50 protein-coding genes and 4 pseudogenes are annotated in these 56,679 nt (G+C 61.7%); 22 read left to right on the plus strand and 32 right to left on the minus strand.

The genetic code is table 11. The annotated features are described in order from the left end of the window. Nucleotides 1-73: 73 nt before the first annotated feature. The 12 genes from JFT44_RS25615 to JFT44_RS25670 are packed head-to-tail and all read right to left on the minus strand — an operon-like array spanning nt 74 to nt 10,756. A complete protein-coding gene (locus JFT44_RS25615) occupies nt 74-637 on the minus strand; it encodes a general secretion pathway protein GspN (protein ID WP_198831393.1) in 564 nt (187 codons plus the stop codon). After that, nucleotides 634-1,065, minus strand: coding sequence for a type II secretion system protein GspM (gspM, locus tag JFT44_RS25620; protein ID WP_170044174.1), 432 nt, complete (start codon nt 1,063-1,065; stop codon nt 634-636). The genes JFT44_RS25615 and gspM overlap by 4 nt, the downstream gene beginning before the upstream one ends. Then, nucleotides 1,062-2,171 carry a GspL/Epsl periplasmic domain-containing protein gene (locus tag JFT44_RS25625; protein WP_198831394.1) on the minus strand — a complete coding sequence of 370 codons (1,110 nt, stop codon included), beginning with the start codon at nt 2,169-2,171 and terminating at the stop codon, nt 1,062-1,064. Before JFT44_RS25625 ends, gspM begins: the two co-directional genes overlap by 4 nt. A gap of 14 nt (nt 2,172-2,185) precedes the next feature. After that, on the minus strand, nt 2,186-2,776 hold the full coding sequence (locus JFT44_RS25630) for a prepilin-type N-terminal cleavage/methylation domain-containing protein (protein ID WP_198831395.1): 591 nt from the start codon (nt 2,774-2,776) through the stop codon (nt 2,186-2,188). Then, the gene (locus JFT44_RS25635) at nt 2,773-3,138 is read right to left on the minus strand and encodes a type II secretion system protein (protein ID WP_057440952.1); all 366 of its coding nucleotides are present in this window, start codon (nt 3,136-3,138) and stop codon (nt 2,773-2,775) included. The genes JFT44_RS25630 and JFT44_RS25635 overlap by 4 nt, the downstream gene beginning before the upstream one ends. Further along, nucleotides 3,135-3,584, minus strand: coding sequence for a type II secretion system minor pseudopilin GspH (gspH, locus tag JFT44_RS25640; RefSeq protein ID WP_169989783.1), 450 nt, complete (start codon nt 3,582-3,584; stop codon nt 3,135-3,137). Before gspH ends, JFT44_RS25635 begins: the two co-directional genes overlap by 4 nt. A 2-nt stretch (nt 3,585-3,586) precedes the next feature. Then, nucleotides 3,587-4,045 carry a type II secretion system major pseudopilin GspG gene (gene gspG, locus JFT44_RS25645; RefSeq protein ID WP_269835616.1) on the minus strand — a complete coding sequence of 153 codons (459 nt, stop codon included), beginning with the start codon at nt 4,043-4,045 and terminating at the stop codon, nt 3,587-3,589. A gap of 29 nt (nt 4,046-4,074) precedes the next feature. After that, entirely contained in the window at nt 4,075-5,277 is a 1,203-nt protein-coding gene (gene gspF, locus JFT44_RS25650) for a type II secretion system inner membrane protein GspF (protein WP_057440948.1), read from the minus strand. Next, entirely contained in the window at nt 5,277-6,725 is a 1,449-nt protein-coding gene (locus JFT44_RS25655; protein WP_081044222.1) for a GspE/PulE family protein, read from the minus strand. Before JFT44_RS25655 ends, gspF begins: the two co-directional genes overlap by 1 nt. A 5-nt stretch (nt 6,726-6,730) precedes the next feature. After that, nucleotides 6,731-8,680: a type II secretion system secretin GspD gene (gene gspD / locus JFT44_RS25660; protein WP_143110470.1), complete on the minus strand. Its 1,950-nt coding sequence runs from the start codon at nt 8,678-8,680 to the stop codon at nt 6,731-6,733. Between the two features lie 7 nt (nt 8,681-8,687). Further along, entirely contained in the window at nt 8,688-9,131 is a 444-nt protein-coding gene (locus JFT44_RS25665) for a pilus assembly protein PilZ (RefSeq protein ID WP_169989782.1), read from the minus strand. Further along, nucleotides 9,104-10,756 carry a lipoprotein UxpA gene (locus JFT44_RS25670; RefSeq protein WP_169960641.1) on the minus strand — a complete coding sequence of 551 codons (1,653 nt, stop codon included), beginning with the start codon at nt 10,754-10,756 and terminating at the stop codon, nt 9,104-9,106. Before JFT44_RS25670 ends, JFT44_RS25665 begins: the two co-directional genes overlap by 28 nt. Before the next feature lie 230 nt (nt 10,757-10,986). Between JFT44_RS25670 and JFT44_RS25675 the strand changes: the two genes are divergently transcribed. Further along, on the plus strand, nt 10,987-13,017 hold the full coding sequence (locus tag JFT44_RS25675) for a PhoX family phosphatase (RefSeq protein ID WP_186625214.1): 2,031 nt from the start codon (nt 10,987-10,989) through the stop codon (nt 13,015-13,017). Nucleotides 13,018-13,476: 459 nt separating this feature from the next. Here the strand turns inward: JFT44_RS25675 and gspK are convergent, their stop codons facing one another. Then, nucleotides 13,477-14,442, minus strand: coding sequence for a type II secretion system minor pseudopilin GspK (gene gspK / locus JFT44_RS25680; RefSeq protein ID WP_057440944.1), 966 nt, complete (start codon nt 14,440-14,442; stop codon nt 13,477-13,479). 161 nt (nt 14,443-14,603) lie between these two features. Between gspK and tatA the strand changes: the two genes are divergently transcribed. The 12 genes from tatA (at nt 14,604) to JFT44_RS25740 (ending at nt 25,982) form a co-directional block, all read left to right on the plus strand. Continuing rightward, complete coding sequence (gene tatA, locus JFT44_RS25685; RefSeq protein WP_115128392.1) at nt 14,604-14,819, plus strand: twin-arginine translocase TatA/TatE family subunit; 216 nt, start codon at nt 14,604-14,606, stop codon at nt 14,817-14,819. Next, complete coding sequence (gene tatB, locus JFT44_RS25690; protein WP_057440939.1) at nt 14,819-15,112, plus strand: Sec-independent protein translocase protein TatB; 294 nt, start codon at nt 14,819-14,821, stop codon at nt 15,110-15,112. The genes tatA and tatB overlap by 1 nt, the downstream gene beginning before the upstream one ends. Beyond that, nucleotides 15,109-15,873: a twin-arginine translocase subunit TatC gene (gene tatC, locus JFT44_RS25695; protein ID WP_057440938.1), complete on the plus strand. Its 765-nt coding sequence runs from the start codon at nt 15,109-15,111 to the stop codon at nt 15,871-15,873. Before tatB ends, tatC begins: the two co-directional genes overlap by 4 nt. Nucleotides 15,874-15,965: 92 nt before the next feature. Further along, complete coding sequence (locus tag JFT44_RS25700) at nt 15,966-16,478, plus strand: MarR family winged helix-turn-helix transcriptional regulator (RefSeq protein WP_057440936.1); 513 nt, start codon at nt 15,966-15,968, stop codon at nt 16,476-16,478. Between the two features lie 50 nt (nt 16,479-16,528). Next, entirely contained in the window at nt 16,529-17,458 is a 930-nt protein-coding gene (locus JFT44_RS25705; RefSeq protein ID WP_198831396.1) for a GNAT family N-acetyltransferase, read from the plus strand. A 34-nt stretch (nt 17,459-17,492) separates the two neighbouring features. After that, nucleotides 17,493-18,359, plus strand: coding sequence for a class I SAM-dependent methyltransferase (locus JFT44_RS25710; RefSeq protein WP_057440933.1), 867 nt, complete (start codon nt 17,493-17,495; stop codon nt 18,357-18,359). Further along, a complete protein-coding gene (locus JFT44_RS25715) occupies nt 18,349-19,971 on the plus strand; it encodes an FAD-binding oxidoreductase (RefSeq protein WP_198831397.1) in 1,623 nt (540 codons plus the stop codon). Before JFT44_RS25710 ends, JFT44_RS25715 begins: the two co-directional genes overlap by 11 nt. 11 nt (nt 19,972-19,982) lie before the next feature. Beyond that, nucleotides 19,983-20,747: a hypothetical protein gene (locus tag JFT44_RS25720; protein ID WP_057440929.1), complete on the plus strand. Its 765-nt coding sequence runs from the start codon at nt 19,983-19,985 to the stop codon at nt 20,745-20,747. A 19-nt stretch (nt 20,748-20,766) separates the two neighbouring features. After that, entirely contained in the window at nt 20,767-21,408 is a 642-nt protein-coding gene (locus JFT44_RS25725; protein WP_057959294.1) for a peroxiredoxin-like family protein, read from the plus strand. A gap of 63 nt (nt 21,409-21,471) precedes the next feature. After that, a complete protein-coding gene (locus tag JFT44_RS25730) occupies nt 21,472-23,142 on the plus strand; it encodes an NAD(P)/FAD-dependent oxidoreductase (RefSeq protein WP_057959293.1) in 1,671 nt (556 codons plus the stop codon). Between the two features lie 5 nt (nt 23,143-23,147). Further along, entirely contained in the window at nt 23,148-24,620 is a 1,473-nt protein-coding gene (locus JFT44_RS25735) for an amidase (protein ID WP_233098433.1), read from the plus strand. Nucleotides 24,621-24,644: 24 nt separating this feature from the next. Then, a complete protein-coding gene (locus JFT44_RS25740) occupies nt 24,645-25,982 on the plus strand; it encodes a cation:proton antiporter (protein WP_057440923.1) in 1,338 nt (445 codons plus the stop codon). Nucleotides 25,983-26,180: 198 nt separating this feature from the next. Here the strand turns inward: JFT44_RS25740 and ycaC are convergent, their stop codons facing one another. After that, nucleotides 26,181-26,807, minus strand: a complete 627-nt coding sequence (gene ycaC, locus JFT44_RS25745; protein ID WP_032861405.1) for an isochorismate family cysteine hydrolase YcaC — start codon at nt 26,805-26,807, stop codon at nt 26,181-26,183. A 249-nt stretch (nt 26,808-27,056) separates the two neighbouring features. Between ycaC and JFT44_RS25750 the strand changes: the two genes are divergently transcribed. Beyond that, nucleotides 27,057-27,998 (plus strand): LysR substrate-binding domain-containing protein, encoded by a 942-nt coding sequence (locus JFT44_RS25750; RefSeq protein WP_057959292.1) that lies wholly within the window; start codon nt 27,057-27,059, stop codon nt 27,996-27,998. Between the two features lie 178 nt (nt 27,999-28,176). Next, entirely contained in the window at nt 28,177-28,431 is a 255-nt protein-coding gene (locus JFT44_RS25755; protein WP_115128397.1) for a hypothetical protein, read from the plus strand. A 154-nt stretch (nt 28,432-28,585) separates the two neighbouring features. Here JFT44_RS25755 and JFT44_RS25760 read toward each other — a convergent pair whose 3' ends face one another. Continuing rightward, on the minus strand, nt 28,586-29,443 hold the full coding sequence (locus tag JFT44_RS25760) for an SDR family oxidoreductase (RefSeq protein ID WP_057959291.1): 858 nt from the start codon (nt 29,441-29,443) through the stop codon (nt 28,586-28,588). Between the two features lie 344 nt (nt 29,444-29,787). On the opposite strand from JFT44_RS25760, the gene JFT44_RS25765 reads away from it, so the two are divergent. Further along, nucleotides 29,788-30,312 (plus strand): ClbS/DfsB family four-helix bundle protein, encoded by a 525-nt coding sequence (locus tag JFT44_RS25765; protein WP_198799333.1) that lies wholly within the window; start codon nt 29,788-29,790, stop codon nt 30,310-30,312. Nucleotides 30,313-30,460: 148 nt separating this feature from the next. Here JFT44_RS25765 and JFT44_RS25770 read toward each other — a convergent pair whose 3' ends face one another. After that, entirely contained in the window at nt 30,461-30,955 is a 495-nt protein-coding gene (locus JFT44_RS25770; RefSeq protein ID WP_057959289.1) for a DUF2165 family protein, read from the minus strand. Nucleotides 30,956-31,067: 112 nt separating this feature from the next. Beyond that, on the minus strand, nt 31,068-32,471 hold the full coding sequence (locus tag JFT44_RS25775; RefSeq protein WP_169989965.1) for a PLP-dependent aminotransferase family protein: 1,404 nt from the start codon (nt 32,469-32,471) through the stop codon (nt 31,068-31,070). An 87-nt stretch (nt 32,472-32,558) separates the two neighbouring features. On the opposite strand from JFT44_RS25775, the gene JFT44_RS25780 reads away from it, so the two are divergent. Further along, a complete protein-coding gene (locus tag JFT44_RS25780; RefSeq protein ID WP_120733364.1) occupies nt 32,559-33,005 on the plus strand; it encodes a GNAT family N-acetyltransferase in 447 nt (148 codons plus the stop codon). After that, nucleotides 33,002-33,622: an FMN-dependent NADH-azoreductase gene (locus JFT44_RS25785; protein WP_170059261.1), complete on the plus strand. Its 621-nt coding sequence runs from the start codon at nt 33,002-33,004 to the stop codon at nt 33,620-33,622. The genes JFT44_RS25780 and JFT44_RS25785 overlap by 4 nt, the downstream gene beginning before the upstream one ends. 3 nt (nt 33,623-33,625) lie before the next feature. On the opposite strand, the gene JFT44_RS25790 is transcribed toward JFT44_RS25785, so the two are convergent. The 3 genes from JFT44_RS25790 to JFT44_RS25800 form a co-directional block, all read right to left on the minus strand. Next, the gene (locus JFT44_RS25790; RefSeq protein ID WP_057440912.1) at nt 33,626-34,978 is read right to left on the minus strand and encodes an SLC13 family permease; all 1,353 of its coding nucleotides are present in this window, start codon (nt 34,976-34,978) and stop codon (nt 33,626-33,628) included. 88 nt (nt 34,979-35,066) lie between these two features. Beyond that, the gene (gene scpB / locus JFT44_RS25795) at nt 35,067-35,861 is read right to left on the minus strand and encodes a methylmalonyl-CoA decarboxylase (protein WP_057959285.1); all 795 of its coding nucleotides are present in this window, start codon (nt 35,859-35,861) and stop codon (nt 35,067-35,069) included. Further along, entirely contained in the window at nt 35,858-37,087 is a 1,230-nt protein-coding gene (locus tag JFT44_RS25800; RefSeq protein ID WP_198831398.1) for a CaiB/BaiF CoA-transferase family protein, read from the minus strand. The genes scpB and JFT44_RS25800 overlap by 4 nt, the downstream gene beginning before the upstream one ends. A 104-nt stretch (nt 37,088-37,191) precedes the next feature. On the opposite strand from JFT44_RS25800, the gene JFT44_RS25805 reads away from it, so the two are divergent. The 3 genes from JFT44_RS25805 to JFT44_RS25815 all read left to right on the plus strand — a co-directional run bounded on the left by JFT44_RS25805 (nt 37,192) and on the right by JFT44_RS25815 (nt 40,646). Continuing rightward, nucleotides 37,192-38,127 (plus strand): LysR family transcriptional regulator, encoded by a 936-nt coding sequence (locus tag JFT44_RS25805; protein WP_233098434.1) that lies wholly within the window; start codon nt 37,192-37,194, stop codon nt 38,125-38,127. 87 nt (nt 38,128-38,214) lie between these two features. Next, on the plus strand, nt 38,215-39,138 hold the full coding sequence (locus JFT44_RS25810) for a LysR family transcriptional regulator (RefSeq protein ID WP_198831399.1): 924 nt from the start codon (nt 38,215-38,217) through the stop codon (nt 39,136-39,138). A gap of 281 nt (nt 39,139-39,419) precedes the next feature. Continuing rightward, nucleotides 39,420-40,646, plus strand: a complete 1,227-nt coding sequence (locus tag JFT44_RS25815; RefSeq protein ID WP_198831400.1) for an MFS transporter — start codon at nt 39,420-39,422, stop codon at nt 40,644-40,646. Nucleotides 40,647-40,682: 36 nt separating this feature from the next. On the opposite strand, the gene JFT44_RS25820 is transcribed toward JFT44_RS25815, so the two are convergent. From JFT44_RS25820 to JFT44_RS25845, 6 genes are all read right to left on the minus strand, one after another. Beyond that, a complete protein-coding gene (locus tag JFT44_RS25820; RefSeq protein WP_233098435.1) occupies nt 40,683-41,651 on the minus strand; it encodes a DUF2931 family protein in 969 nt (322 codons plus the stop codon). A gap of 89 nt (nt 41,652-41,740) precedes the next feature. Beyond that, nucleotides 41,741-44,113: a DUF3772 domain-containing protein gene (locus JFT44_RS25825; RefSeq protein WP_374068300.1), complete on the minus strand. Its 2,373-nt coding sequence runs from the start codon at nt 44,111-44,113 to the stop codon at nt 41,741-41,743. 147 nt (nt 44,114-44,260) lie between these two features. Continuing rightward, the gene (locus tag JFT44_RS25830) at nt 44,261-45,979 is read right to left on the minus strand and encodes a hydrogenase maturation protein (RefSeq protein ID WP_198831403.1); all 1,719 of its coding nucleotides are present in this window, start codon (nt 45,977-45,979) and stop codon (nt 44,261-44,263) included. A gap of 361 nt (nt 45,980-46,340) precedes the next feature. Then, entirely contained in the window at nt 46,341-46,556 is a 216-nt protein-coding gene (locus JFT44_RS25835; RefSeq protein WP_057959277.1) for a heavy-metal-associated domain-containing protein, read from the minus strand. 50 nt (nt 46,557-46,606) lie between these two features. After that, nucleotides 46,607-47,107 (minus strand): Cu(I)-responsive transcriptional regulator, encoded by a 501-nt coding sequence (gene cueR / locus JFT44_RS25840; RefSeq protein WP_120734437.1) that lies wholly within the window; start codon nt 47,105-47,107, stop codon nt 46,607-46,609. Nucleotides 47,108-47,272: 165 nt separating this feature from the next. Further along, nucleotides 47,273-49,846 carry a heavy metal translocating P-type ATPase gene (locus JFT44_RS25845; RefSeq protein WP_057959276.1) on the minus strand — a complete coding sequence of 858 codons (2,574 nt, stop codon included), beginning with the start codon at nt 49,844-49,846 and terminating at the stop codon, nt 47,273-47,275. Between the two features lie 311 nt (nt 49,847-50,157). On the opposite strand from JFT44_RS25845, the gene JFT44_RS25850 reads away from it, so the two are divergent. Further along, nucleotides 50,158-50,676, plus strand: coding sequence for a GNAT family N-acetyltransferase (locus JFT44_RS25850; RefSeq protein WP_120733381.1), 519 nt, complete (start codon nt 50,158-50,160; stop codon nt 50,674-50,676). A gap of 76 nt (nt 50,677-50,752) precedes the next feature. Here the strand turns inward: JFT44_RS25850 and JFT44_RS25855 are convergent, their stop codons facing one another. The 6 genes and pseudogenes from JFT44_RS25855 to JFT44_RS25875 all read right to left on the minus strand — a co-directional run. Continuing rightward, nucleotides 50,753-52,264, minus strand: a complete 1,512-nt coding sequence (locus JFT44_RS25855) for a serine protease (protein WP_120733383.1) — start codon at nt 52,262-52,264, stop codon at nt 50,753-50,755. A 573-nt stretch (nt 52,265-52,837) separates the two neighbouring features. Continuing rightward, nucleotides 52,838-53,758, minus strand: a pseudogene (locus tag JFT44_RS25860) (OprD family outer membrane porin); the annotation flags it as partial. 36 nt (nt 53,759-53,794) lie between these two features. Then, nucleotides 53,795-53,965, minus strand: a pseudogene (locus JFT44_RS29240) (IS481 family transposase); the annotation flags it as partial. A 36-nt stretch (nt 53,966-54,001) separates the two neighbouring features. Further along, a pseudogene (locus JFT44_RS25865) lies at nt 54,002-54,280 on the minus strand (IS3 family transposase); the annotation flags it as partial. Then, a complete protein-coding gene (locus JFT44_RS25870; protein ID WP_198831405.1) occupies nt 54,279-55,655 on the minus strand; it encodes an IS30 family transposase in 1,377 nt (458 codons plus the stop codon). The gene JFT44_RS25870 and the pseudogene JFT44_RS25865, both read right to left, overlap by 2 nt. A gap of 58 nt (nt 55,656-55,713) precedes the next feature. Further along, nucleotides 55,714-56,588, minus strand: a pseudogene (locus tag JFT44_RS25875) (IS3 family transposase); the annotation flags it as partial. Nucleotides 56,589-56,679: the final 91 nt, after the last annotated feature.

Raw genomic sequence — 56,679 nt, forward strand, 5'->3', positions numbered from 1 at the left:
GCCACCTCATGAACGCTACTGGCAGACAGACACTCTTCAATCAGTGATTGCTTGAGCGCTAGGTTGTATTTCGTCATGGAACACCCTCCCGAGGGGTCAGGTGTCCAACATTCGGGGGGCAGTTCACAGCCAGTTGCAGATCCGCCAGCAACTGCACCCCACCCCGGCACTGCAACTCGATCCGGGTATTGCCCAGCTTGACCAGCCACGGGCTCAACAGCGCCAGCTCGTGCCCCAGCAATTCACCTTCGGCCCGAAGGCAACTCATGCCCGCGCCATTGACCTGCAATCGCCCTTCCCAACGTCCGTCCAGCACGAACATCGGCGCGGGCAAGGCGCTGACCGCACGCGGTGCCATCTGCGCCTGCCAGTTCCACGGCCAGCCACGGATCGACAGCTCCCAGATGCGCTGTTGAAAGCCCAGGTTCACTTGCGCCGCCCACGGCCGGATCTTCCAGTCCACCGGCGCCAGGGCTCCGACGCGTGCCGCACGGCCAGTCCACAGGCTGCCCGAAACGCTGCCGGGCTGCCAGCCGGTCGGCCATGGCAACTGGCGGGCAACGAAGGCGGCCGGCAGTTCCAGCAGCACGGTCAGGCTGAACACCCAAATACCCCAGAGGATGACCGCGCGACTCATGGCCGCGCCGCCACTTCCAGGCTGAAGGCATAACCCTGGCCGCCGCCCTGCTCCAGGCTCCACTGCACAGGTCGCCCACCCTGCTCTTGCACGGTCCGTAGCAGCAGCTGCAGGGCCTGGGGCCCCGGTAGCTCGCCCTGCAATTGCCAGCGGTCGCCCTGCTGTTCAACGCGGGTCAGTACCCATTGGCGCGACACGGCCAGGGCCTGCCACTGCTCGTTGGAGAACGCCGCTGGCGGCACCAGCGCGCCGGCCTGTTGCGCCAACGCCTGCCACTGGCGGGCATCCTGCCAGGCCGCCAGCAGCGGCCGTGTCACCAGCACCAGCAACAACAGCCCGACGGTTGACCAGCCGGCCAACAGGCCATAGCGGCGCTTGGGCGGCAGTTGGTTGAAGTGGGCCAGGTACTCCAGCATCCGGGCTTTCATGGTTGTTCTCCCAGATCAAAACTCAGGTGCAGTTGACCGGCGACATGTTGCGCCTGGTCAGTCCATTGCGCGCCGGCAGCCTGGGCCATGGCCTGCCATTCGGCGGGCAGCGGCTGGGGGCCATTGCCGCGCAAGGCCAGGCGCCAACGACTGCCGTCAAACTCGATGCGCGACACCGACCAGCCCGGTTGCTGCTGCAACCAACCCGAGAGCGCCTGCTCCAGGGCCACGATTTTTTGTTGACGCACCTGCCATTCGGTCGCCTCGCCCTGCACCCGCGCCAGGGCCGTACGCGCCTGTTGCGGGTTGTTGGCCGGCCCGGCCAGCGCCCTGACCTGGGCTTTCCAAACATCAACCTGGCGCAGACTCTGCACCAGATACACCGCACTCCAACACGCCGCCAGCACCACGCAACCCAGCAGCAAGTGTCGTTGTACGCGGCTCACCCGTGGCGCTCGCGGCCCCCGTGTACGCGTCGGCCGCATACCCTCCAGCACACTGGGCAACTGCTCCAGGCGCGCCAGGCGCGACGGCCAGTCGCCCTCGAGCGTCTCGCCAGGCAGGTCGCGCCAAGCCTGGGGCAAGCGCTCACCCAATACCGGCGGCCACACCAACCATTGCCGGGAATGCGCCTTGAGGCAACGCAGCGATTCGCGCCGCCACTCCACCACCTGCCCAGGCTCTGCTGGCGGCAACAACTGCAACTCCGCCCAGCCATGGGTGATCTGCAGCCCAAGCGCGGCACACTCGGCCAGCCATTGCTGGACCTGCTCGCGTTGCATCACCAACAACTCAAGCTGCCCGGCCTCGCGGGACAGGCAACTGACCAGCAACGCTTCGCCAGGCTGCTGCGCATACTCTTCAAACAACTGCGGCCACTCGTGGCGCTTGAGCCCCGGCGGCGCCGGCAGGCAGAAATGACTGCAATCGAGCGCTGGAATAATCAAGGCGCCCGGCAGTTGCAGCAGCGCCGACGGTGGCGGCCAGGCGCCGCTTGCGCAAGCCTGGTGCGCGCTGTAGTGCAACCACTGCCAACGGCCCTCGGCGGTGGCCGGCGGGCGCACCAGCAACCATTCCCGCGGTTTGCCCCGCAGACGCTCAAACATGCCTGCGCTCCGGCTCATGGCTGGGTATCGGGCAAGGCGAAAGTACAGACATAAGGGGCTCCATGGTGCTCGAACTCGATCCGCACGCCGCGATTGGGCTGGGCGGCAACAGTAGAAGGAAAGGCCAGCCAGCGCGTGCCTTGGTAAAAACTGAACGTGGCGCGCTCGACCGGCGCCAGTGACTCCTTGAGTTGCCAGCGCGGCTTGTCGGCGGCGTACAGGTCGGCCGAGACCAGCAGGTTCAAGCGCTGCTGGCGCGCATCGAACATCAGGCGCTGGCGTTGCACACGCGACGCGCCTTCTGCCGGCGGCCAGGCGCCCAGGGCCACCCACTGCAATTGCCCAAGGCTCGGCTGCCACTCCAGCCACGCCAGGTCCAGGGGCAAGCGCTGCTCGTACAACTGGCGCAACACCAGGCCATCGAAGCGGCGCTCCAGGGCCATGCAGAACTCCAATACCTGGGGTTCGCTGCCGGGCTCGTCCAGGCGCTCACGCACCTTGACCCAGCCATTGACCAAGGCCGCCAGCAACACCCCGACCACCGCCGTAAGGGCCATGGCTACCAACAGCTCAATCAGGGTCAGGCCACGCTGCGCCGCCTTCATGGGCGCACCAGGAACAAGCTGAACTGACCCAGGGGCTGACGCTGCTGGGGATCGGCAAATAAGCTCAACTCACCCCTGCGCAAGCGGTTGACCCCGGTGTTGCCCAGGGTCAGTTGCCAGTAACAGGTGGCAGGCCCCTGACGCAGCTCGCCGCTCACCGCATTGATCTGCGGCCAGTACTGTTCCACGCCAAACCGCGTCTCCAGCTCCCGCGCGCACAAACTGCCCAGGCGATGTTGCGCGACCGCTTGATGGGTGGCGATGCGCTGGCGCAACAACTGGCTGACCATCACCGCCATCAACGCGGCAATCCCCAGGGCGACCATGACTTCGAGCAAGGTAAAACCGCGCTGGCGCTTCATGGCAGGGTCGCGATATGCAAGGTGTTGTCCGCTTGCCATTGCCAACGCTGGCGGCCCTCGGCCCAGCGCCAGGTGAGTGACACCGGGCGGGCCAGCCCCGACGGGGTGAACATCACCTGGGGCTCGCGGCTCACCGGCCAGTCAGGTTGCAAGCCGGCCGGCCAGGGCGCACCGCGCGAGGGTGCGACCTGCCACCCAGGCGCACCCCGCCCCACCTGCCAGCGCACGAACTCCGGGCTGCGGCCATTCCAGCGCAAGCCCAGCAACTGCCCGGCATGCCGCGCCTGGGCCGCCTGGCTGCGCGCCTCGCTGGCCAGTTGGGCCAGGGCCTGGCGCATCGGCGCCTGGCCAGCGTCCAGGTAGGCCACGCCCAGGGCACTGAACAAGCCGACGATCAACAACACCACCAGCATTTCCAGGAGCGAAAACCCGCGACTGCGCTGCATGCCTAGAGGTCCCAGTTACCGATATCGGCGTCGGTGCCTTCGCCGCCTTCCTGGCCGTCGGCGCCCAGGGAAAACAGGTCCACCCGGCCATGCTGCCCTGGGGTGCGATAGCCATAGGCATTGCCCCACGGGTCCTCAGGCAGCCGGCGGATGTAGCCGTCGGCACGCCAACTGCGCGGTAAGGGCTCCAGGCTCGGCTTGCTGACCAGGGCCTGTAAACCCTGCTCCGAGGTGGGGAATCGCAAGTTGTCGAGGCGGTACATATCCAGCGCCTGCTCCAGGGTCGCCAGGTCGGCCAGGGCCTTCTGGCGCATGGCTTTGTCCTGGCTGCCGAGTACGCTGGGCGCAACCACCGCGATCAACAGGCCGATGATAAAAATCACCACCATGATTTCCATCAGGGTAAAGCCGCGCTCGCGACGCTTGACCGCACGATTGCCAGGCATGGCGTGCTTTTGCATTTCAAGTTCTCCGTTTTCAGGTTGTCTGTTCAAAGGCTCAGGCCCTGATTGAGCTGCATGATCGGCAGCAACACCGCCAGCACGATGAACAGCACCACCGCGCCCATCAGCAGAATCATCAGGGGTTCGAATAACGCCAGCAGCAGGTCGACCTGGCGCGCAAACCCACGCTCCTGGTTGTCGGCGACGCGCTCCAGCATGTCGGGCAAGGTGCCGCTGGCCTCGCCGCTGGCGACCATGTTCAGCAGCATTGGCGGGAAGTGCCCGCTGGCACTCAGGGCGCGGTACAGGGTCACGCCGCCTTCGACCTGCTCACGCACCGCCTCCAGGGCCTGGTGGATCTGCCGGTTGCCAACCGTGGCGGTGGCCACCTCCAGGGATTCGAGCAATGGCACGCCACTGCCGAGCAAAATCGCCAGGCTGCGTGAGACCCGTGCGCTTTCCAGCACCGACAACAGCACGCCAATGCGCGGCAGGCGCAAGGCCAGGCTGTCGCGGCGCAAGCGCCATACCGCCTGGCGCAGCAACACCCGCGCGCCCAGCGCCAGCAACAAGCCCAGCCCCAGCAACCACGGGCCGAGCATCACCAGGCCCTCGCTGGCGCCGATCAGCACCCGAGTAATCAGCGGCAGGCTTTGCCCGGTGTGGCTGAACTGCTCGGTGAGCTTGGGCACCACAAAGGTCATCAGGCCGATCACCACCGCCAGCGACACCAGGATCAGTACCGCCGGGTAGATCAACGCCGTGCGCGCCTTGTGCCGTTGTTTCTGCACTTGCTCCAGGTGCTCGGCCAGGCGCTCCAACACCGGCGCCAATTTGCCCGAGCGCTCGCCGGCCTCGACCAGTGCGCAATACAGGGTATTGAACTGCCCACCCTGGCGGCGCAGGCTCTGGGCCAGGCTCAAGCCTTCGCCCAGGGCACCGCGCACCGCCACCAGCAGGTTGCGAATCGCCGGCTCCGCCAACTGGCGTTCCAGGGTGGCCAAGGCATCCACCAAGGGGATGCCGGCGCTCAACAGCGTGGCCAACTGGCGGGTCAATTCGCACAGTTGCCCATGGTTCAACCGTTGCCCGCGCGGGCTCGACAGGCTTGCGCCCTGCACCTGCAACTCACGGGCAAACAGGCCCTGCTCACGCAGCAGTTGTCGGGCATGGCGCTCGTTTTCCGCCTGGATGCTGGCTTTGCGGCGATTGCCGCGCAGGTCCAGCGCCTGGTAGCGATAGGTCGGCATCAGTCGCGCACCGCACGCAGAACCTGCTCCAGGCTGGTTTCGCCACGGCGCAGGCATTCGGTGGCCATGGCGGTCAGGCTCTGGCGCTTGTCGGCGAGGTATTCGTGCATGGCCGCTTCGCTGGCGCCGTCGTACAACAGGCTGATCAAGCCGGCATCCAGGGTGATGAATTCATAGAGGCCGATCCGCCCGTGGTAACCACTGCCCTGGCAGTCGTCGCAGCCCTGGGGGTGAAAGCTGTGTTCCAGCAGGGCCAGCTCCGGCCACAACTGGCGCTCGGCGGCCAGCAACGGTGCCGGCGTTGCGCAATGGCACAAACGCCGCACCAGACGCTGGGCCATCACGCCCTTGAGGCTGGAGGCGATCAGGAACGGTTCGATGCCCATGTCCCGCAACCGCGTGACCGCGCCCACCGCGCTGTTGGTGTGCAGTGTCGACAGCACCAGGTGCCCGGTAAGGCTGGCTTGCACCGCGATCTGGGCGGTCTCCTGGTCGCGGATTTCGCCGAGCATGATCACGTCCGGGTCCTGGCGCAGGATCGCCCGCAGGCCGCTGGCGAAGGTCATGCCGGCGCGGGGGTTGATCGCGGTCTGGCCGATGCCGGTAATCGCGTACTCCACCGGGTCTTCGACGGTGAGGATATTGCACGAACCATCGTTCAGCGCATTCAGGCTGGCATACAGCGTGGTGGTCTTGCCCGAGCCGGTGGGCCCGGTGCTCAGCAAGATCCCGTTGGGCCGCGACAGGCAGGCGCGCAGAGCCTGTTCGACCTCTGCAGGCATGCCCAGGTTGTTCAGGTCCAGCAGGTTGGCCTGCTTGTCCAGCACACGCATTACCACACGTTCGCCGTGAATGCCGGGCAAGGTCGAAACCCGGATATCCACCTCGCGCCCGCCGGAGCGCAAGGTAATGCGCCCGTCCTGGGGCTGGCGTTTTTCGGCGATATCCAGGCGCGCCATGACCTTGATCCGCGACACCAGCATGGCCGACAAGGCCCGTGGCGGGCGCAGGATCTCGCGCAGATGGCCGTCCACCCGCAAGCGCACCACCAGGCTCTGTTCGAAGGTCTCGATATGGATATCCGAGGCCCGCAAGCGCAGGCCTTCAGCGAACAGGCCATTGATCAGGCGGATCACCGGCGCTTCGTTGTCACTCTCCAGCAGGTCTTCGATCCGTGGCAGCTCGTTGATCAGGCTGTCGAGATCGACCTGCTCGCCGATGCCCTCGATCAACGCTGCCGTGGCCGACTCGCCGGCCTGGTACAAGGCCCCCAGGCGCAGTTCGTATTGGGCCGGATCGAGGTGCTCGACCAGCGTCGGCAGGCCATGCACGCGCAGCACTTCCTGCAAGGCGTCGGTGTCGACATCCTCGCGCAAACACAAGGTCCAGCCTTGCGCGCCCGGCGCCCGCGCCAGGCCCGCCTGGCGTGCCAGTCGATAGGGCAACAACGTACTCACCACACGCCCTCGTCGAGACGCTCGCGGCTGGCCGGGAACAGGCGCAGCAAGGCGTTGTTATCGGAGATCGCGGGCAATGCCAGGTTCGAATTGACCTTGAGGTTGCGGTACTTCTCGCTGCTCAGTTGGGCCAGGGTTTCGCCGTCACGCATGATCCGCGGGCGGATAAACACCATCAGGTTCTGCTTGGTGCGCTGGCTGGCGTTGGAGCGGAACAGCCGCCCTATCCCTGGGATATCGCCGAGCCACGGCACACGCTGGTCACTGTTTTTGGCCTCGTCGCCGATCAGCCCGCCCAGCACCACCAGGCCGTTGTCTTCGACCATGACCTTGGTCTTGATCTCGCGCTTGTTGGTGATCACATCGCTGGCGCCGGTACTCTCGGCAATCGACGAAACCTCTTGCACGATGTCCAGGCGCACGGTGTTGTCGATATTGATCTGCGGCTTGATCCGCAGCTTGATCCCCACTTCCTTGCGCTCGATGGTCTGGTAGGGGTTGGTGTTGTTCTGTGTCACCGAGCCCGTCACAAACGGTACTTCCTGGCCCACCAGGATCGACGCTTCGGCGTTGTCCAGGGTCAGCAGGGTCGGGGTCGAGAGCAGGTTGAAGCCACTTTCGCTTTTCAATGCATTGAGCAGCGCAAGGAAGTTCAGCCCGCCGCCATTGAGCTTGCCAAAGCCGGCGGTCGCCCCTGGCACATTGGCCAACAGCTTGCCCAGGCCTGCGGTGTCGCCGCTGCCAGCGGCCCCGGCCAGGCCAGCGATGCTCGTCCCACCATTGGTAAAGTTCACCGCGCCGCCGCCAAACGAGTCGCCCAAAAACAGCCATTGCACCCCCAGTTCCTGGGCGCGGGTGTCGGAGACTTCGGCGATGATTGCTTCCACCACCACCTGGGCGCGGCGGATATCCAGTTGTTCGACGATGGTGCGGTAGGCGGCGATTTCGCTGTCCGGGCCGACCATCACCACGGCGTTGGTGCCCTCCTCCGATTCCATGCGAATGCCTGAGGCGCTGACCGCCATCTGCTTGGGCGCACCTTCGGTGGGCACGCCTTCGCCACCGGCGCCCGGGGTGTCCTGGCTCAAGCCGCGCAGCACCTTGACCACCTCAGCCGCATTGGCATGGCGCAGGTACATCACCACCGTGTTCGAAGGTCGCAAGGCAGTTTGTGGCTGGTCCAATTGCTTGAGCAACGCGCGCACCCGCTGGCGGCTGTCGGCACTGCCGCGTACCAGCAACGCGTTGCTGCGCGGGTCGGCAACCACCTGCGCGCCATCGGCGCCCTGCTCGCGGGCCAGCAGGCGGGTCATCAATTGTGCGGTGTCGTTGGCGCTGGCATTGACCAGGGGCAGCACTTCCAGGGGCTCCTGGCTGACCTGGTCGAGTTGCTGCAACAGCGCGTCGATACGGTCGAGATTGCTGCGCCAGTCGGTGATCACCAGCAGGTTGGCCGACGGGTACGGGCTGATCACTCCCACCCGGGGGTCAATCAGCGGCTTGAGGATATTGAGCATCTGTTCACTGGCGGCGTTGCGCACACTGAATACCCGGGTGGCCATGCCATCGTTGGCTTGCACGGCCTGGCGTGCAGACTCCACCGGCACCGGCTCCAGGCGCGCGGCCTGGTCCGGCACGATTTTCACGCTGCCATTGGGCAGGTTGACCGCAGCAAAACCCTGGGCGCGCAACTGGGCGAGGAAGATGTCATAGATGGCCTCGCTGCCGAGCATATCGAGGCTGCGCACCGTGACCTTGCCCTTGACCCGTGGGTCGATGATGAAGGTGGTGTTGGTGATGCGCGACACGCTGTCGATAAAGTCCGTGAGTTCGGTGTCGATGAAGTTCACTTCATACAAGGCCGGCGCGTCTTCGGCGTGGGCTGGAGTCACACTCAAGGCCAGGCACAATGCGCTCAGGCCCAGGCATTTATTGATCATGTGCATCGTCGGTTCATTCCTTGCGCTTGAGGCCGATCACCGGTCGCTCAGTCGGCCATGGCAAGCGCTCGCGCTGCCCTTGATTGTCGAAAATCAGCCCCTGGTCATCAATGTCTTGCAGGACGATGCCGGGGGCCAGGCGCTGACCCAGGGTCAGCGTGCGTTCTTGTTGCTGATAGCGCAGGACCAGTACCGTGGCGCGCAGCGGCGTGGCCTTGAGGCTGCCCAGGTAATCGACCTTGAGGGTGGTCAACGGCAGGTCGTCGCTGGGGGCCTGACGCGGTGTCCAGTGGTTGCTCAACAGGTCGGCGACCGGCGCCGCTGGCGGGTTTAGCGCGATCGGTTGCGCGATGCCGTGCCACAGTTGCAGCACACATTGCGCTGCCAGCCAGGCCAGGAGCGTTGCCAGCAGCAGGTTGCCCGCACGGTTCAACTGACCAGGCTCCGTGGATGCCATCCCGGATGCCCCTGCACGTAGCGCACTTCGGGCAATTGCAGCGGCGCCAGTTGCCAATCCGCCGGCTGCTCGCGCAACCAGCCTTCAAGGTGCTGCCACAGCGGTTGCCCGGCATCGGCGGCAAAGCCCAGGCCAAAGGTGCGGCAGGTGCCGACCGGCTCGGCAAACTCACTGACCCGCTTGCCGCCCGGGCTATAGGTGACCTGCCAGGGTTGGCCGAGCCAGCGTGGCAAGTCCTGGCTGTTATCCAATAGCAGTGGTTCGCCAAACAGCTGTTCGGCGCCGTTTTCCAGGACCTGGCGCACCTGCTGCGCCGGGACATCCACGACCGGCGCCGGGTAGCTGGCGCTCAGGCTGATCAAGTGTTCGCGGGTAATCATCTGGCCACGGGCCAAGGGGCTGTCATAGCGCAGGCCCGGCAGCAGTACCGCGCTCTTGGGCTCGCGGGCCAGGGCCTGGTGCAACAGGCGATCCCAACTGCCGGCGCGCACATCGCGGCGCCAGAGGTTTTCCGGGGCCTTGGCCAAGGGTTGGTCGAGCCACGCCGCGTGGGCAGCGCGCTGTTGTTGCAGGCGTGGTTGCAGGCGCTGGGCGTGGGCCTGGGCGGGAGCGTCCAACGCGCTGGCCTGGGCCGCAAAAAAGCGCGCATCAAAGCGCCATTGCCCGGCCTGAGCCTGGCAGCGGATACGGAAGGCGCCGCTGGCCCGGGTCCCGCCCAGCACCACCGGGACGCGCTTGCCGGAGCTTTGCAGGATTTCTACCGGCTGCGGCCACAGGTCCTGGCCGCGGGCACACAACATCAAGTCCACCTGACTCAGGCGCTCGGCCAGCCAGAAGCCCGGGCCGGTACCGACATCGGCCAGGGCCACCACCAGGTCGGCTTCTTCACGGGCCTGGGTGAGCACCGGTTGCAGGCTGTGCAACCACTCTTTCAAAGACCCTTGCTGGTCCCGCGCATAAGGGTCGGTAATGCCAACCACGGCGATGCGCACGCCGCCCCGGCGGAACACCTGCATGCCTGGGGTGGCCAGGCGTTGCGCGCTGGCGCTGGCCAGCCCGGCGCCCAGCACCGGGTGGCCGAATTGCTGGTACAGGCCCTGGCATTGTTCGGGCCATAGCACGCGCTCGTCGCTGCTGACTCGCACTTCGCTGCCGAGCAACTGGCTGCCCTGGACCCCGGACAGGCCACGGGTCAGGTAAGCCAGGCCGCTGCCGTTCCAGCACTGGCCGTTTTCCAGGGTCAGGCTATTCTCAGGCCCGGCTTCATCGCGCAGGCGTTGCAACACCGCGCCGAGTACCGCGTAGCCGCCGGTTTGCACACCGTCACTTAAGGAGGCATCCAGCAGGCCATCCAACTGGCTGCCATCGACCTGGCGAAAACGCGCATTGGCCCCCGTAATCCAAGGTGCCTGGCCGATGCGCGTCGCCGGCCCCAGGCGTGTGGCGGGCACCACCGGGCGACCCGGCAGGCGTGCATCGAGGGTGTCAGCGATATACAGCAGGTCGACCGGCTGGCTGTCCGCAGGCCCCGCCGCAGCCCCCCGGCTGGAGCAGCCGGCCAGCCACGGGGCACAGGCGCCCAGCGTCATCCATCCCAATACATCGCGCCGCACCATTGAAACCATTGTTCTCTCACCCTGAGGCTAACTGCTTTAAGGGCGGCATAGTGGGGGTCAATTAATGACGGTTTAATGTCAGTTTTTTAACAGGAGTGAAATATGCAAATCTGCAACAAAAGGAAATAAAAAAATTAAACTTAAATACATTTTTAACAAAACCGACCGCGAATCATCACATTCGGCTCTTAGAGTTCGGGCTCCTTTCAAAAATCGTGATCTACAAAGGACCTGATGAAATGAGTCGAGAGACTGGCGACAACCAGAATCGCAACCTGAGCCTCAATGAGCCGATGGAATCGGTACTCACTGCCTACCTGAGCCGCCGCAGTGTGGTACGGGGCGGGCTCGGCGCCGCGATCGCCATGATTGCCGGTACCGGCCTGACGGGCTGTTTTGACAGCGGCGGTGGCTCGGACAACGACACCCCTACCCAGCCGCCAAAGCCGGCACTGAAACTGGGCTTCAACTCGATCCCCGGCTCCCTCACCGATGCCTGCACCGTGGCCGCCGGCTACACCGCCCACGTGCTGGCCCCTTGGGGTACGCCGCTGAACAGCAACGCTGCCCCCTGGAAAAGCGACGGCAGCAACACCTCGACCGACCAGGCCAACGCGGTAGGCATGCACCACGACGGCATGCACTTCTTTCCAATCAATGGCAGCTCCACCGACGGCCTGCTTGCGATCAACCACGAATACATCGATGCGCAAGCCCTGCACCCGGCGGGCCCGACCCTGGTCGGCGGTGTTCGTCCGGTCGAAGAAGTGCGCAAGGAAATCAACGCCCACGGTGCGGGCGTGATGCGCATCAGCAAGGTCAACGGCCGTTGGCAGGTGATGGAAAACGATCCGTTGAACCGCCGCTTCACCACGGCTACGGTGATGGACCTGGCGGGGCCGATGAAAGGCACCGAGCACGTAAAAACCAAATTCTCGCCGACCGGCACCCAGACCCGCGGCACCAACAACAACTGTGGTAACGGCTATACCCCGTGGGGCACCTACCTCACCTGCGAAGAAAACTGGCCAGGGATTTTCGTCAATAAAAGTGGCGCCCGCCCGGCAGACCAGGTACGCATCGGCGTGGGCACCGGCAACGGCAACTATCGCTGGGAGAGCGTTGCCGGTGATCCAAGCGAGGTCAACGGTGAGTTCAGCCGCTTCGACGTGACCCCAAGCGGCGCCACCGCCACTGATGACTACCGCAACGAAGCCAGCACCTATGGCTACATCGTTGAGATCGACCCGTACAACGCTTCGACCCGCGCCGTGAAACGCACCGCCCTCGGCCGTTTCCGCCACGAAGGTTGCTGGCCGGGCCTGACCACCGCCGGCAAGCCAGTGGTGTTCTACAGCGGTGACGACTCGCAGAACGAGTACCTGTACAAATTCGTCTCCACCGCTTTGTGGGACCCGGCAGACGCCAACCCCAGCGACCGCCTGGCCACCGGCGCCAAGTACATGGACAGCGGTAAACTCTACGTGGCGCGCTTCAATGCCGACGGCAGCGGCAACTGGTTGCTGCTCGACGTGGCCAGCCCGACCGTGGATGGCAGCACCCTGGGCGCGAAGTTCACCGACCTGCCGGGGATCATCCTCAACACCCGTGGGGCGGCCGACGCCGTGGGCGCCACACCGATGGACCGCCCGGAGTGGACCTCGGTCAACCCGCTCAATGGCGACGTCTACCTGACGCTCACCAACAACACCAGCCGCACCGTGGCCAACGCCGCCAACCCGCGCGTCAAAAACAAGCACGGGCACATCATTCGCTGGCATGACGCGGACAACCAGGTGTCCTTCACCTGGGACATCTTTGTGTTTGGCGCCAACGCCGCTGGCGCCCCGGACATCAACCGCTCAGGCCTGACCACGCTGAACCAGTTCGCCAGCCCGGATGGCATGACCTTCGACAGCCGTGGCGTAATGTGGATCCAGACCGACAACGGCGAAAAAACCCTGACCGACTACACCAACGACCAGATGCTGGTGGTGATCCCGACCAATATGGTCGATGCCCAGGGCAAGCAAGTGCCGGTCAATGCGCAGAATCAGGCCGACTTGCGCCGCTTCTTCGTCGGGCCTAACGGTTCTGAAGTGACGGGGGTGACCTTCACACCCGATAACAAGACGGTGTTCGTCAACATCCAACACCCGGACAACTGGCCGTCCACCGGTGTGGCTACCGACGTCACGGTCGGCACAGTCCGCCCTCGCGCCTCCACGGTTGTGATCCAGCGTGCTGACGGGGGTGAATTGGCGATCTGATCCAGCGGCAGGAGCCGGCCCGGCTCCTGCATCACGATCCTTGTGGGAGCTGTCGAGCTCCGGCGAGGCTGCGATGACGAGGTCATTACCAGCATGGATGTTGGCTGATCTACCGCTATCGCAGCCTCGCCGGGGCTCGACAGCTCCCACATTTGCTTTGTGGTGATCTCAAAATCAACAGGTGGGATCTCGGGTTTGCGCCACACTGCACAGCAAATGTGGGGGCTTGCCTGCGATGGCGGTGGATCAGCCGCCAGAAACAGTGACTGGACTGCCGCTTTCGCGAGCAAGCCCGCTCCCACAGGGGATCTGCGCGGGGCAGAGAATGTTGGCACCACCACAAATCAAATGTGGGAGCTGGCTTGCCTGCGATGGCGGCAGGTCAGCCAATAGATTTATCGACTGATACACCGTCATCGCGGGCAAGCCCGCTCCCACACAAATCCGCTCCCATACGCGCTATAACGGCAAAGGCTCGCGTGAGCGCAGCAGCATGCCCTGCGCCGGCACCCGCGCATGCCACTTCACGACCCCCTGGGCCTCGACACGGTACTGGCTGCGAAAGCGCTGGCCATCCAGGTCTATGTCCAGGAGCAGTAGAAAGTGGTCACCGTTGAGCTGCAGACCTTCGCTCAAGCGCTCGAACATCGCGTCGTCCATCGCCCCCAGGGCCTGGCGCAGTTCGCCCGCATCGCGATAGCCCCCCGCCGGCCGCGCGCTGACCAAGCGGGTCAGCACCGAACGCGACACCTCGCCCTCGTACAACGCATCCAGCAGCGGCAGCATTTCCAGGTTCAACGCATTGGCATTCAGGCGCCAGCCCGCCGTCTCGTCCAGGCTGCATAACTGCGGGTAACGCAACGCCCGCAGCGCGTCGGGCACCGCCAGCAGGTTCAGCTCGCTGATATCGCGCATGCGTTGATTGGCCGCCAGGCGCGGTGGCGACTGGCGCAAGTATTCGTTGCTTTCGGCACCTTGCAGGCGGGTCTGCTGGTCGGCGTCGAGCCAGTCGGCCAGAGTCTGGGCCAGGCGTTCGGCGGCCATGTCCGCCCCCAGCAGATGCACCAACTGGCGCTGGGCACGTTCGGCTTCGGGGCCGATCAGCGCGTTGACGTTGAAGCAGGTGTGCAGGTCGCGAATCTGGATGCTCGCCTTGCCCCCCTTGAAGTCATAAGCCAACGGCTGCCCGCGCATGGCCTGCCAGAACAACGGGCTGGCGCGCCACAGCGGGTCTTGCAGGGCCTGTTCGGTAAAGGCCAGCGCCGCCCGTTCGATCGCGCGGGCCTGCACCCGCTGTTGCACCAGACGCACGCTGTCGACCTGCTGGCGCCCCTGCTCGACCATCCAGGCCATGCCCCCCGCCAGCATCGCCAGGGCCACCAGCACCATCAATAACGCCGCCCCCTGCTGCCGTTTCTTGTCCATTGCCACGCCACCTTTTATGCAGATCCTGGCGACAGTCAACACAGTGGATGTTTCAACCAAGTGGCAGACTCACACAATTCCCGCTAAACCGTCACCGCGCCGTCATAAAGCCTCGGCAAACTGCGCCTTCATATTTCAAATCAATGGCTTGGAGTGGCGTTATGGGCGGTATAGGGATTTGGCAACTGGTCATCGTGCTACTGATCGTGGTGATGCTGTTCGGCACCCGGCGCCTCAAGGGCCTGGGCAGTGATGTGGGTGAGGCCATCAAGGGCTTTCGCTCCTCCATGGGCAACGAACCCGGCGCCCAAGCGGCAGAAAAAACCAGCCTTGAGGTGCAAGCAGAACCTCAGCGACCTGCCGACAGCAAACTCTGATGTTCGATATCGGTTTTAGCGAACTGCTGCTGGTGGGCCTGGTGGCGCTGCTGGTGCTGGGCCCCGAGCGCCTGCCGATTGCCGCGCGCAATGCCGGGCTGTGGCTGGGCCGGGCCAAGCGGGCGATGAATACGCTCAAGGCCCAGGTCACCCAGGAACTGGACCACGAACACCTGTTGCAGAGCATCGACCAGCAACCCTTGCGGCAACTGGAGCAGCAACTGCGCGACGGCATCCGCCTGGACGCCCCGCTGCCAGAAACCGCCACGCCCAAAGGACCACCTGCCCCATGAGCGACCTGCCCTTGCCTGCTCCGCGCCTGTCGGTGACCGGCCACCTGACCCGGTTGCGCTCGCGCCTGGTGCGCTGCGTCCTGGCGATCCTCCTGGTGTTTTGCGCGCTGTTCCCCTTTGCCCAGCAGCTCTACAGCTTCGTCTCGCAACCGTTGCGCGATTTCTTGCCCAGCGGCGCAACCATGATCGCCACCGGGGTGACGTCACCCTTCCTGGCGCCGCTCAAGCTGACCATGATGATTGCCCTGTTTATCAGCATGCCGCTGTTGCTGCACCAGGCCTGGGGCATGATCGCACCGGCGGTGTATCGCCAGGAACGCCGCACCGCCGCCTGGTTGCTGGCCGCCAGCGTGGTGCTGTTTTACCTGGGCATGGCGTTCGCGTTTTTCCTGGTGTTCCCGATGATGTTCGGCTTCTTTACCAGCGTGACCCCGGACGGCGTGGCGATGATGACTGATATCGCCCTGTACCTGGATTTCATCCTCGCGCTGTTGCTGGCGTTCGGCCTGGCGTTTGAAATTCCGGTGGCCACCTTCCTGGTGATCTGGGCCGGTATCACCGATGTGCAGACCCTGCAAAAGAGCCGGCCGTATGTGATCGTCGGCTGCTTTGTGGTGGGCATGCTACTGACCCCGCCGGATGTGTTTTCGCAGACCATGCTGGCGGTGCCGATGTGGATTCTGTTTGAGCTGGGGCTGCTGGCCAGTCGGTCGGTGAGCAAGCCGCGCACAGACGTACCGGCGGCGGATACGGCGGGCTAATTGCGGCGTGGCCCAGGGCCCGCAGACAATGACGCACCGCGCACGATAAACAAAATGTTGACTTAGTAAGGCGCCAAGATAAACTGCGCCTTATGAATATTTTAGAGAACAAACACCACATCATGCTGCGCGAGCTTGATGGGGTGCCAGCCGAGGTCAGGGACAGTGTCAAGCTGTGCTTCGAGCTGCTGTCGGCCGCGGCCGCGATCAATCGTGTGTGTGCCATCCGCCTGGCTCGCTACAACCTGTCGGAGGGCCGCTTCGTCATCATGCTCACCCTCAAGAGTGCCGGCGGGAAGCTGTCGCCGCTGGAGTTGGCGACCCGCCTTTCAATTACCACCGGCACCGTTACCGGCTTGCTCGATGGCTTGCAGGGCGACGGGTTTATCAAGCGCAAAACCGACCCGACCGACCGACGCAAGCTGATTATCAGCCTGACCACCGACGGTAAACGCGTGGTCGATGAGGTGTTTGCCGAACACACGGATTGGATCAGCGGCATCATCCAGGGCTTGAGCATTGAGCAGCGCCAGGCATTGTCCGAGTCGATTTATTGCATCTCGGCCAGCCACGCACTGTCCCAGCAACTGCCGGATGAGCATTAGGCCCGGGTTTCAATTGCTTCAATCGCGGTAGTCACACAAGGAGGTGTTTGATGCTGCACAGTCAGCGAGTGATGACCAATTTCGGCAGGAAGCCACGGATCCACAGTGGCGTCGATGTCATCCGCCACAGCATGGTTTCCCTGGAACGCTACATCCCACCCACGCTTTACCGGCGCTTGTTTATCAAGCGTATCGCCCGCCATTCCCTGGCCATCGAAGGCTTTGAGTTTCGCCCGGTGCAAAGTCTGTTCGAACTGGAAGAGGCCTTGCGCCTGGTCAACGACAGCTATGCACGGCGCGGTATCTCCACAGTGTGCCGGGCCGGAATGCGCTTTTCGGCGTTCCACCTGTTGCCGGGCACCACCACCTTTGTGGCGATCAAGGATCAACAGATCGTCGGCACCGTCTCGTTGATCGAGGATTCCATGCTCGGTTTGCCCCTGGAAGAAGTCCATGGCAACGAGGTCGTCATGCAGCGCCTGGCCGGCGGCCGGCTGGCAGAGGTCGGCACCCTGGCGGTGGCTGCAGGTTACCGAGGCAAAGGGGTGCCCTTGATGCTCTACAATGCGATGTTTCGCTGGGCCATGCATTTTCGCGGGGTACAGCGCTTGCTGATCGCCGTGCATCCGCGGGCGGGGGCGTTTTATCGCAATGTATTGTTCTTCTCCCCCATGGGCCGGGTGCAGCCCTACACCAAGCTAAACAACGCCCTGTCGCTGCCCTTGTGTCTGGATCTGGGCAACGCGCCGGCGATTTTTCAGCAGGCTTATCAGCGCCCCACCCTGAGGTTTTCCGTCGAAGGCCAGCGCACGCACTTCTTCGATTTTTTCTGCCGCAGTGACTACGCCCATATCCGCCTGCCCGCTACCGGCAGCGTACGCCGCTGGGACGCGCAAGAAGTGCTGACGCATATGGCGCGCTGTGGCGTGCATGGCCGAAACCTGTCGCCACGGGTCCAGCGAGCACTGGCCCTGGCGTAAGCACGTTCAAACGTCATTTCATGGAGGAAGCAGTATGGACAGCGGATTGCTGCGCGCGATATTCAGGGAAATAACGATCAAGCAACCGTTCGAGCGCATACCCGAACCGGCCTTGGTCATGGAAGCACAACAGAGTGTGGCGTCCTATGCCGACAGTGCGGCCCAGGGCCAGGCCTTGTCCGGCACCCACCTTTATCACTGTGCGCAGATGTGCGCGCTGATCAAGCCCGGCGACGTGGTGCTGGACATCGGCTGCGGCCCGGCGGCCCTGTTGCTGCAAGTCGCACGGCTCAACCCACGGGCCGAATTCATTGGCATGGACCTGTCGCAGAACATGCTGGAAGTGGCGCGTGAAGCGTGTCATCAGCAAGGCATCGACAACGTGCAACTGGTTGAAGATGACATGACTCGGCTCAGCATGATCGCTGACCGCAGCGTGGATGTAGTGATCTCGTCGATGGCCCTGCATCACCTGGAAAACCTTGGCCAGTTGGAAGGTACTTTTCGCAATATCTCCCGGGTACTGCGCAATGACCGGGCGATTTACCTGAATGACTTCGGGCGCCTGAAAACCATCGAGTCCGTCGACTACTTTGTCCAGCGCGCCAGCGACGGCGCGGACGCGGAAACCCTGTTGGACTATCGAAACTCGCTGCTCGCGGCTTTCTCGCTGGAAGAGTTCCAGACCCTGGCCGCCAGTTACCTGGGCCCGTGTGCCAAGGTCTATAGCACCGCGTTCAGCCCGTTGATGATGGTGATTCGCACGCCCAAGCGACGCTGCGTGAAGGTAATGAAACCCGAGTTCCGCCGCCGCTACACTGCGCTACCCGCCAGTCGCCAGGCGGATGTGAACCAGTTGCGCCTGTTCCTGCGCCTGGGAGGCCTGGCCAGTGCCTTTTGAATCCGCCCACCTGACATTTGCCCAGCAACAATGGCGCGAGGTTCTCGGTGACGCGGGTGTGCGCGTCGACCCGGCAAGCATCGAGCGTTTCGGGCAAGACACCATGTGTTCCCCCGCGTATGCCAGGGTGGTGATTGCGCCACGCTCAACCGAGCAAGTCTCGGCATGTATGGTGATCGCACAGCGTCATGGGGTTGCCGTGCATCCGATCAGCACCGGGCACAACTGGGGTTATGGCAGCGCCTCGACCAGCGACGCCCGCTGTGTGCTGATGGATTTGTCCGGGATGGACCGGGTTCTGGGGTTCGATGAGGAGCTGTCGGTGGTGACCCTGGAGCCAGGGGTGACCCAGGGCGATCTCGCCCGTTATCTACAGGAGCACAACTTGCCCTGGCTGACACCCGTCACCGGCGCGGGCCCGACCTGCAGCGTGCTGGGCAATGCACTGGAGCGCGGTTTTGGCATCACCCCCCATACCGATCACTTTCAGGCGGTACTAGGCATCGAAGCGGTGCTGGCAGACGGCACGCTGTACCGCTCGCCAATGGCCCTGGGGGTCACGGCGCCCTGCTTCAAATGGGGTGTGGGACCGTACCTGGACGGGCTGTTCAGCCAGAGCGGGCTGGGCGTGGTGACGCAAATGTCGATTGCCCTGGTGCGCAAGCCCGAGGTTATCCAGCCGTTTTATTTCTGGGTGGATGAAGAGCAAGGGCTGGAAGCCGCGTTGGCAGGGATCAAGCGCATGCTGGACCTGGCCCCCGGGCAGATTGGTGGTATCAACCTGATGAACCGCACACGGCTATTGACCATGGCCAGCGAAGACACCCAGGTGGTGGGCATGAGTGAAGAGGAGCAACGGGCCGCCGCCGATGCCCTGGGCCTGCCGGCGTGGATGGGCGTCGGTTCGATCTATTGCCAGAAAGCCCAGTACGCCCCGCTCAAACACATGATCAACCGTGAACTTGAGGCTTTCGCCAGCAAATCGATGTTCAAGAGCCGTGGTCAGTTGACCACCGCTCGACGCTTGCTAGGCCATCTGCCCGGCGGCTGGTCCCGGCGCTGGCAGCGGACCCTGGGCAAGATGCTGCAAGGCATCGACCTGATGGAAGGCCAGCCCAGCGAAGTGGCCCTGCCGTTGGCCTACACTGCCGGCGCCAAGCCGCTGCCCGATGCGCCCCTGAACCCGGCGCGGGATAACTGCGGGCTGATCTGGTACGCACCGATCCTGCCGCTGAAAATCCAGGAGGTCGCCGATTTTGTGCGCGCCATGGAGCGTCGGTGCCGCCAGCAGCAAATGCCTTGCCCGGTGACGCTGACCAGCCTGTCGAGTCGTGCCATCGACTGCACCGTACCGCTGCTGTTCGATCGTGCGGACGCCCAGGCGTCAACCCGGGCCCATGAGTGCTATCGCCAACTGTTCGCCCAAGGCAAGGCACAGGGCGTATTGCCGTATCGCGTGCCCGCCAGCTTCATGCACCTGCTGACCGACGCTCAGGGGCCCGCCTGGCAGCTCGGGGCGCGGATCAAGGCCGCATTGGATCCGGGCAACCTGCTTTCACCAGGGCGTTACTGCGCCACAAACCCAACGCCTGACCAGGCCATGACCGCGTAGGTGGTATCGAGATGAGTGAGGAACGCAAGGACCTGATTGACCAGGGCCGCCTGGCCACCCGCAATCTGGGCGAGTGTCTGGCCGTTGACCAGGTAGCGCTGGCAGCGGCCCTTGGCGCGCAGTTGGAGCCGTCTCTGGCGCGAACACTTTACAGCGCAGCCCAGGCCGGCCAGGCCCTGGGCATTTCCAAGAAAGTCGCCGCCCTGGGCCTTGCGCTGGGGCAGTGGCTGGAGAGCGCCGCCCTGCCCCTGCGCGAGCAGACCTGGGGCCTGCTGCTGGAGCATCCGTCGGACACCGTGCGCAGTTGGGCGGCCTTTGCCAACGCCTACTGCCAACGCAACAGCGAACCGGAGCAGGCTTTGCTGAGCCAGTTCCGATTCGCCACCGACCCGCATTTCGGCGTGCGCGAATGGGCCTGGATTGCCTTGCGACCGTTGCTGGCCCGGGACCTGACGGGCGCACTGGAGATGCTACGCCGCCATGCCCGCAGCGATGACCCGCTGATCCGCCGTTTCTGCGTTGAAATCCTGCGCCCGCGTGGGGTCTGGTGCGAGCACATCGCCCCGCTCAAAGCCGAGCCGCAGATGGCCGAACCCTTGCTGATTGCCATGCTCGATGAAACCGACAAATACGCCCAGGACTCGGTCGCCAACTGGATCAACGACGCCAGCAAGACCCGGCCGGATTGGGTGCAGCATTTGTTCGAGCGCTACCCACCCAGCGGCAAAGCCGCCACCAGGATTTTTACCCGGGCTACCCGCAGCCTTTCTCAATAGATGTGAACAGGAGTCACAAATGTCGCTCAAAGAAAAGCTACAAACCGTCAAGGACCAGATGGCCCAGCTGCCTGCCGAGGTCCTGCACAAGTTCCAGGCATCGCTACAAACGCTGCTCGACAGCCATTTGGGCGACAAGGCTCTGAAGGTCAACGACAAGGCGCCCCTGGCGGTGCTCAAGGATGCTGACGAGCAGGATGTGGACCTACGCCAGTTGCTGGATAAAGGCCCATTGGTGCTGGTGTTCTACCGTGGCCTGTGGTGCCCCTTCTGCGGCCAGGCATTGACCGCCTACCAGCAGATGGTCGGGGACCTTGCCGCCTCGGGCGCCACCCTGGTGGCCGTGTCGGCACAAACGCCGGAGTTCACGCGCAAGACCCGCGAAGCCCTCGGCATCAAATACCTGTTGCTCAGCGATACCGATAACCAGCTGGCGCGCCAGTACGGCATCGTGTTCAAGCTCGAAGACGAGCTGGATGAGGTCTACCGCTCCCTGGGTGCCGACCTCAAGCTATTCAACGGCTCCGACGCCCTGACCTTGCCCCTGGCCAGCGCCTTTGTGATCGGCCAGGACGGGCTGATCCGCGCCGCCTTCGTCAACGTGGACTACTCGCAACGGGTAGAGCCACAGGCATTGATCACGGCCGCCAGCCGCGTATAACCGGCAACCCTCGCCGAAGGTACCCACGCCTTTGGCGAACCCACTTGTTCAGGGACTGACGACATGAAACGAATCGCAATCATGGGGGCCGGTGTAGCCGGTCACCTGGCCGCGCTGTACTTCAAAAAAAGGTTACCGGGTGTCGAAGTCATCCTGATCGGGCGTCCGGACCGCAAGCGCCCGATCGTCGGCGAGTCCACAGTCGAGTTGACTACCCACTTCTTCAAGGGCCTGGGGCTGGGGCGCCTGCTGGAAGAAAAGCACTACCACAAGTACGGCCTGACCTATTACCTGAAGCTGCGCAACAACCCCGAGTGCCGCAACTACGTGGTGCACGAGGCTCCGGGCGTGATCCGCATGCCGGCCTACAATCTCAACCGTTTCAGTTTCGACAAGGACCTGCGCCAGATTGTCGGTGATCAGCAGGTACAAATGATTGAGGCCGATGTCACTGCCGTCGACCTCAATGCCGGTGAGCACGCCACCCACCTGCTGACCCTGCGCAGTGCCGCCGATGAGCAACAGCAACTGACCGCCGATTGGGTGGTGGACGCCACCGGCCGCAATCGCTTCATGGCGAAAAAGCTCAAGCTGCACAAAGAAGCGACGTACCAGCGCAGTACCTTCTGGCTCAGGCTCAAGGACTTCGACCGCAGCATCTTGTCCAGCATCACCGCGCACAAGGACAAGCATCACTGCTACGACCCGTACTACGTGACCCATCATTTTTATGGCAAGGGCTACTGGATCTGGATGATCCCGATGCGCAGCGACGACGGCAACGAGATGATCAGCATCGGCATCACCTACCGGCCGGACATGATCGAGCAGAAAATCGGCACCCTGGAGGCCTTCAAGGAAAAGGTCATGGCCGACCATCCGGTGATTACCGAGTTGATCGAGTCGGGCCAACTGGTCGATACCCAGGCCATGCACAACTACATGTACGAGGCGCGGCAATACTACTCGACCGAAGGTTGGTTCCTGCTGGGCGACGCAGCCTTTACCTTCGACCCGGCCAACAGCGCCGGGCTGGCCTATGTGGCGCAGCAGATCCCGCAAGTCGCTGCGATGATCGAGAAGGATATCCACGGCAGCCTGACACCCGCCTACGTCAATTGCCTGGAGTCGCACATCCAGGCGCAACTGGCCCTGCAGGACACCTGGAGCAAGTGGTACGAGGTGATGGACGACCCGTTCATGATGGGCTGGACCCTGCTGTTCGCCAACATGGCGTACTTCCACGTGGTGTTGCCGATGTACATGACCGGGGATTTTCTCGATGGTCATCAGGCCCAGCAATTTGCCGACCTGCTGCCGCGCTACACCCGCGAGATGCAACCCTCGCCCCTGCCGTTTGCCTGCCTGCTGCAAGAGATCCGTCGCTCGAACCCGGGCTTGAGCCCGGAGATGATGCCCAACCTCTACTCACGCACCATCAACTTCGACCTGTACAGGGCGGAGAACCGCGCACGGCCGATCTACGCCTCCAACTATTACCTGCGCTCGGCGCTGCTGCGGGTGCGGCTGATGAAAATGGTCAAGTGGTCGCTGTCCGCACGCCACTTCAAGTTGTTGCTGCGCCATGGCGGTGGCGCCGTGCAGGACCTGGCACGGGCTGCGGTCCTGCGCCTGCGCCCTTCACTGTTCTACAAATATGGCGAGTCGCCGGAGCTGCTGAAGTCGCCGTTTGGCAAGGAAGGTGGCTTCCTCGACCTGGTACGTCGCGGATGAACGGCATGGCGCAGGTCCGCACTGACCTGCTGGACCTGAGTGCCGTGCAACTGGCGTGGTTGATTCGCGGCAAGCAGATATCGCCGGTGGAACTGATCGAGCAATGCATTGCGCGCCTGGAGCAGGTCCAGCCACTGTGCAATGCGATGGCGGTCGACCTGTTCGAGGCTGCCCGCGACGCTGCCCGCCGGGCCGAAGAGGATGTGCTCAAGGGGCGGCCACTGGGACGCTTGCACGGCGTGCCCTTCTCCATGAAGGAAGGCCTGGGCCTTGCGGGGGCCCCCAAGACCTGCGGCTCACGCCTGCGCAGCAATACCCGCGCCCGCAGCACCGCCACGGTGGCCACGCGGCTGCTGGCGGCCGGCGCCATCCCCCTGGCTCTGGGCAATCAGGCAGAGATGGCGTTGTGGCCCGAAACGGACAACCTGGTGTATGGCCGCACACTCAACCCCTACGACACCTCACGCACCGCCGGTGGCAGCAGCGGCGGTGACTCAGTGATGGTCGCCAGCGGATGCGTGCCCTTTGCCCTGGGCACCGACGGCGGCGGCTCGATCCGCATCCCGGCGGCGTTCAATGGGATTTTTGGTTTGAAGCCGTCACGGGGGCTGGTGCCGCTGAGTGGGCACCTGCCGCTGGATGACCAGCGGTGGTCATTGCCGGTGTCCCAAGCCGTTGCCGGCCACTTTGCAGCGGGCCCCCTGTGCCGGTACGCAGAGGACCTGGGCGTAGTGCTGGAGGTCATCGCCGGCAGCGACGGGATCGACCGCAATATCCACTCCGGCTACCAGCAACCGCCCCAGGCGACACCGCTCAAGCGCGTATTCATCTGCCTGCCGGCCCCTGTCAAATGGGGCACGCCACTCTCGCCCGCCGTGACTGCTGCGGTGATCGAGACCGGCCAGCGTTATGCGGACCAAGGTGTGGAGGTGCAAGCCTGGAGTGAAAGCTGTTTAACCAACGCGTTTTTTATCTGGCTGGCCGTCCTCAAGTGCGAGACCCGTATTCACCTGGCCGACTACCTCGGGGATGGGCAGCCACTGAATTATCCACGGGCGTTGTATGCAGCCCTGGCTGGCAGGCCGCAGTTCTCCCGGGGGCCACTGCTTGCCAGCTTGATGGACAGCTGCGGCGATCGGCTGGGCAACCCGGGGCTCGCGCGGTTCCTGAAGCAGCGCGATCACTTGCAGCAGGCCCTGGCCGGGCTGTTCGACGGCCAGAGCATTCTGGTGTTGCCGGCCACCCCGGGCGTGGCGCCGGCCCATGGCAGCGCCCTGAAGCGCCCGTTCGATATCGGCTATTGCGCACTGTTCAATGTCCTCGGTTTTCCGGCCCTTTGCGTGCCTATGGGGCGCCTCGACCAGGGCTGCCCGGTGGCCGTGCAACTGGTGGCCGGGCTGGGCCAGGACGCGTTGTTACTGGAAGCCGCGCGCTTTCTGGAAATGGAATTCGGCGGCTGGCGCAAGCCCCCGCTCTGACACCTCAAGTACTAGGACATCCCCATGCAAACCAACACCAGCGCTATCACGCTACAAGCCCCTGCGCCTGCGGGCGGGCAATCGGCCGTGGGCTCCCAGGCCGAGCATTTGACCCTGTTGTTCCTGATCCAACTGATCGTGATTTTCAGCGCCAGCCGCCTGATCTCCTGGCTCAGCACCCGCTGCCTGGGGCAAACCCCGGTGGCTGGGGAAATTCTCGCCGGGCTGGTCCTGGGCCCGAGCCTGCTGGGGTATTTTTTCCCGGAACTGCTCAGCAGTATCTTTGTGCCGCAAACCTCCACCGCCTTTGTCGCCACGGCCCAGGTCGGCCTGATTCTGTTGATGTTCCAGGTGGGCCTGGAATTTGAATTCGGCGCCCACCTCAAGGGGCGTAAACGCTCGATCATGGCGATCAGCCTGGGTGGACTGCTGGTGCCATTTGCCAGTGGCTTCCTGGTGGCCGAGTATTTCTGGCAACAGATCGTCGGCGACAAGCCGCCACTGCTGGCCTTCCAACTGTTTTTTGCCACGGCGTTGTCGATCACCGCCTTGCCGATCCTTGGGCGGATCTTCATGGAACTGGGGCTGTCCCGCTCCCGCGTGGCCACCCTGACGATTGGCGCGGCGGCCATCGATGATGTGTGCGGCTGGCTGATCCTCGGTGGGGTAACGTCGATCATCGCGTCCAATTTCAGTGTGTGGGCCTCCCTGGGCAGGATCCTCGCGCTGGCGGTGTTTATCGTGTTGGTGCTGTGGGTGGTGCGGCCCTTGGTGCTGCGCTGGATCATCGGCGACCTGGAGCGCAAGCCGCTGTCGGCCCAGGGTATTTCCCTGATGCTGATCGTGCTGTTTGGCAGTGCAGTGATTACCAACCTGATCGGCGTATTTTCGATCATTGGCGGTTTTATCATCGGCGTCGCCCTGCACACCCACCGGCCCTTTGTCACACAGTGGAATGCCAAGGTCAGTGGTCTGGTCAATGCGTTTTTCCTGCCGGTGTTCTTTGCCTACACCGGCCTGCGCACCGACATCGGCTCGCTCAACGGCGACACGGCGCTGCTCAATTGCTTTCTGGTGTGCCTGGTGGCGTTCGCCAGCAAATTCTTCGGGGCTTACGGCGCCAGCCGCTGGCTGGGCGAGACACCGCGCAACAGCGCGCTGATCGGCGTGTGCATGAACACCCGGGCGCTGATGGAACTGGTGGTGCTCAACGTGGGCTATGACCTGGGCGTGCTGCCCAAGGAGTACTTCACCATGCTGGTGATCATGGCCATCATCAGTACCTTTATCGCCTCGCCCCTGATCCGCCTGCTGACGAGTGAAGAGCGACGTATACCGGTGGGCCAACCTGCGGTGAAATAAGAGACCTGACACCCGGCGTCATCGTCGACGGTTTTCGCCGGTAAGCCGGCTCCTACAGGGTCAGATGAGCCCCGGCTTTTTGTAGGAGCTGGCTTGCCAGCGAAAAACGCAAACTGGCTGCGTTTCTGCAGGTTGCCCGCATTATCGTTGACGATTTTCGCCGGCAAGCCGGCTCCTGCAGGAGGTGGGGGCTGGGGCTTACTTGCCCTCGGTCAACGCGTTGTAGCTGGTGAACAGGTTGCGATAGTCCGGGATGTGGTTGGAGAACAAGGTCCCCAGGCCTTCGATATCGTTGCGCCAGTCGCGGTGCAGCTCGCAGGCCAGGCCAAACCAGGTCATCAGTTGCGCGCCGTTGGCGGTCATGCGGGCCCAGGCCGATTGCTGGGTCAGTTCGTTGAAAGTGCCGGAGGCATCGGTCACCACAAACACGTCATAGCCTTCGGCCAGGGCCGACAGCGCCGGGAACGCCACGCACACCTCGGTCACCACGCCAGCGATGATCAGTTGCTTCTTGCCGGTAGCCTTGATGGCCTTGACGAAGTCTTCGTTGTCCCAGGCGTTGATCTGGCCAGGGCGGGCAATGTACGGCGCGTCCGGGAACAGCGCCTTGAGCTCGGGCACCAGCGGGCCGTTGGGGCCGGTTTCGAAACTGGTGGTGAGGATGGTCGGCAGCTTGAAGTACTTGGCCAGGTCAGCCAGGGCCAGTACGTTGTTCTTGAACTTGTCGGGCTCGATATCGCGGACCAGTGACAGCAAGCCAGCCTGATGGTCAACCAGCAGGACAGCTGCGTTGTCTTTGTCCAGGCGAACGTAGGGTTTAGACATCATGATGCTCCTGGTAAAAAGGTGTTTCCCGAAATGGGCCGCACCGGAAAGAGTCAACGGTGTTTATGGCGCTGGGAGTCTAGCTCGTCGTCACTGAACCACTTTCACTGACAAAACCCGCCTATTGACCGTCCTCGCGTGCCCCGCTGATGGTTGTAGGAAAAAACCAGGGTCCCACTTTAGTCATCACACTAGGTGCTCGGTAGTGGTTGAATTAAACTTCACCATCTCAAAAATGGAACGATACCCATGTTCGACCTGAATGAGCTCTTCCTCTACGCCAAGGTGGTTGAGCATGGTGGTTTCGCAGCGGCCGGTCGGGCGCTGAACATGCCCAAGTCGACCTTGAGCCGCCGGGTCAGCCAGCTGGAAGCGCGGCTGGGGGCACGCCTGATACAACGCTCCACCCGTCAGTTCCAGGTCACTGATATTGGCCAGGCCTACTACCGCCACTGCGTGGCAATGACCGCCGAGGCAGAGTCCGCCGAGGAGCTGATCGCCTTCAACAAAGCCGAGCCGCGCGGAGTGATTCGCCTGAGTTGCACCACCGCGCTGCTCAATTACTGGGTAGCGCCGATGCTGGGCCAGTTCATGGCGCAGTGCCCCAGCGTTGAACTCAATGTGAAGAGTTTCAACCGCAAGGTCGATGTGATCAGCGAGGGCTATGACATTGCGCTGAACCTGTGCTTCCCGCCCCTGGAAAGCAGCGACCTGGTGATGAAACTGCTCGCCAGGAGCCCCCAGGTGTTGGTAGCGAGCCCGGCGTTTTTGCAGGCGCATCCACTGCCCCTACTCCCTGCGGATTTATCCGGGCTGCCGACCATCAACTGGGGCAGCCCGCTGTTGCAATACACCTGGGGGCTGACCGGGCCAGAAGGCATGAGGGCTGAGATCTGCCACACCCCACGGCTGGTCAGTGACGACATGCCGACCCTGAAAAGCGCGGTACTGCTGGGCGTGGGCATCGCCAACCTGCCGCTGGCCGTGGTCAAGGATGAGATAGACGACGGCCGCCTGGTCAGCCTGCTCCCCGACTGGCAACCCACCGAAGGTGTGATCAGCGCTGTCTTCCCTTCAAGGCGCGGGCTGTTACCGTCGGTGCGCACCTTGATCGACTTTCTGGCGCAGGCGTTTGAAAAACACCAGCAAAGCCAGGCCGCGAGAACGTCAAACTTCGATGAGTCCAGCTAGAGCCACGAAGCGCCTGGCCGCTGTTTTACTCCCGGGCGAGGCACAACGAAACGTCCACTATCGCGCCACACAAATCCGCACCGTGGCGCCATCAGGCACTGCCATTACCCTGCCAGTATTTACGCAGCGTCTTTTTGAGCTAGCCTTGCCCTGCCGCTCCTTCTTACACAGTGAACTCATGGAAACGCTCACCAAAACAGAGATCGAAAGTGCTCTTTCCAGTCGCCTACCCAACTGTGTCGTCACCTGCCTGATCAACCCGGACGGCAGCCTCTCAGTGACTGTTTTAGCGCCAGATGCCAATCAATTCACCATCGCGAGCATCAATCGTGCCCAGTATCACGCCGAGTCGGGAATCAATAGGCTTGTCCGGGAGATCCTCGAGGAAATGGTGGTATCCCGGCAATCATCCCACCTGCCGCCGGAGGGGTAATCGCCTTGGCGAGAATGCCCGGATAGTGACCGATCCCCGGCTCGGAGGTGGCGATACACACCCACAATTCGGCGGTGAATTGGGGGTGCGCCGAGGCCTTGAAAGTCGCGGCGGATCAGTGACCTGCGCCGCTTCGTTCAGCACCAGGGGCGCGTCAGAGAATCGGCTTGCCGCCGGTCACGCCATAACGTTCACCGGAGATGTAACTGCCCTCGTCCGACGCCAGCAGTACGTAAATCGGCGCCACCTCGACCGGTTGGCCTGGCCGACCGAGGGGCGTATTGGCACCGAAATGCTTCACCGCCTCCTGCGACATAGTCGATACGATCAAGGGCGTCCAGATTGGCCCCGGTGCAACGCTGTTGACGCGGATACCGCGCTTACCCAGCAACTGCGCCAGCCCGGCGGTGAAGTTCGCGATGGCGCCTTTGGTGGCCGCGTAAGGTAACAGCGTCGGGTTGGGGGTGTCGGAGTTGACCGAGCTGGTGTTGATGATGGAACTGCCCTCGGCCATGTGGGGCAGCGCGGCCTTGCAGATGCGAAACATCGCTGTCACGTTGACATCGAATGTCATTACCCATTCTTCATCGCTGATTTCTTCAAGGGTTTCGTGGGACATCTGGAACGCAGCATTGTTGACCAGGATGTCGATGCGCCCGAACGTCTCCACCGTGTCATTCACGATGGCCGCACACTGCGCCAGGTTCCTCAGATCTCCCGGCAGCAGCAGGCATTGGCGCCCGGCCGCCTCGACCCAGCGCGCAGTCTCTTTTGCGTCCTCGTGTTCGTCCAGGTATGACACCGCTACGTCAGCGCCTTCCCGGGCAAAAGCGATGGCCACGGCGCGCCCGATGCCGCTGTCAGCCCCGGTGATCAAGGCGATTTTGTTGGCAAGCCGGCCTGAGCCTTTATAGGTTTGTTCACCGCAATCGGGCTGGGGATCCATTCGGCGTTGATCACCCGGCACAGGTTGCTGTTGAGGTGCGAAAGGGGGTTTTGGATAGTTGATCATCAGTGTTCCTCCTGGGTTTTCCTCTTCTTGCGAGGACACTCCGGGGGCGTTAGTTCAGACCAAATTGCGAAATCCGGATTAGCGTCAGGGCGGCCGGTGTCTACCCGTCATATCCGGCATCGCCCCACTGCTGATCAGTACCAATGGGTCGTCATCGACCAGCAGTCTCTCGAAACGCCGTTGAGAAAGGCAGTCGTCTGCGGCCGACTCTAGTCCGGCCGATACAGGCGCCTCGGACCGGCACACGGGGCACGCAGACGGTCATGGGGCAGGATCGAGGGCAGTGGGTGTAGATCTCGCCCCCCACGCTGAGGCAGGATGCAGTTTTACAGTGCGGGTGAATTATGGCGGTCCCTCAAGACAAACAAGAGTTGCTCGATGCCATTAATGCAACCTATGAAAAATTACTCAGCGTCATCCGGCGGGTACCCATGCCCCGGGTCAACGAATGCAGCCTGGAGGGGCATGCCAAGGGGACGCAGATGAGCGTCGCCAATCTGGTCGCCTACCTGGTGGGCTGGAATGAATTGGTGCTCAAGTGGCTGGACGCGGACGCCGCCGGCACTGTCATCGACTTCCCGGAAACCGGCTTCAAGTGGAACCAGTTGGGCCAGCTTGCACAGAAGTTCTACCGCGACTACCAAGGCATCCCTTTTGAGCAATTGCTCGAGCGGCTCGACAGCGCAAAGCAGCGGATCGTGTCCAGCATCCAGAGCCGCGAGAATGCCGAGCTGTATGAATGCCCGTGGTACGAGCACTGGACGATGGGGCGGATGATCCAGTTCAACACCGCCTCCCCCTATGACAATGCACGTGGGCGCTTGCGCAAATGGCTTAAGGCAGAAGGCCCCAATCCTCAGCCTGCATAGGGACGGTTTCGCACCCTGCCTCCAACACCGCTTCCCAGGCCATGATCGCAAAGGCCGGGTTTATCCCCAGCGGGAGCATCGAGCACCTTGACGAACACGTCCCTGAACGGATGTTCGTCAAATTCGTTCGCGGACCGTATGAGGCGCTTCAGTCGCGATCAGCCTCCGCCTGGTTGAGAAAAATCAGCACCCCGAGCAGCGCCATATAGAACTTGAATGCCGCTTCCTGGCCGTTCCACTGATGGGATTGCCACATCAGGAACCACTCACCGCCAATCACCATGAAGCCGAAAAACCACACCAGCAGGCCCGCAGTAAAACCGACAATGGCCACCTGTTTGGCGGCATCGAACTGCCGGCCAGTACCTAGCCTGGCCCGCCACATTGCCAGCGCCCCACGGGCCAATAATACGGCAGTCAAGGCTTCGCCGGCGATGATCAGCCCATAGGCGCCATGCCACAGCCAGGGTGTAGTGATTGCCCGGTACATGGCCGTATTACCGGGAAAGGTGGTGTCCATGCTCAACACATGCTTGACGAAGGCAAAGTTGGAGCCGTAATCAGTAAGGTTGTTGAACGCCACCAGCGCGGCGAAGGCCGCCAGCATCAGGGTCAGGACGATTTTTGCGTAGCGGGTGGTCATGTTTGCTTCCCAGGGCAATGAAAGGGCTACGCTAGCACGTCCTTTGAGTGCCTTCGAGACACACAGTTGTAGGGTTTTACCTAGCGATAAAAGCCTTTTTCCGGCACACCACCTAAGTGATGACTTGAGCCAATCGAAGCGCCACCGCGGCAGCCTGTTCGGCGCTGGCGATGTTGGTAAAACCCAGTACCAGGCCGTGCCTGGACCTGGCCTCGAGGTACCACTGCGACAGCGGCTCGACAGCGAGGCCAATGGCCCGGGCACGCTGGGCGAGTTCCACATCATCCCCTTCACTCAGGCCCGCAATCAGGTGCATGCCTCCGGCCTGGAGGTTGATCGACAGCCGTTCGCCGAACTGTTGCTGTAGCGCATCGACCAGCCACTGGCGGCGGCGCGCGTAGAGCGTACGCATTTTTTTCAAATGCCGTGCAAAGTGCCCCTCGTAGAGGAAGGCGCTGACCGTCGCCTGGAGAAGCTGCGGGCAGTGGTTGTGCAGGCGGTCAGCCTGGCGGGCGAAGGCGTCGCTTTGCGCCTGCGGCACCACCAGATAGGCCAGGCGCAGGCCCGGAAACAACACCTTGCTAAAGGTGCCGGTATAGAGCACCCGCCCCTGCTGATCGAGGCTCTTGAGCGCAGGCAAGGGCCGGCCCTGATAGCGGTATTCGCTGTCGTAATCATCCTCGATGATCCAACTGCCTTGGCGACTGGCCCAGTCCAGCAGTGCCAGCCGGCGCGGCAGGGACAGTGATACCCCCAGCGGGCTCTGGTGGGTCGGCGTGACCACGGCAAAGCGTGCATCCGCACAGCGGGCGATGCCTTGTGCGACATCAAGCCCCTGCTCATCCACGGCAACCGGCACCAACTGCACGCCGGCCTCCCGGAGTGTGTTGCGCGCCATGAAGTAGCCCGGCTCTTCCAGCCAGCAGCGATCGCCGGGGCGCATCAGCGTGTGGCTGATCAGGTCCAGGCACGCGCGATAGCCCGCGCAGACGAACACCTGTTCCGGGCGGCAGGCAATCCCTCGGGCAATCCCCAGGTAGCTGGCAATGGCTGTGCGCAATGCTGCATGGCCACGCGGGTCCGGGTACACCAGCCCCTCGAGGCCGGCCTGGCGCAGTTGACGACCGGCCAGCCGGGTCCAGAGCTTGCGGGGAAATGCATCCAGTGCGGGCAGCCCCATCTGCAGTGCCAACGGCAGCGCCCCGCAATGATTGGACGAGTACTGCGGCGCAGCAACCGGGGCCTGGAGTACGGGCGAGGCAACGGCAGCCAGTTGCGGCGTGACAATCGTCCCGGCGGCGCCCCGCGCAATCAGGTAACCCTCCCCTATCAACAACTGGTAAGCCGCTTCTACCGTGCCACGCGCCAGGTTCAACTGCGCCGCCAACGCGCGTACGGCAGGCACGCGATCCCCCGGGCGCAGGCGGCCATCGGCAATGGATTCGCGAAATCGCTGGTAAAGCTGGCGATACATCGGCGCGCTCTGGCTACGGTCCAGCGTAAAGGGAGGAATCATGGCCTAGTCATTTATGCACTTTTCGGCCCTGTAGCTTAAGTCATCGGGGCTTTAAGGTCAGCTACCTCTCTACAACGGACGACCGACATGGCTTATACCCTTGGGCATCTGGAGGACCAGCAGGCCTTCGCGGCCAGTTTCAACCTGATGCACGTGCTGCGACCCCATGTCGCCAACCCGGCCCACTATGTCGCGCAACTGCTGCGCCAGGTCGGGCAAGGCTACCGTCTACTGGCTGCATGGGAAGCTGGGCAGGTGGTGGGTCTGGCCGGTTACCGCGAGTTGGAGAACCTGCTCTACGGGCGCTTCATTTACGTCGATGACCTGGTGGTACACCCCGACCTGCAGCGCGGTGGCCTCGGCGCACGGCTGCTGGACGCCGTGCGCGAAGAAGCCGTGCAGCGCGGTTGCGCGCATTTTGTGCTGGACACCGGGCTGCATATGCCGCTGGCCCAACGTTTCTACTTTCGCCAAGGGCTGCTGGCCCACGGCATACACTTCACCCAACGCCTTCACACAGAGAGTCCGGCATGAAGAGTGTTCTATTGATCAACGCCAGCCCCAATGGCCAGGTTTCCCATGCGAACCAGTTGGCACTGGAACTGGTGGACACCCTTCGCCAGCGCCATCCGAGGCTCGAACTGGTCGAACGCGACCTGGGCACACACCCACTGCCACCGCTGGGCATGGATTACGCCCGGGGCCTGGCGACGACCACGCCGTTCGACGCGCCGGCTTTCGAGGTTTCCGAAACGCTGATCCGCGAGTTGGAAGGCTGCGATATCCTGCTGATTGCCACGCCAATGCACAATTTCACGCTGCCCGCTGCACTCAAGCTGTGGATCGACTACGTCCTGCGTATTCACCGCACATTCAGCTCAGGGCCCGAGGGCAAGACCGGTCTGCTGAGCAACCGTGCGGTGTATGTGCTGGTGGGTTCCGGTGGTTTTCATCAGGGCGCGTCGGCACGGCAACCGGACTTCCTGACACCTTACCTGCGCCAGGTACTGGGCACCCTCGGGCTGTTCGACCCGCACTTCACCTACCTCCAGGGCCTGGTATTCGGTGAGGAAGCGGTCCAAGCAGCGCTCCAGGAGAGCCGTGCCCGGCTGTCACTGGAGCCGCTGTTCAACCCGCTGATGGGTGCCTGATCGTCAAAGCAGCCCCGGCACCACCAGGGTCAGCCAGGCAACACATGGCCCGACCAGGGCAATCACTGCGCTGTAGATCAGCAGGCTGCGCAAGACTTTTTCGCGCTCCTGCGGCGGTGTATTGGCAACCACCAGTGCGCCGTTGGTGGAGAACGGGCTGGTGTCGACGATGGTGGTGGAAATGGCGATGGCCGCGACCACGCCGACCGCACTGATATGGCCCTGGCTCAAGAAGGGCACGGCCAGGGGAATGATCACCCCCAGCAACGCCGTGGACGACGCAAAGGACGAGATGATCGCGGCGGTAAAACACAGCAGCAACGCCACCAGCAGCGGCTCACCCAGCCCGGAGATGCCATGGGCGACATAGTCGATGGTGCCGATGGTCTGCATCACGCCGATGTAGGTGATGATCCCGGTGATCAGCAGCACCGTCGACCAACTGACCTTGTCGATGGCCGCCTTCTGCGCCGTGGGTGCGAACATGGCCAACACCACCGCGACCGTCATCGCCACCAGGCCGATATTGAACTTGAACACCAGCGCCGAGATCGCCAGGGCCAACAAGCCGATCAGTGTCGACAGCTTGGCCCCGTCCAGGCCACTGACAGCCTGTAGCGGCGCACCGGCGCCGGTCAGGTCGGTGCGGTGATAGGCCGGGGAAGCCGGCGTACCGCCATGGCCAAGAATCGCCAGGGATGCACCCGCCGCATGCAACGTGGGGCCGAACGAGACCGGTGCCAGCGACAGGCGCGCGCTGCGCAAACCGCCGAACACGACGAAGACCACCATGGCAATCCCCAGGTTGAACAGCAAGCTGGTGATGAACAACGTGAACGGCGCATAGGGCAGCCCGGACGACGCCACGATCTGATTGGTGATACCGCCGAAAATGCTCACCGGCGAAAAACTGCCGCCCTGGGCGCCATGAATCACCATCAGCCCCATCAACACCGGGTTGATGCGGTACTGCACGGCGAAGTTCAGCGCAATCGGCGCCAGGATCGCGGCCACCGCCGGGCTCAGCGCGCCGAAACCGGTCAGCAATGCCGCCACCACGAACATCACCCAGGGGATCCAGGCGACGCGTCCACGCACCATCAACACCGCCCGCTCGATCAGCCAGTCGATGGTGCCGTTGTTCTGCGCGATGCCGAACAGATAGGTGACCCCGACCAGCGTCAGGAACAGGTCACTGGGAAACCCGGCAAAGATCGTCGCCGGGGTCATTTCCAATATCACCGAACCGACGACAAAGGCCGCCGCAAAGGCCAGCGCGCCCATGTTGATGGGCAACACGCTGGCGATGCCGAAGATGACCACCAACACCAGAATCGACAGAAGCTCATTATTCATTGCAATCTGACTCCCCGCAGTCGGACGGCCCCGCAGGTACCGCCCTTGTTATTATTTTTTCGGGATGTGGCGCTACCGCACGCGTGTTCTAGCGACCGCCGAACACCGCCGGCCGGCGCTCGGCAAAGGCTGCCAGGCCTTCGCCAAAGTCGGCGCTTTCACAGGCTTGTCGGCGCAGTTCGGCAATCTGTTCCATCGCCTGCACCGGCATCGGTTGCAGGTCTTCAAGGATGCGCAGCTGTTCCTTGACCGCCGCAACCGCCAGGGGCGCCTTGCTGGCAATACCTTGCGCCAGCTCCAGCGCAGTCGCTTCCAATACATCGCTGTCGACCAGGCGGTTGACCAGGCCAAAGCGTTCCGCACGCTGCGCATCAAGCTTCTGCGCCGTGAAGAACATTTCCTTCAACACATGAATCGGCAAATTGTTGAAAAAGCGCAGCAAGCCGCTGGTGGTGTACGGCAAGCCAATATTTACCGGGGTCATGGCAAAGCTGGCGCTGGGGTCCGCGACGACCAGGTCGCAGCTCATCACCAGGTCCACCGCACCACCCCACACCGAGCCGGACACCAGGGCGATCACCACTCCGGGATAAGCACGGATGCGACGTATGACCCGTTCCAGCGGCTTGCCGTAGGCAATCGGGTCGCGGTCGTGTTGCAGCTCACGGATGTCGTGGCCGGCGCTCCATACCGATTGGCCGACTTCGCTGCCCAGGATCACCACCGGGATGCGTTGTGCCGCCAGGGTCTGCAGGCTCTCATCGAGTGACTGCAATAGTTGTGCGCTGAGTGCATTGCGTTGTGCGGGGTTGCTGAAGACCAGTCGCGCGATGCGCTCATCGACTGGGTGGACGGTCACGGTGGCAGTAGCAGCGGGATTCATTGTGCGGTTCCTGTTGATTGGGTGCAGGGGCTGTCGGCGGAGTCCTGGAACACGACCTTTGCGTCGAGCAGTGCGTTGATGGATGTGCTGTCGAAGCCGGCTTCACGCAGGATTTCGACGGTGTGTTCGCCCAGCAGTGGCGGTGGGCGGCTGGCACCGCTGGCAGTGCTGCCAAACACTGGAGTCACCACCTGGCGCAGGGCACCGAGGGTCGGATGGGTAAGTGTTTCAGTCAGTTGGCTGTGCAGCACCTGTGGGTCGGCGAACACCTCATCGAGGGTATTGATCGGGCCTGCGGGTAATCCTGCGTCGACAAACAGAGCGGTCCATTCGCGTTTGCTGCGGGTTTTCAAGCGGTCTTCGAGAATATCGCGTAATTCATCACGACGTTCGACCCGCGCTTCATTGGTGGCGAACCGTGGATCGTCCGGCAGCCCGGGCAAATCCAGCAGTATGCACAGGCGCCCCCACATGGCCGAGGTAATCGGCGCCAGATTGAGCGGGCCATCCAGGGTCTGGAACACGCCATAAGGCGCAATCACCGAATGGGCGTTGCCGGTGCGGCGCGGCACATCCCCGAGGCTGAGGTAACGTTGGCCATGCACACTCAACAAGCCGACCAGGCTGGCCAGCAGCGAGGTGCTGACATGCTGACCACGCCCGCTGCGCTCGCGCTCCAGCAGCGCGCCCAGCACAGCTGTCACCAGCCACATGCCCGACGTCAGGTCGCCAATAGCGGTGCCGGTGCGCGTCGGGTCGCCATCGCCGAAACCGGTCAGGCTCATCAGCCCCGAGTAGCCCTGGGCGATCTGGTCGAAGCCCGGCCAACTGCTCATCGGCCCATCGGCGCCAAAGGCGTTGATGCTGCCCAGCACCAGTCGCGGATTGCGGGCGCTGAGCACCTCATAACCGAGGCCCATGCTGTGCAGCGTGCCGGGCTTGAAGTTCTCGATGACCACATCGGCGTCGTCAATCAGTTGCTGGAGGGTGGCCAGCCCCTTGGGGTTGCGCAGGTCAATGCACATGCCGCGCTTGTTGCGGTTGCACGATAGATAGTAGGTGCTCACGCCCCGGTCAAAGGGCCCCCAGGTACGGCTCATGTCGCCATCGGGGCCGGACTCGATCTTGATCACATCGGCGCCCAGATCTGCCAGCACCATGGTGCAGAACGGCCCCGACAGTGCGCGACTCAGGTCGACGATTTTCACGCCTTGCAAAGCTTGCATAGGGTTCTCCAGTGAAGAACGCTTAGTGGGTTGTGGTCCGAGTCTAGGCGCCGTATCTCATAAACTAAAAATATGATATTCCTCTGATCTCATCGGAAAATCATATGGCTCAAGAGGTACCCATGGACCTGCGCCAATTGCGCTACTTCGTCAAAGTCATCGAGTGCGGCAACATTACCCGCGCCAGTGAAGCGCTGCATATTGCCCAGCCCGCAATCAGTCAGCAGATGCGCAATCTGGAACTGGATATGGGCATGCCGCTGCTCGAACGCAGCGTGCACGGCGTAGTCGCCACGGCGGCCGGGCAGACCCTTTACCGGCACGCCATCGAGCTGCTGCGCCAAGCCGATGGCACCCGGGAAATGCTGCGCCAGGACGCCGACTTCCCCCAGGGCAAAGTCTCGGTCGGCATGCCCTCGAGTACCGCACGCATGCTGGCCATTCCCTTGGCGCGCGCGATTGGCCAGCGATATCCCGGCATCAAGCTGGAGTTGATTGACGCCCCCAGCGCCGAACTGGGGCGCCTGATCACCGTGGGGCGGGTGGCACTGGCGGTGAACGTTGATGTGGTCGAAACCCGAGGCATGGCGTTCCAGCGGCTGTTAACTGAAACGCTGTATTTGGTGGCCTGGCCGGAATTTGAATTGGCCGAAGACCCGGTGTCGATTGAGGCATTGGCAAAAATGCCGCTGGTGCTGCCGTGTGCGCCGAATACCATCCGCAATCGGGTCGAGTTTGCCCTGCAGGAGGCCGGCCTCAAATGCGAGGTTGAGTTTGAAGCCAACTCCACCGACCTGTTGTTCTCAGCCGTCAAGGCGCAGTTGGGTGTCACGGTCCTGCCGTGGGCGGCGGCCCATGCCGAGCTGGGGCAACAGCGGCTCAAGCTGGCCAGGATCGATCATCGACTGTTCAAGCGCGATCTTTCACTGTGCTGGCATGACACGGTGGTCGAGAGCAATGCGGTACAGAAGGTCAAGGCAACCATCATTGAGCTGTTCGAGGCGTTCGGGCGCCAGCCGGGGTGGGCGGACGGGCAGTGACAAGAGGCTGGGGCTCGACGCGGGCCAATAAACGGTACCATTGCCGCGCCTGGCCCACTGATCGGTTCAAATGAAGGAACAGAAGACATGATCGAAACCCGCCTGCTGCGCCAGTTCATTGCCGTGGCTGAAGAGCTGCACTTTCATAAGGCGGCGATACGCCTGCACATGGCCCAACCGCCGCTGAGCCAGGCCATCAACCGCCTGGAGGGCAAGCTGGGGTTCAGTCTGTTTACCCGCAGCAAACGCGGGGTAAAACTGACCCCGGCCGGTGGCGTATTCCTGGATGCCGCTTACAGCACCCTCAACGAATTGGAGCGGGGTATCGAGCACGCGCGCCAGGTAACCGAGGGGATTGCGGGCAAACTGACGGTGACTGCGGTGTCGATCACCTACTACGCGTCACTGCTCAGTAGCCTGCGCCGGTTTCGCGAGACCATCCCCAAGGTGCAATTGGTCATCAAGGAGATGCCCTCCGCCAGCCAGGCCAAGGCCATTGTGTCGGGGGAAGCGGATATTGCTTTCATGCGCAAGTTGCCGATTGCGGCGCAAAACGTCGAGTCGCGCCTGTTGCTGAACGAACAGATCGTGATGGCATTGCCCGCCGACCACCCCAAGGCTGGCGCTGGCCAGATCGACTTGCGGGACTTCGCCGGGGAAGACTTCGTGTTCACCCCCCAGGCCCTGGGCAGCGGCTATCACAGCCAGTTGATCGCCCTGTGTGAAGCCGCCGGCTTTTACCCCAGGGTGGTGCAGGAAGCCGCGCAGCTCCACACCTTGATCGGCCTGGTGGCCTGTGGCTTCGGCGTTGCCCTGATGCCGGAGTCGATTGCCAACTCGATCATGCGCGACAAGGTCGTGTTTCTCCGGATCGGCCCGGTCGGCGCCGCCCCCAATCCGGCCATCGGCCTGTACCTGAGCTGGAACACCGACAACCAATCACCGTTGCTCGACAGTTTTATCTCCCTGCTCGACTTCCGCGCCACCGCTGTGCCAGCGACCACCGATTAGTCGCGGCCAAAAGTATTGGGCAGAGACTTTATAGTATTTCCCATGGCGCGGTTGCCGCCGGCAGCGTGGTCATCTGCCTGGCTCCGGATAGCGTGACCTTGCACTTGCTGCGCCTGGCGCACCAGCATCTCCCCCAATCCATCGCCGGGGCGGCATTGATTGCATTGATGATGACTATCAAACCGAGCGCCCTGTTTAATTACCCACACTGATTCCTATAATCGCCTCCACATTCTCCCCCCGGCCTGGCTTCAGGCTGCATTTCCCCCGGATCTTCACCCATGCCAAGTGCCCACCAGGCCCCTCGCAGCCTTCCCGAACATAATCAACAGAGTGTCAAACAGCAGTGGCTGGCGATTCTCTCCGTGGCCGTAGGTGCCTTCGCCCTGGTAACCAGTGAGTTTCTGCCGGTGGGTGTGCTCAATGATGTCGCCAGTGACTTGGGTATCACTGCCGGTCACGCCGGGCTGATGGTGACCCTGCCCGGCATCATGGCCGCCCTCGCCGCGCCTTTGCTGTCGGTCAGCATTGGCACCATGGACCGTCGCTATTTATTGATCGGCCTGACGCTGATCATGATCATCGCCAACTTGGTGGTGGCTTTTGCCAGCGACTTTGGCCTGCTGCTGTTGGGCCGCGTACTGCTGGGCATCAGCATCGGCGGCTTCTGGGCGACCGCCATTGCCCTCAGCGGCCGGCTGGCGCCCAAGGGTGTGGGCGTCGCCCAGGCGACTTCGATCATCATGGTCGGCGTGACCCTCGCCACCGTGCTGGGCGTGCCCGTAGGCACCTGGCTTAGCGGCCTGATGGGCTGGCGCATGACCTTCCTGGTCACCGCGCTGATGGGCGTCCCGGTCCTCCTGGCGCAGATATTTCTGCTGCCACGACTCAACCCGGAGAAAGCCATCCACATCCGCGACCTGCCCGCCTTGTTTATCAACCCCCAAGCGCGGGTCGGATTGATCGCAGTATTGCTGATCGGCCTGGCGCACTTTGCCGCGTACACCTATGTGGCGCCGTTCTTCAAGCACAGTGCCGGCTTCGACGGCCCGACGATTGGCTCGTTGCTGTTGCTCTTCGGCGTGGCTGGGGTCGCGGGTAATATTTTTGCCGGCTTTGCCGCCAACCGCAGCGTACGTCACACCCTGTTGCTGGTGGCGCTGATGATCGGCACCAGCACCGCCCTGTTCCCCCACTTCGCCACCGGCATGACCGGCGCAGCCATGTTGATTGGGCTCTGGGGTTTTGCCTTCGGCGCCTTCCCGGCCTGTGCCAGTATCTGGATGTTTGTCGTGGCGCCCAAGGATGTCGAACGCGGCATGCCGCTCTTCGTCGCCCTGTTCCAGGTGATTATTGCCCTGGGTTCATTCTTCGGTGGGCGGATCGTCGACCAGTTGGGCAGCTCGGTGCTCCTGAGCCTCGCCACGGTGCTGGTAGGCTTGGGTTTTGTGACGGTGCTGGTGCTGGGACGCAATGTCAGCAACAGCCTTGCGGCCCAGCCCTGCTGAGCAGTGAAACCTGGCTCTCCCCTCAGGCGGGGGAGCCTACTCGATTTTACGGGACAGCCTGACTTTGGCTTTGCCGATGGGAAACTCTTGCGCGCCCGCCCTTAATGCCAGGGAAACCCGGGTGTTTTGCGCGTCAACCTTCACCAGCAGGTCTATGTCTTTTTGTTTGCCCAGTTTCTGGAAAACATCGAAGATTTCTTTTTCATCGAATGCGTCAATCCAGACGCCATACCGGCTGTTGCCATTGCGCCAATAGAACCCGCAGAACGTTGGAATGGCCCGTTTTACATAGTGATTGTCGAGTAGGGCCTTTCCGAAAAGATTCTCCTGCTCGCCGTTGTAGGCGCTGAATCCAAAATCTAGCCATTCGCCTTGCTGCAGCACAACGACAGGCCTCCAGTTGTATTTCTCCCGGTAGGTGTCGTAGATGTTTGCCAGGGGATAGCCCTGCGTGGCTATTTTTTGCCGGATATCGGCACTGAAGGTCTTATAGGATGGATCATTGAGCATGCGGTCTGCATAGCCGTCTTTGAACATGTACTGGGCATTGCTGTAGGCGCTCTCCTTGGTAAGCGTTGTGGCCTGCGCCTGAAAGACCCCCACCTCCTTCTGGTTTCCCGCCCCGCTCATCCAGAGCACCACCCTGCCCTGTGGCGCCAACCCCACGATAAACGTGCTGTAGGTGTCTTTTTTATGGGTGTCTTGATCAATAAAGCCCTCATCCAGGAGGCTCTTTATCTTCTGTGGGTCCAAGTTCCATTGGCCGCTATAGAACGTTCTCTCCACCAGCGAGTACCACGTGAACTCCAGTTGATAGGGCACTGCCTTTTTTTCCAGCGCCGTGGTCATGGTTCCGCCCGGACTCCCCCAGCCGGTGTTCTGTGTGCCCCAGATCGCATCAAAACCGTAGGTAAAGCCCTCAGCGACCAGGGAGCCACGGTAAACCTCCATGGGGTATTCCTTTGGTGCAGAGACAGTTCCCGTCCAGCTATAGGTTTCAGGCATGTCTTTACTCTTGCACGCCGCCATGGAAAAACAGAACAAGACCGCAGCGATCACGGTTATCGGGCTTTTTAGTGTCACGCACTGCCACCTCATGATTGCCTCACAGGAACATCACCAGCCACTGCACCTGCCTCTCCCGGAATCAGCACCATGCTCTGGGGCGAAGACAATGTAATCCCCATGTCCTGCAGGCGCGCAAGCAGGATGAACAGCAAGTCGCTGCGGGTGCCGGACACCGAGCGTGGGCTGTTGACGTAGCCGCTGACCCCAATGATCAAACCATCCCTGGCCAGGTCCTTGAACGTGACCGAAGGGGCGGGAGTGTCGAGAATCGCCTCGTGCTCGGTAAACGACTGCATCAGCAGTTCGCGAACCTTCAGTACATCGGTATCCAGCGGCAAGGTAAGGGTGATGCTCACCACACCGAGCGCGTTGCCCATGGTGACGTTGCGCACGTTTTGCGAGATGAACTGCGAGTTCGGCACAATCACCGTCGAGCGGTCGGACATCTGGATCTCGGTCGCCCTGACGTTGATCCGTCGAATATCGCCCTCCACGCCCCCCAGGCTGACCCAATCGCCGACCTTCACCGGCCGTTCGGTGAGCAGGATCAGCCCGGAGATGAAGTTCTGCACAATCGCCTGCAAACCGAAGCCGATGCCCACCGACAAAGCACTGACCACCCAGGTCAGGCTGGTCAGGTTGATCCGCAGGGTGGACATCACCAGCAGGCTCAACAACACAAAACCGAGGTAACCCACCAGGGTCACCAGGGACGCGCGCATGCCGGCATCCATGTTGGTTTCCGGCAGCAACCGCTCACTCAGCCAGCGCTTCAAGGTGCGCACGGCGAACAAGCCGACGACAAACATCAGCAGCGCAATGAGGATGTCCTGGGGAACGATCTGCAGGTTACCCAGGGTCTTGCTGGATTCGCCCAGTTGGCTGAAGCCCTGGAGCAACTCACTGGGGCTGGAGCCCGCTGGAAGGAAGGCCGCCATCACGGCGGTGAGCAACAGCAAGGTACGGCCGACGCCCGCCAGCACCGTGCACGCCTGGGCCTGGTGCCGTGGCGACAGCCCCAGGGCGTTGGCCAGTGCCAGGCCGCTGGGCTGCCTGGGCGAAAGCAGGGTTTCACAGACGTCACCAAAAAAGGCGATCAACAGGTAGGCCGTGGCCGCCACGACGCTGACCCACAACAGTTTGACGGTAAGGAAGTAGGCCAGGGACAGATACCCGGTGAACAACGCGAGGACAATCACCGCCACCCACATCGATGCGACAAAGGGCAACATGCCGGCGAGCCCACCCGGGCGCTGCAACTCAAGTTTTTTGCGCACGTGGCGCACGCGCAGCAACGCGGCGATGAAGATCAGCGCGGTGGTCAGGGCGGTCAGGCCATTGAGCGCTACGGTCAGCGCCAGGCTGGCCCCCGTGACATTGTTGATCCGCTCCTCGGTCGCCACCAGCATCAGCGCCACCGCCAGAATCGCCGGGAAAGGCCCCAGGGCACTGGCGATTTCATCGGCAATGGCCGGCAACCGCCAGGACGGGCGTGGCAGCATCAGCAAGGCGCGTCCAAGGCCGGCAATAAACGCACAGAATGTAGCCAGGGTGACCAGGTGATCGGACAGCCGGCCCAGGTTTTCACTCAGGACCGCATTGCTTTCCAAGCCCCAGCGCATCAGCGAGACGGCCCCCATGATCGTCAGGATCGACGATAAGCCTACCGCCACCGCCAACGTGCTGCGCCGCAGGCGCCCCTCCGGCAGCCAACGGATCATCGCCCAGGTAAGCAGATGCTCGAGCAGTCGCCGGCCGAAACTCCAGATCAGTACCGCCACCAACAGCGTGCTGAAGAACGCCCAGCGGTGCTCCGGGCTGATGGCACTCTTGAGGGCAACGATGCCTTCGGCCTTGAGGTTGTCCAGGCGCTGCAGGTCTTCAGCGGTGGGGCGGATCAGGGTCGACCAGAATGTGGGACTGAAGGGCGAATCGGTACGGGAGGTGACCTGGGAATTGAACAAATTGCGCCGCAGGTTGACAATCTGCGCGGCGAGTTCGCGGCTCGTCTGGCTCAGTTGCTTGGCGTGCTGCTCATCCTCGAGCAGGCTGTTCTTTTTTCGGGTCAGGGCATCCCGCTGCTCGGTGAGGCTCTGCGCCTCTCCTGGCTGGGCCGCGCCCAATACCTTGAGCTGATCGTCAATGCGCTCCATCTCGGTGGCGCGCACCGTGAGCAATGCCCCGGCCAGTTGTTGCACCTGCAGTGCGCCCTGTCGAAATTCCGCCAGCTTTTCGTCACTGGTACTGATGGGGACACTCTGGCGAATCAGCTCAAGCTGCTGGCCAAGCTGCTTGAGGTTGGCGTCTTCGGGCAACAGCGCCAGGCTGTCGACGACCTCTACTGGCGCCGGCGTGGCGGCCGCATCTGCCCATCCCGGCAGGCTGATAGCCATAACCATGGCCAGCAAGGCCTGGCAGATGACGCCCCTATAAATTCGCCGCATCAATTCACCCTTTTCTGTCTTTTTTCCATTGGCATTATGGACCGCCACGGCAAAAAGGAAATTCCGCCCTGGCGGTAAAAGAGTAGATGCGGCGTTTTCCTCTCAGTCAACCAGTGTGGCCCTGGGCGCCAATGCCCACGGCGCCTGCAAGCGCTGCGGGGTCTGGCAGGTTTTGCGCTTGAACACGAAGTTGCGGCACTTCTCGGCAAACTGCTGGCGGTTTTCCACCATATCCAACCGCATCTGTGCCAGCTCGTTTTCGCGGCAGCGCTCAATCTGCGCAAGGTTCATGTTCGATTTGCGCGCACGATGCAGAGCGTATCTTTCATCGGTCAACGCGTCGCGGGCCTGTTGCAGCAGCCACGTGCCAAACGCCCGTGGGCAGCGTGGGCCGATGTCCTGGACCATTCCCCAGTGCCGGGCCTGGAGGGCGCTGATCGGCAGGCATTCTTCGACAAGCTTGTGGGCGACTTCACTGCCGACCGCCCGAGGCAGGCTGTAGGTCCAGTATTCGGAGCCATACAAGCCCATGGTCTTGTAATGCGGATTAAGGACCACACCCGCCCGGGCGAAGACGATGTCGGCCGCCAGCGCCAGCATCACACCGCCGGCTCCGGCGCTGCCCGTCAGGCCACTGACCACCAGTTGCCGGGCCGTCAGCAGCTCGCGGCAAACATCATCGATGGCCTGGATATTGGCCCAGGCTTCCAACCCCGGCACTTCGGCCGCCTGAATCACGTTGAGGTGCACCCCATTGGAAAAGCTCCCGCGCCCTCCCCTGACCAGCAGCACCTGGGTGTCCCGAGCCTTGGCCCAGCGCAACGCTGCGACCAGCCGCTGGCACTGTTCAGTGCTCATGGCACCGTTGTAGAACTCGAAGGTCAGCTCGCCCACATGACCGGTTTCTCGGTAACGAATCGGCTGATAGGCCATCTCGTCGAAGCCTTGGTTGGCGAGCGAGCCGTCCAGCACCGGCACATCAGCCAGTTGCCCGGCTAACACATGGCGGGCCGGTAACTTGAAGGTTTCCTCGCCGGGCAAGGCCTTGCGCTTGAGCGAGCCGAGCCACAGGCTGTGATCGCCGGCCGCAACCAATACCGCGTCGTCCTGTACCGCAAGGATCTCGCCCGGCGTGCCGCGGCGCGCATCCAGGTGCGCGTCATACAGGTAATACTGCCCGCCGGCGAGGCTGGCCAACACCCCGGGCTGGCCGTCAGCGGCGTCGATACTGCGCTTGATAAACCGTGCGCAATCGTACCAACTGAAGGTGCGGTCAGCCTGCTTCATATTCGGCTGCAAACGCCCAGCGACGTCGGGCTGCGTGTAATCGAGGGGCGTGGGCACGAACCCCCTGGCGAATTTCTCCACCACATCGCGGATGCAAGAGATCGCCGCGTCACTCACCAGGCCGTTGTACAACTCGGATTTGCGCACGTCGGCGGGCATGTCGAACTCGCAGGTCGACCAGATCGGACCGGCGTCCATTTCCTCCACCGCCTGCAAGGCCGTGACGCCCCAGCGCCTGACTTGCTGGGTGATGGCCCAGTCCAGCGCGCTGGCGCCACGGTCGCCGACGATGCCCGGATGAATGATCACCACCGGGCGCTCAGGATTGCTCCAGAGTTGTTGCGGTACGCGGTCCTTGAGAAACGGACAAATCACCAGGTCCGCCGCCGATGCCTCGATCTGCCGACATACCGAGGCTTCATCGGTGAACAGCACCACACTGGGCGTGTGCCCCAACTGGCGTAAGTCCAGCCAGGCCCGCTGGGTCAAACCGTTGAACGCCGATGACAACAACATGATCTTCAATGACTGCATGACTGACTCTTCCTTGAAAATGCATGGCCGCAGGCTCCTTGAGCCATCCTTGGCCTTTTATGGAAGTGCCAGAGTAGAGGGAGTAACAGGGGAGGCAGATGATCGAGGTCAATCTTGTGTCAGCACATCGGCTTGATTTGAGTGGCGTGCATGTTAGCCAATGCACCCAGCTTGACCCGCTCAGCAGCTACCCGCCTGATCTTGCTGATGTACTGGTTGCTTGGGCTGCAGGCGTAGTCTCCTGACACCTTGTGACGGCTTTCTAAACGTGGGAAATACAAAAGCCGGGAGACAATCTCCCGGCTTTTTATTGATAAAAATCTGATCTCGCGCCAGCCCTGCGGGACTACGCCGGCAACGATCAGCTGGATATCGCTTGCGGCAGATGCTCACCCGGATACCCGGCGTCACTCAGCACCGTGAGCAGCGTGTGCGCATCCAGAGTGCTGTCAATCACGACCACACGTGTGGGCGGATCAGTTTTGATCTGGGCCTGCGGGTCTACGCCCAGCAGTACCCGGGTAACGGACCTGGCGCAGCCGCCACAGGTCATGTTTGGTATGAAAAAACGCAGCATGTGGAACTCCTGAAGTTGCTCTGAAGAGTGAATGTGAGCCTTGCCAGCGCTTACAAATGCATCTGCATCGCGGCGCGATGCTGGGATGAGGCCGCCGTATCCCCCCCAAACCGGGGGGGATTCTGAGGAGCCCTGGGGCGCAGTTCCATCGCCACGGCGGCTGTGCGCTGCGCCAAACCGGCAATGATCGGGCAATCCGGACGATCGTTGCCATGGCATTGCTCGGCCAACTGCTCTAGGGTTTGCGCCATGGCCTGCAGGTCAGCAATCTTTGCCTTCAACCCGGCCACATGGGACAGGGCCATGGCCTTGACGTCGATACAGCCGCGATCAGGGTCGCCCCACAAAACCAGCAACTCGGAGATCTGCCTGACCGAAAAGCCAAGGTCACGCGCGCGGCGAATGAAACGCAGGTTTTGCACATCCTGTGTACCGTAGTTTCGATAGCCGGCATCAGACCGGCTGACCTTGGGCACCAAACCAATCTGTTCGTAGTAGCGAATCGACTTAGCCGAAACGCCGGAGAACTTGGCTGCTTGACCGATATTCATCATTCTCTCCTCCTGAGGGAACCTATCAACTACTCACCGCAAATTCGGGAACTCACCTGCACACGGCGCATGAGTACGCTTGGCCGTGTCCTTAAACAATCACGCTCGGATGAGGTTCACTGGCCATTACAGCCTCCTCAATCGTGTTCAAACCCAAGCCTGATATCAGTGCTCATTCGCTAGGCGTGGCTTGGCCAATGCCGCCCCACCCACTGGCGCCTCGGCGCTGCTCTCTACTGTCATCGGTGCTCGGAAGCGCTTGAGCCGCAGTGCGTTGCCAAGCACGAAGATACTGGAGAGCGCCATCGCCGCCGCGGCGAAGATCGGCGACAGCAGCGTGCCGTTCAGCGGGTACAGAACGCCCGCCGCAACCGGTATCAACAACGCGTTGTAGGCGAAGGCCCAGAACAGGTTCTGCTTGATGTTGCGGATCGTCGCCTGGCTGAGGGCGATGGCGTTCGGCACGCCGCGCAAGTCGCCCGACATCAGCACCACGTCAGCGGCTTCGATGGCCACATCGGTGCCGGTGCCGATGGCAAGCCCGACGTCTGCTTCGGCGAGTGCCGGTGCGTCGTTGATCCCGTCACCCACAAAGGCAACTCGCGCCCCCTTGCTGCGAAACTTTTTCAGCGCCGCGACCTTACCGTCGGGCAGCACCTCGGCCGCCACCTCATCGATGCCCAGTTGCCTGGCGATTGCCGCTGCCGTGGCCGCATTGTCACCGGTGATCATCGCCACCCTGAGCCCCAGCGCATGCAGGGCCCTGATCGCTTCGGGCGTGGTCTCCTTGATCGGATCGGCAACCGCGATCACCGCCGCCAGGCGGCCATCAATCGCCGCATAGAGCGGGCTTTTGCCTTGCTCGCCGAGACGCTGGGCAGTCGACTGGAAGCCCGTCACATCAAGGCCCAGTTGCGTCATGAACCGGTCAGCCCCCACAGAGACCGTGCGAGCGGCGACCTTCGCCGTCACGCCAAAGCCCGGTACGGCGTCGAAGGCCTCAATCGGTGCAAGCGTGATGCCCTTGCTCTTTGCCGCGCTGACAATCGCTTCGGCAATCGGATGTTCGGAGCGTGTCTCCACCGCCGCGACAAGTGCCAATACTTCGTCGTAGTCAAAGCCCTCGGCGGGAACCAGGTCGGTCAACTCAGGCCGGCCCTTGGTCAGCGTGCCAGTCTTGTCGAGGGCGATAATCGACACATCGCGTAGCGCCTGCAATGCCTCGCCCTTGCGGAAAAGCACCCCGAGCTCGGCTGCGCGGCCCGTGCCGACCATGATCGAGGTCGGCGTGGCCAGCCCCATGGCACAGGGGCAGGCAATAATAAGCACCGCTACCGCGTTGACCAACGCGAACGTCAGCGCCGGCGTCGGGCCAAAAATCAGCCAGACCAGGAAGGTCACCGTGGCCGCCGCCATCACCGCCGGGACAAACCACATCGTGACCTTGTCCACCAGTGCCTGGATCGGCAGCTTGGAGCCCTGCGCCTCTTCCACCAGGCGAATAATCTGCGCGAGGACGGTGTTGGCCCCCACTTTGGTCACCCGGAAACTGAACGCACCGGTCTTGTTGATCGTGCCGCCAACGACTTCGGCGCCTACGCTTTTGGACACGGGCACCGGTTCGCCGCTGATCATGCTCTCGTCAACGTACGAGGTGCCTTCAATCACCTCGCCGTCGACCGGGACCTTCTCCCCCGGACGGACGAAGACAATGTCGCCGGCCGTCACCTGATCAAGGGCAACTTCCAATATTTCGCCATTGCGCTCCACGCGCGCGGTCTTCGCCTGAAGACCGACCAGCCGCTTGATCGCCTGTGAGGTTCGCCCCTTGGCGCGCGCCTCCAACGTGCGGCCCAGCAGGATCAGGGTCACAATCACCGCTGCGGCTTCGAAATAGACGTTGGCGGTGCCCTGCGGCAGAACCTCGGGAATAAACGTCGCGACCAGCGAATAACCGTAAGCCGCCGCGGTGCCCACAGAGACTAGCGAGTTCATGTCTGGCGCCCCTCGCAGCAACGCCGGTACGCCTTTGCGGAAAAACCGCAGCCCTGGGCCGAACAACACGAGGGTGGCCAGCGCGAACTGTACATACCAGTTCGTCTGCTGCCCCATGACCCCCATCACCCAATGGTGCATGGCAGGGATAAGGTGCGAACCCATCTCAAGGATGAAGACCGGCAAAGTGAGGAGCGCTGCAATCAACATGGAGCGCTGCAACTCCCGAGCTTCGCTGTCGCGCCGCGCGGCATCCTGGTCGCCCTCGCTCGGCGACTCGGCGGACAAGCGGCGGGCCTTGTAGCCGGCCTGCTCCACTGCTGCTTCAAGGTCTGCCGTGGAGACTGCGCCGCCCAAGTGGCGCACCCGGGCACGCTCGGTGGCCAGGTTAACCGTGGCTTCGAGCACGCCGGGGATTTTAGCCAGGGCCTTTTCGACCCGGCCCACACATGACGCACAGGTCATGCCTTCTATCGCAAGATGAGTCGTCTCTTCACGCACGCTGTAGCCTGCGCTCTCGATGGCACGCACCGCCGCCTGGGGATCGGGCGCCCCGGTGAAGGTGATGCTGGCATGCTCGGTGGCAAGATTGACGGCGGCCGTGTGCACGCCAGGCACCGCTTTCAGCGCGCGCTCGACCCGACCGACGCAGGATGCGCACGTCATGCCCTCGACCGGCAGACTCAGGCGCACCTCCCGCGAACTGGATGGGTTGGACCCCTGCTGATGGGAAACCGTAGCCATTGCAATACCCCTTGAATGTTACTGATGAAGCAAGCCTGAAGCTTCCCATGATGGAAAGGTCAAGGCTTTTGCGTCATCTGTTTCGCCAGGTTGGCGTTTGGTGTGACAGCTGGACTGCGGAGGACGTTACCGCACGCAGATCGTAAGAGCCTGCGCGCGGACCTTGAGCGATACCGGCAACCGCTCTAGACCGGCCTCTGATGAGTTCGACTGCCATCAAAACCACTGAGCCTGAGGCTCTGAGTGCATGATATCTTCACCCCTCGAACGCTGGTTTTTCCAGTTCAGTCTCACCTCACCAAGGGCGACCCATGCCGGCGATTATTCGCGTTGCTGTACCGGAAGATGCGCAACGCCTGCCTGCCATCGAAATTTCCGCAGCTCAAGCCTTCCGCATGATTGATGGGTTGAGTTGGCTGGCTGAATCACCCCCGATGTCCGTTGAGCAACATCGCCAACGTATCGCGCTCTCGACCTGCTGGGTCGCCCTGGACGCCGAAAACCGGCCGCAAGGTTTTCTCAGCGCTGCGCGCCACGGCAATGACTTACACATCTATGAGTTATCCGTGATGCACGCGGTGCAGGGACAAGGTTGGGGGCGGCGTCTGGTTGAGGCCGCAAAGGACTATGCCCGCGCCAACAGACTGAGTTTCGTAACGCTCACGACATTCACGAGCGTGCCATGGAACGCCCCCTTTTATGCCCGCCTGGGATTCCAGATCAAAGCCACCGCAGACCTGGATCAGAGGCTAGCGGCCGTATTGAGCGAGGAGTACCAGCACGGATTCGCGCCGGGCAGTCGGTGTGCCATGGCATGGCCAGTGGCTTAAGGCGTTTACGCGGTAAACGTCCCACTGACACTCCTTGTGAACAAGCGGGGACGTTTTTATCGTCACCGATGAGCTCTTAGCGTAGTGACGGTGATGGCTTCACCGTTTGCTGGGGAGGGAGATACCTTGATATTTCGATTACATCCGTACGGACGGCGGACGGCTGACCAGCAAGGTTGCGGGCATAGCTGCACAATGTGATGGGGAGCTGTGACACCTGGTAAGGGTTGCTGCCGTTGGCCAATGCATAGCGGACGTCGTCGATGTCTTGGCACAAAGCCCGTTCTGAAGCATCCACGTAGAAGTAGTGATGGGTGAAGTCTGTGGTTTGGTCGTCCCAGTTGACGTTGTAGCTCAGGCTGATCTGCGGTGTCGGCGTTGGGGCGGTCAAAAATACGGAGTGTGTGAAAACATTGTGGAGCAAGGCTGGCGTCAGGGGCTCGCTGCGGTTTTGTATCCCAATGATGCACAACACATGGGCCCCCAGCGCCGGCCCGATCGCCTGGTTGATGTAACCATCCGTTGACGCTACGGCGTTGTGATAGTCGCTGGGAGATCGACACTCCCTGACCTCGCGCACGGCCTTGAATCGATAGTAGGGATCGTTGACCGAGAATCTGATGTTCCACGTGGGCCAAATACTGAGCCCGTTCACACCCTGCTGCAAATGCACGTAGGGGTTGAGTTTCCAAGGCTCTTCAAGGACGAGTTCGACGGATTTCAGTTGGCAGTCCCGCGTGTTATTCAAGAACTGGCCATCGACAAAACAATGATGAAGGTCGTTCGCTGGATAGCTATAGTTAAACTTGGCCGCTTCACACGCGGAGGTATTCAGACAGTTGCTGAGGATGTCCTTTTTGATGACAGCAGCGACCTTGCTGACAATGCCAGTAATTTCGTTGGTACCCCGATCGAGCATCGGGCTCCCGGAGCTTCCGTACTGAAGGTCTTGGCAACGGTTTTTCATGGCGCCAGGAAATACACCGGGATGCTCGACAAAGCTATTTGTTGCCGTTTCCTTGCACGCACTCATGCGTAAGCCTTTTTGGCGAAACCCGGTCGGGGATCCGACATTGATGACCTCCCGCTCTCCAGTGTGCTGATGAGCCGCGAGCTTGAGTGGCATGACCCCCTCTGCAATGAGGGCAGCCAATGGCGCATCAAGCTCCAGAACCGCCAGATCAGTGCCGACCATACTGCTCCAATGCGCTGTTTTGATGCGAAATTTCCGGTGTTGCGCGGGAGTATCGTGGAAATAGTTGAAGGTGATGCTCGCCTCTACGGTTTGGTTGATAGAAGCCGTGCCGTAGCTGAAGTAAACACAATGCCCACTCGTCAATACATAGGCGGGGCCAACGGTTTTATTCTGCCGGTCGCGAGTATCCAGCAGAACCGCATTGCAGCTTTGCCCGATTGCATTTTTCATAAGTCCAATGCCGGACCACAGCCCATAGCGCAGGTCGTGGTTCTGCAACGCCACAGACGGGTCCTGTTCGGTCAGTCCTTCAGCCAGATCCCTGCCGTGGGTTTGTCCGGCAATACAAGAAACCAAAAGAAATAGAAAGGGGATAAAACAACGGGTCAGCATGATAGAGCCTCGAAGTGTTGCAACAGTGATTTGCGCTGAATTTACTCGGCACTTATCACTGATGTGACATATCGGGTTGCTACAGTGAACGACCGAGGAAGTACTCATGCACGTGCCAACAACGCCCGCGTGAAGCCGTCACCACCAGAGACCGGCCGTCAATGTTGCAAGGGTGTAATCTTGGCCTACCGGACGGCTGCATCTGAAAGCGCCCTGCTTCCAGCCTTCTGAAGGTTGGACTCAGGGCGAGATGTTCAGCAAATGACTCGCCGGGCTCCGGCAGCAATCCGATCTCGAAGCCCCCCATTTTCATGGACTAGATTCTGGACTAAAAACGTCCGGATACTCGCGGCTTTCGAGGGATGTCAGCGCAACGAAAAAAGACGCCGAAGCTTCAATATCGGGGACAGGGTTAATCCTTCGGGTCATGCGTCATGAGTTACCCCTGGCAAGGACGCGACTGCAGGTATCAATGTGAAAGTTGCTGAAGGTCAAACCAGCAAATTAGACACCGCGTCCCCCTACGGGCGCCGTCACACCCGCCAGGTTCTCTGGTTTCACGGTCTATACACACTAAAAAAAGCTGTACGAATAGTTCAGGAAAACCCGGAGTTGATCCTGATCCTGCAATGCAGTGCCGGAACCATGATACTGAGCGTAGCGAACCGTTCCACCCAAGCCTTTGAAGGTGCCCGATTGGATTACATAATCCAAGCGAACGTTGCGTTCCCACTCATTCAGGTCGTGCCCGACCCCGGAAGTTGCTTTGATCTGATGACCACGCAGATAGGTCAACGAGGCCTTTAACCCTGGTACTCCACTCGCTGCGAAGTCATACAGGTACTGTCCGAAATTGGTCTTCTCGCCTGCGCGGACGAATGACCCAGCCATTTGATTGGTGAACAAGTAGAAACTCGAGCCTCCAGCCCCCTCGTTTACCAAACCACCTTGATTCAGGTATGGGAAGCCGCCTTCGTCAGACACCTCTTGACGACCCAAAGTGAACTGATGCCCGCCCAAGACATAGGTGAACATGGCACTCCACGTGACGTTGTCGACCTCTCCAGGACTTTTAGCAAAACCTCCGTTGTTATTGAAACGATAGCCACCCGTGCCATTTGCTCCAGTGGAATCGCTTTTGAAGTAACGCAGGTCAGTCTTGAATGACTGGCTATCGCCGATGGGAAAACTGTGCAACAAACCCCAGAAGTCCTGATTGTAGAAATCTTCTAAGCGGGCATGATAATACTGCAGCGTTAAGTTCTTAGTCGCCTGCCAGTCCACGCCGGCAAATGTGAAATCATCGCTTTCAGCCGTGGCTCCTGGCACGGAAAGCCCCGTGCGGTTTGTGGAGGCCCGCCCCTTCGCCTTATCGAACTGGCCGGCTACAAAAGTGAAACTGTCGAAATCCTTCGATGTGACCATCCCTCCCTGAAACAGCTGTGGAGTGACACGCCCGTCACTGGCTTTGAGGATCGGCAGTGCTGGCTCGATGTACGGGACAACCACATAGGTTACAAAAAAGTGCATTCACATAGGTGACACTTTGATTGAAACATACCCGTTCTTTGCGTCTCTAGCATCGACACGGCCTAGGATCACAGGCCCGAAGATCACCTCCCAGACATCATCTCGAATTAGCTCCATTCCAATGGTCTGATGCTTGAGCAGATTGCCTATGTAGATCCTAAGACCTGCTCGATGGACTACCCCCGCTTCCGTAGACATTTTCCAGCCTCAAAGTGAGGCACTTTCAAAGGCCTCAGGACTGACGCCGCCCAGGTGACTGTGACGACGCGTTCGGTTGTAAAACGCCTCAATGTAATCGAATACGTCGGCACGGGCCATGTCCCGGGTTTTGTAGATCCTCTTGCGGATGCGTTCTTTTTTCAGGCTACTGAAAAAAGACTCAGCCACGGCATTGTCCCAGCAGTTTCCTCGGCGGCTCATACTCGGCTCGAGGTGGTTGGCCAGACAAAAACGTTTCCAGTCATCGCTACCATATTGGGCGGATTCAACCGGTCGTCGCAACACTGGATTGTTGTACAGACTTTAGATACTCATTCAGTGCTTCGGCAGGTGTTTTCCAGCCGAGTGTTTTTCGAGGTCTAGTGTTAAGTACGTGAGCTACCGCCTGTATTTCTTGGGCACTCCAACGAGAGAGGTCAGTGCCTTTCGGGAAGTATTGCCGTAGAAGGCCGTTCGTATTTTCGTTTGTGCCGCGCTGCCATGGACTATGTGGGTCAGCAAAGAAAACCTTTACTCCGGATTCGATGGTAAATCGAGCGTGATCCGACAGCTCCTTTCCACGATCCCAGGTCAAAGATCGCCACAGCTCGATGGGAAGATCCGTCACCGTCTTCTTCAATGCATTGGCCATACTAACAGCCCCATAGCCAGCCAGCGCCGGGCCGTTCTTCGTGCGGGGAATTAGCCCATAACCTTTCTCGCGAGGCAGGTGGACGAGCATGGTAAATCGAGTTGAGCGCTCGACCAGAGTTCCAATCGCAGAGCGGTTCAGACCGATGATCAGGTCGCCCTCCCAATGCCCGGGTACAGCCCGATCTTCTACCTCAGCAGGGCGACTGGAGATCATGACGTCCTCGCTGACGTGTGCCCACACTTTGGCCTGCGCTCTGGCTCTCGGCACGCGCAATGCTCGTCCTGAGCGCAGGCAGCTCACCAGTTCGCGCTTGAGAGCTCCTCGACCCTGAATGTAGAGCGCCTGATATATGGCTTCATGAGAGATACGCATGAACTCATCATCCGGAAAATCGATCTGGAACCGGTTGGCAATCTGTTCAGGCGACCAGCCTTTGACCCATTTACGGTCACTGCGATGCGGTTTATTTCGACCTTTGAAGGGCGCTTGCCGAGGCCCAGAAATCTCACGACCATCGGCGTCTTGAACCTTGCCCTCAAGGCGGTCGCGTACGTACTGGTGCAGTCGCGGATTAGTGACCAGTTTCGCTGGTTTCGGCCTCTTGGCCACCAGTTCTGCCTTCCATTGCGCTACTGACGCTCGATATTCAAGCCGACCGCAACGGGTAGCAGCATTTCGTGTCAGCTCCCGTGAAATTGTCGATGGGCTTCGTCCAAGGCGACGGGCGATCTCACGAGCGCCAACACTTTGCGCTCGAAGCAGCCCAATCTCTTCTCGCTCTGCAAACGATAAGTATCGTCCTGATATGTGATTCGACATGAATAATGGCATCCCGCCTCGATGACGGAACCAGCGTGTACCTACCGCTGTTGATACGCCAACGGCATGTGCTGCCTTTTCGCTTGTGATGCCTGTTGCTATCTGCACCCAAAATAGCCGCTCGATCTCATTACGAAGTGAGGGTGCACCTGGAGAACGCATAGCTCCCCGGCCCGTCAATTTTTGCATCCATCCTGCGGGTCGTCCCATAAACACCTCGATCAAGGTGTTGCGACGACCGGTTGAATCCGCCTTGGCTACCCTGGTCCGAATGCACGATGACTCTGGTTTTGGGTTTACGGCGCCATACCGCCATGAGCAGCGCGTCCAGCGCCAGCTCCTTGCCTAGCGTTGGCTTCATTGACCAGCCGACCACCTTGCGAGCGTAGAGATCCAGTACGACAGCCAGATATAGCCATCCCTGCCACGTTCGGATGTAAGTGATATCGGTCACCCAAGCCTTATTAGGGGCATCGACAGTGAAGGCCCGGTTAAGTCGATTGGGGGCAATGATCGATGGTCTGCCTTTGATTGCGCGCGGGGCTTTATATCCTCTGAGCGCCTTGATTTTATTGGTGCGCATCAGTGCCGCAACACGGTGCTTGCCGCAACTTTCTCCAGCCTCGCGCAAGTCAGCAAACACCCGCCGTGCGCCATACACACCTCGACTGGCCGCATAGGAGTCGCGGATCAGCCCTAACAGCCGACCATTCTCTTTTTCGCGGTCAGAAACAGGCTTGTGTAGCCATTGATAGAACCCGGCACGAGCAACTTGCAAAACCCGGCACAGCGTAGTGATCGCGTATTGATGCCGATGCTCGTTCATAAAGCGGTATTTCACTCGGGTTCCCTGGCGAAGTACCGCGCTGCTTTTTTTAATATGTCGCGCTCTTCTTCCAAGCGTCGCATTTGGGCTCGCAGCCGCAAAATCTCACTTTTGGCTTCGAGCAACTCGCTGGCCTGTTTCTCGGTTTTGTCAGGCGTCACGGCTTTGACCCATTTGTAGAGGCTGTGGGTCGAAACGCCGAGGCGCTCGGCTGTTTCCGCAACGGAGTATCCGCGTTCAATAACTTGCCTCACGGCTTCTGCCTTGAATTCCGGCGTGAATCGTTGGGTGCTCATAAACTTCCTCCTATGCTCAAAGCATAGGCTGGAGATGTCTACGATGCCGGGGGCAGTCCAAATGAGCTTGCAAGGTGTCTAGAGAATCCGG

The organism is Pseudomonas sp. MF5691 (assembly GCF_016405645.1).
Lineage (GTDB): Bacteria > Pseudomonadota > Gammaproteobacteria > Pseudomonadales > Pseudomonadaceae > Aquipseudomonas > Aquipseudomonas shahriarae.

Excerpts from the sequence above, each read along its gene's own strand:
- JFT44_RS25615 (WP_198831393.1), bottom strand. The coding sequence starts at position 637 with ATGAGTCGCGCGGTCATCCTCTGGGGTATTTGGGTGTTCAGCCTGACC.
- gspM (WP_170044174.1), bottom strand. The coding sequence starts at position 1,065 with ATGAAAGCCCGGATGCTGGAGTACCTGGCCCACTTCAACCAACTGCCG.
- JFT44_RS25625 (WP_198831394.1), bottom strand. The coding sequence starts at position 2,171 with ATGTTTGAGCGTCTGCGGGGCAAACCGCGGGAATGGTTGCTGGTGCGC.
- JFT44_RS25630 (WP_198831395.1), bottom strand. The coding sequence starts at position 2,776 with ATGAAGGCGGCGCAGCGTGGCCTGACCCTGATTGAGCTGTTGGTAGCC.
- JFT44_RS25635 (WP_057440952.1), bottom strand. The coding sequence starts at position 3,138 with ATGAAGCGCCAGCGCGGTTTTACCTTGCTCGAAGTCATGGTCGCCCTG.
- gspH (WP_169989783.1), bottom strand. The coding sequence starts at position 3,584 with ATGCAGCGCAGTCGCGGGTTTTCGCTCCTGGAAATGCTGGTGGTGTTG.
- gspG (WP_269835616.1), bottom strand. The coding sequence starts at position 4,045 with ATGCAAAAGCACGCCATGCCTGGCAATCGTGCGGTCAAGCGTCGCGAG.
- gspF (WP_057440948.1), bottom strand. The coding sequence starts at position 5,277 with ATGCCGACCTATCGCTACCAGGCGCTGGACCTGCGCGGCAATCGCCGC.
- gspD (WP_143110470.1), bottom strand. The coding sequence starts at position 8,680 with ATGCACATGATCAATAAATGCCTGGGCCTGAGCGCATTGTGCCTGGCC.
- JFT44_RS25665 (WP_169989782.1), bottom strand. The coding sequence starts at position 9,131 with ATGGCATCCACGGAGCCTGGTCAGTTGAACCGTGCGGGCAACCTGCTG.
- JFT44_RS25670 (WP_169960641.1), bottom strand. The coding sequence starts at position 10,756 with ATGGTTTCAATGGTGCGGCGCGATGTATTGGGATGGATGACGCTGGGC.
- JFT44_RS25675 (WP_186625214.1), top strand. The coding sequence starts at position 10,987 with ATGAGTCGAGAGACTGGCGACAACCAGAATCGCAACCTGAGCCTCAAT.
- gspK (WP_057440944.1), bottom strand. The coding sequence starts at position 14,442 with ATGGACAAGAAACGGCAGCAGGGGGCGGCGTTATTGATGGTGCTGGTG.
- tatA (WP_115128392.1), top strand. The coding sequence starts at position 14,604 with ATGGGCGGTATAGGGATTTGGCAACTGGTCATCGTGCTACTGATCGTG.
- tatB (WP_057440939.1), top strand. The coding sequence starts at position 14,819 with ATGTTCGATATCGGTTTTAGCGAACTGCTGCTGGTGGGCCTGGTGGCG.
- tatC (WP_057440938.1), top strand. The coding sequence starts at position 15,109 with ATGAGCGACCTGCCCTTGCCTGCTCCGCGCCTGTCGGTGACCGGCCAC.
- JFT44_RS25700 (WP_057440936.1), top strand. The coding sequence starts at position 15,966 with ATGAATATTTTAGAGAACAAACACCACATCATGCTGCGCGAGCTTGAT.
- JFT44_RS25705 (WP_198831396.1), top strand. The coding sequence starts at position 16,529 with ATGCTGCACAGTCAGCGAGTGATGACCAATTTCGGCAGGAAGCCACGG.
- JFT44_RS25710 (WP_057440933.1), top strand. The coding sequence starts at position 17,493 with ATGGACAGCGGATTGCTGCGCGCGATATTCAGGGAAATAACGATCAAG.
- JFT44_RS25720 (WP_057440929.1), top strand. The coding sequence starts at position 19,983 with ATGAGTGAGGAACGCAAGGACCTGATTGACCAGGGCCGCCTGGCCACC.
- JFT44_RS25725 (WP_057959294.1), top strand. The coding sequence starts at position 20,767 with ATGTCGCTCAAAGAAAAGCTACAAACCGTCAAGGACCAGATGGCCCAG.
- JFT44_RS25730 (WP_057959293.1), top strand. The coding sequence starts at position 21,472 with ATGAAACGAATCGCAATCATGGGGGCCGGTGTAGCCGGTCACCTGGCC.
- JFT44_RS25735 (WP_233098433.1), top strand. The coding sequence starts at position 23,148 with ATGGCGCAGGTCCGCACTGACCTGCTGGACCTGAGTGCCGTGCAACTG.
- JFT44_RS25740 (WP_057440923.1), top strand. The coding sequence starts at position 24,645 with ATGCAAACCAACACCAGCGCTATCACGCTACAAGCCCCTGCGCCTGCG.
- ycaC (WP_032861405.1), bottom strand. The coding sequence starts at position 26,807 with ATGTCTAAACCCTACGTTCGCCTGGACAAAGACAACGCAGCTGTCCTG.
- JFT44_RS25750 (WP_057959292.1), top strand. The coding sequence starts at position 27,057 with ATGTTCGACCTGAATGAGCTCTTCCTCTACGCCAAGGTGGTTGAGCAT.
- JFT44_RS25755 (WP_115128397.1), top strand. The coding sequence starts at position 28,177 with ATGGAAACGCTCACCAAAACAGAGATCGAAAGTGCTCTTTCCAGTCGC.
- JFT44_RS25760 (WP_057959291.1), bottom strand. The coding sequence starts at position 29,443 with ATGATCAACTATCCAAAACCCCCTTTCGCACCTCAACAGCAACCTGTG.
- JFT44_RS25765 (WP_198799333.1), top strand. The coding sequence starts at position 29,788 with ATGGCGGTCCCTCAAGACAAACAAGAGTTGCTCGATGCCATTAATGCA.
- JFT44_RS25770 (WP_057959289.1), bottom strand. The coding sequence starts at position 30,955 with ATGACCACCCGCTACGCAAAAATCGTCCTGACCCTGATGCTGGCGGCC.
- JFT44_RS25775 (WP_169989965.1), bottom strand. The coding sequence starts at position 32,471 with ATGATTCCTCCCTTTACGCTGGACCGTAGCCAGAGCGCGCCGATGTAT.
- JFT44_RS25780 (WP_120733364.1), top strand. The coding sequence starts at position 32,559 with ATGGCTTATACCCTTGGGCATCTGGAGGACCAGCAGGCCTTCGCGGCC.
- JFT44_RS25785 (WP_170059261.1), top strand. The coding sequence starts at position 33,002 with ATGAAGAGTGTTCTATTGATCAACGCCAGCCCCAATGGCCAGGTTTCC.
- JFT44_RS25790 (WP_057440912.1), bottom strand. The coding sequence starts at position 34,978 with ATGAATAATGAGCTTCTGTCGATTCTGGTGTTGGTGGTCATCTTCGGC.
- scpB (WP_057959285.1), bottom strand. The coding sequence starts at position 35,861 with ATGAATCCCGCTGCTACTGCCACCGTGACCGTCCACCCAGTCGATGAG.
- JFT44_RS25800 (WP_198831398.1), bottom strand. The coding sequence starts at position 37,087 with ATGCAAGCTTTGCAAGGCGTGAAAATCGTCGACCTGAGTCGCGCACTG.
- JFT44_RS25805 (WP_233098434.1), top strand. The coding sequence starts at position 37,192 with ATGGCTCAAGAGGTACCCATGGACCTGCGCCAATTGCGCTACTTCGTC.
- JFT44_RS25810 (WP_198831399.1), top strand. The coding sequence starts at position 38,215 with ATGATCGAAACCCGCCTGCTGCGCCAGTTCATTGCCGTGGCTGAAGAG.
- JFT44_RS25815 (WP_198831400.1), top strand. The coding sequence starts at position 39,420 with ATGCCAAGTGCCCACCAGGCCCCTCGCAGCCTTCCCGAACATAATCAA.
- JFT44_RS25820 (WP_233098435.1), bottom strand. The coding sequence starts at position 41,651 with ATGCCTGAAACCTATAGCTGGACGGGAACTGTCTCTGCACCAAAGGAA.
- JFT44_RS25825 (WP_374068300.1), bottom strand. The coding sequence starts at position 44,113 with ATGGTTATGGCTATCAGCCTGCCGGGATGGGCAGATGCGGCCGCCACG.
- JFT44_RS25830 (WP_198831403.1), bottom strand. The coding sequence starts at position 45,979 with ATGCAGTCATTGAAGATCATGTTGTTGTCATCGGCGTTCAACGGTTTG.
- JFT44_RS25835 (WP_057959277.1), bottom strand. The coding sequence starts at position 46,556 with ATGCTGCGTTTTTTCATACCAAACATGACCTGTGGCGGCTGCGCCAGG.
- cueR (WP_120734437.1), bottom strand. The coding sequence starts at position 47,107 with ATGAATATCGGTCAAGCAGCCAAGTTCTCCGGCGTTTCGGCTAAGTCG.
- JFT44_RS25845 (WP_057959276.1), bottom strand. The coding sequence starts at position 49,846 with ATGGCTACGGTTTCCCATCAGCAGGGGTCCAACCCATCCAGTTCGCGG.
- JFT44_RS25850 (WP_120733381.1), top strand. The coding sequence starts at position 50,158 with ATGCCGGCGATTATTCGCGTTGCTGTACCGGAAGATGCGCAACGCCTG.
- JFT44_RS25855 (WP_120733383.1), bottom strand. The coding sequence starts at position 52,264 with ATGCTGACCCGTTGTTTTATCCCCTTTCTATTTCTTTTGGTTTCTTGT.
- JFT44_RS25870 (WP_198831405.1), bottom strand. The coding sequence starts at position 55,655 with ATGCAAAAATTGACGGGCCGGGGAGCTATGCGTTCTCCAGGTGCACCC.